The organism is Glaciimonas sp. GNP009 (assembly GCF_054343755.1).
The window spans coordinates 173,015-230,213 of record NZ_JBTGUV010000004.1 but is presented as its reverse complement, the minus strand read 5'-3'; the positions used below and the strand labels follow the sequence as shown (position 1 = coordinate 230,213).

Annotated in this window: 55 protein-coding genes, 1 tRNA gene and 1 pseudogene (2 of these 57 cut by a window edge); 35 read left to right on the top strand and 22 right to left on the bottom strand. The window is 50.5% G+C overall.

All coding sequences use genetic code 11. From position 1 onward, the window contains the following. The 7 genes from ACXX82_RS02125 to ACXX82_RS02095 all read left to right on the top strand — a co-directional run. Window positions 1-480, top strand: the 3' portion of a protein-coding gene (locus ACXX82_RS02125) for an OmpH/Skp family outer membrane protein (protein WP_416186840.1). The gene continues 42 nt to the left of window position 1, outside the view; 480 of the gene's 522 nt are visible here — the last part of the coding sequence; its start codon lies off the left edge, out of view; it ends in the stop codon at window positions 478-480. Window positions 481-503: 23 nt separating this feature from the next. After that, window positions 504-1,559: a UDP-3-O-(3-hydroxymyristoyl)glucosamine N-acyltransferase gene (gene lpxD, locus ACXX82_RS02120; protein ID WP_458562302.1), complete on the top strand. Its 1,056-nt coding sequence runs from the start codon at window positions 504-506 to the stop codon at window positions 1,557-1,559. Next, the gene (gene fabZ / locus ACXX82_RS02115) at window positions 1,552-2,058 is read left to right on the top strand and encodes a 3-hydroxyacyl-ACP dehydratase FabZ (RefSeq protein WP_322239581.1); all 507 of its coding nucleotides are present in this window, start codon (window positions 1,552-1,554) and stop codon (window positions 2,056-2,058) included. The genes lpxD and fabZ overlap by 8 nt, the downstream gene beginning before the upstream one ends. A 5-nt stretch (window positions 2,059-2,063) precedes the next feature. Then, entirely contained in the window at window positions 2,064-2,852 is a 789-nt protein-coding gene (lpxA, locus tag ACXX82_RS02110; protein ID WP_322239579.1) for an acyl-ACP--UDP-N-acetylglucosamine O-acyltransferase, read from the top strand. A 1-nt stretch (window position 2,853) separates the two neighbouring features. Further along, window positions 2,854-4,011, top strand: coding sequence for a lipid-A-disaccharide synthase (gene lpxB / locus ACXX82_RS02105; protein WP_458562301.1), 1,158 nt, complete (start codon window positions 2,854-2,856; stop codon window positions 4,009-4,011). Window positions 4,012-4,217: 206 nt separating this feature from the next. Then, entirely contained in the window at window positions 4,218-4,844 is a 627-nt protein-coding gene (rnhB, locus tag ACXX82_RS02100) for a ribonuclease HII (RefSeq protein WP_322239574.1), read from the top strand. Between the two features lie 72 nt (window positions 4,845-4,916). Further along, on the top strand, window positions 4,917-5,705 hold the full coding sequence (locus tag ACXX82_RS02095; RefSeq protein WP_458562300.1) for a TrmH family RNA methyltransferase: 789 nt from the start codon (window positions 4,917-4,919) through the stop codon (window positions 5,703-5,705). A 103-nt stretch (window positions 5,706-5,808) separates the two neighbouring features. Here ACXX82_RS02095 and ppsR read toward each other — a convergent pair whose 3' ends face one another. Further along, entirely contained in the window at window positions 5,809-6,654 is an 846-nt protein-coding gene (ppsR, locus tag ACXX82_RS02090) for a posphoenolpyruvate synthetase regulatory kinase/phosphorylase PpsR (RefSeq protein WP_322239570.1), read from the bottom strand. 303 nt (window positions 6,655-6,957) lie between these two features. Here ppsR and ppsA point away from each other — a divergent pair, with 303 nt between their 5' ends. The 3 genes from ppsA (at window position 6,958) to ACXX82_RS02075 (ending at window position 10,922) form a co-directional block, all read left to right on the top strand. Further along, window positions 6,958-9,366 (top strand): phosphoenolpyruvate synthase, encoded by a 2,409-nt coding sequence (ppsA, locus tag ACXX82_RS02085; RefSeq protein ID WP_416186890.1) that lies wholly within the window; start codon window positions 6,958-6,960, stop codon window positions 9,364-9,366. 144 nt (window positions 9,367-9,510) lie between these two features. Beyond that, window positions 9,511-9,978 carry an NfeD family protein gene (locus ACXX82_RS02080; protein WP_322239566.1) on the top strand — a complete coding sequence of 156 codons (468 nt, stop codon included), beginning with the start codon at window positions 9,511-9,513 and terminating at the stop codon, window positions 9,976-9,978. Window positions 9,979-9,995: 17 nt separating this feature from the next. Further along, window positions 9,996-10,922 carry an SPFH domain-containing protein gene (locus tag ACXX82_RS02075; protein WP_322239564.1) on the top strand — a complete coding sequence of 309 codons (927 nt, stop codon included), beginning with the start codon at window positions 9,996-9,998 and terminating at the stop codon, window positions 10,920-10,922. Between the two features lie 134 nt (window positions 10,923-11,056). On the opposite strand, the gene smpB is transcribed toward ACXX82_RS02075, so the two are convergent. Next, a complete protein-coding gene (gene smpB / locus ACXX82_RS02070) occupies window positions 11,057-11,506 on the bottom strand; it encodes an SsrA-binding protein SmpB (protein ID WP_322239562.1) in 450 nt (149 codons plus the stop codon). A gap of 65 nt (window positions 11,507-11,571) precedes the next feature. Between smpB and ACXX82_RS02065 the strand changes: the two genes are divergently transcribed. Both ACXX82_RS02065 and ACXX82_RS02060 read left to right on the top strand, forming a co-directional pair. Continuing rightward, on the top strand, window positions 11,572-12,012 hold the full coding sequence (locus ACXX82_RS02065; RefSeq protein WP_322239560.1) for a type II toxin-antitoxin system RatA family toxin: 441 nt from the start codon (window positions 11,572-11,574) through the stop codon (window positions 12,010-12,012). 9 nt (window positions 12,013-12,021) lie between these two features. After that, the gene (locus tag ACXX82_RS02060) at window positions 12,022-12,399 is read left to right on the top strand and encodes an RnfH family protein (protein ID WP_458562299.1); all 378 of its coding nucleotides are present in this window, start codon (window positions 12,022-12,024) and stop codon (window positions 12,397-12,399) included. 256 nt (window positions 12,400-12,655) lie between these two features. Here ACXX82_RS02060 and ACXX82_RS02055 read toward each other — a convergent pair whose 3' ends face one another. After that, the gene (locus ACXX82_RS02055) at window positions 12,656-13,183 is read right to left on the bottom strand and encodes a DUF4124 domain-containing protein (protein WP_458562298.1); all 528 of its coding nucleotides are present in this window, start codon (window positions 13,181-13,183) and stop codon (window positions 12,656-12,658) included. 191 nt (window positions 13,184-13,374) lie between these two features. On the opposite strand from ACXX82_RS02055, the gene guaB reads away from it, so the two are divergent. The 3 genes from guaB (at window position 13,375) to ACXX82_RS02040 (ending at window position 18,340) form a co-directional block, all read left to right on the top strand. Further along, window positions 13,375-14,835, top strand: a complete 1,461-nt coding sequence (guaB, locus tag ACXX82_RS02050; RefSeq protein WP_322239554.1) for an IMP dehydrogenase — start codon at window positions 13,375-13,377, stop codon at window positions 14,833-14,835. Between the two features lie 371 nt (window positions 14,836-15,206). Next, window positions 15,207-16,784: a glutamine-hydrolyzing GMP synthase gene (gene guaA / locus ACXX82_RS02045; RefSeq protein WP_458562297.1), complete on the top strand. Its 1,578-nt coding sequence runs from the start codon at window positions 15,207-15,209 to the stop codon at window positions 16,782-16,784. 299 nt (window positions 16,785-17,083) lie between these two features. Then, window positions 17,084-18,340, top strand: coding sequence for a tyrosine-type recombinase/integrase (locus tag ACXX82_RS02040; RefSeq protein ID WP_458562296.1), 1,257 nt, complete (start codon window positions 17,084-17,086; stop codon window positions 18,338-18,340). Here the strand turns inward: ACXX82_RS02040 and ACXX82_RS02035 are convergent. Beyond that, a pseudogene (locus tag ACXX82_RS02035) lies at window positions 18,341-18,700 on the bottom strand (helix-turn-helix transcriptional regulator); the annotation flags it as partial. It abuts the gene before it with no gap. 189 nt (window positions 18,701-18,889) lie between these two features. Here ACXX82_RS02035 and ACXX82_RS02030 point away from each other — a divergent pair. The 3 genes from ACXX82_RS02030 (at window position 18,890) to ACXX82_RS02020 (ending at window position 21,315) form a co-directional block, all read left to right on the top strand. After that, the gene (locus ACXX82_RS02030) at window positions 18,890-19,486 is read left to right on the top strand and encodes a DUF6088 family protein (protein WP_322239548.1); all 597 of its coding nucleotides are present in this window, start codon (window positions 18,890-18,892) and stop codon (window positions 19,484-19,486) included. Next, window positions 19,479-20,525: a nucleotidyl transferase AbiEii/AbiGii toxin family protein gene (locus tag ACXX82_RS02025; protein WP_458562295.1), complete on the top strand. Its 1,047-nt coding sequence runs from the start codon at window positions 19,479-19,481 to the stop codon at window positions 20,523-20,525. The genes ACXX82_RS02030 and ACXX82_RS02025 overlap by 8 nt, the downstream gene beginning before the upstream one ends. Window positions 20,526-21,033: 508 nt before the next feature. Next, a complete protein-coding gene (locus ACXX82_RS02020) occupies window positions 21,034-21,315 on the top strand; it encodes a hypothetical protein (protein ID WP_458562294.1) in 282 nt (93 codons plus the stop codon). A gap of 574 nt (window positions 21,316-21,889) precedes the next feature. On the opposite strand, the gene ACXX82_RS02015 is transcribed toward ACXX82_RS02020, so the two are convergent. The 3 genes from ACXX82_RS02015 to ACXX82_RS02005 form a co-directional block, all read right to left on the bottom strand. Then, entirely contained in the window at window positions 21,890-22,228 is a 339-nt protein-coding gene (locus ACXX82_RS02015; protein WP_458562293.1) for a type II toxin-antitoxin system HicB family antitoxin, read from the bottom strand. Beyond that, window positions 22,225-22,479: a type II toxin-antitoxin system HicA family toxin gene (locus ACXX82_RS02010; RefSeq protein ID WP_322239538.1), complete on the bottom strand. Its 255-nt coding sequence runs from the start codon at window positions 22,477-22,479 to the stop codon at window positions 22,225-22,227. Before ACXX82_RS02010 ends, ACXX82_RS02015 begins: the two co-directional genes overlap by 4 nt. Window positions 22,480-22,724: 245 nt before the next feature. Further along, on the bottom strand, window positions 22,725-23,354 hold the full coding sequence (locus ACXX82_RS02005) for a PEP-CTERM sorting domain-containing protein (protein ID WP_458562292.1): 630 nt from the start codon (window positions 23,352-23,354) through the stop codon (window positions 22,725-22,727). A 631-nt stretch (window positions 23,355-23,985) separates the two neighbouring features. Here ACXX82_RS02005 and ACXX82_RS02000 point away from each other — a divergent pair. Then, a complete protein-coding gene (locus ACXX82_RS02000; RefSeq protein ID WP_322239534.1) occupies window positions 23,986-24,258 on the top strand; it encodes a hypothetical protein in 273 nt (90 codons plus the stop codon). Between the two features lie 101 nt (window positions 24,259-24,359). Here ACXX82_RS02000 and ACXX82_RS01995 read toward each other — a convergent pair whose 3' ends face one another. Beyond that, window positions 24,360-24,806: a VOC family protein gene (locus ACXX82_RS01995; protein ID WP_322239532.1), complete on the bottom strand. Its 447-nt coding sequence runs from the start codon at window positions 24,804-24,806 to the stop codon at window positions 24,360-24,362. Window positions 24,807-25,172: 366 nt separating this feature from the next. On the opposite strand from ACXX82_RS01995, the gene ACXX82_RS01990 reads away from it, so the two are divergent. After that, entirely contained in the window at window positions 25,173-25,541 is a 369-nt protein-coding gene (locus ACXX82_RS01990; RefSeq protein ID WP_322239531.1) for a DUF2784 domain-containing protein, read from the top strand. A gap of 321 nt (window positions 25,542-25,862) precedes the next feature. Here the strand turns inward: ACXX82_RS01990 and ACXX82_RS01985 are convergent, their stop codons facing one another. Both ACXX82_RS01985 and ACXX82_RS01980 read right to left on the bottom strand, forming a co-directional pair. Next, a complete protein-coding gene (locus tag ACXX82_RS01985; protein ID WP_322239529.1) occupies window positions 25,863-26,192 on the bottom strand; it encodes a hypothetical protein in 330 nt (109 codons plus the stop codon). A 447-nt stretch (window positions 26,193-26,639) separates the two neighbouring features. Beyond that, on the bottom strand, window positions 26,640-27,710 hold the full coding sequence (locus ACXX82_RS01980; RefSeq protein ID WP_322239527.1) for a flavodoxin family protein: 1,071 nt from the start codon (window positions 27,708-27,710) through the stop codon (window positions 26,640-26,642). 685 nt (window positions 27,711-28,395) lie between these two features. Between ACXX82_RS01980 and ACXX82_RS01975 the strand changes: the two genes are divergently transcribed. Beyond that, entirely contained in the window at window positions 28,396-29,040 is a 645-nt protein-coding gene (locus ACXX82_RS01975) for a LysE family translocator (protein ID WP_458562291.1), read from the top strand. A 748-nt stretch (window positions 29,041-29,788) separates the two neighbouring features. Here ACXX82_RS01975 and ACXX82_RS01970 read toward each other — a convergent pair. Both ACXX82_RS01970 and ACXX82_RS01965 read right to left on the bottom strand, forming a co-directional pair. Beyond that, window positions 29,789-29,864 (bottom strand) — tRNA-Lys (locus ACXX82_RS01970). A 311-nt stretch (window positions 29,865-30,175) separates the two neighbouring features. Further along, window positions 30,176-30,823, bottom strand: a complete 648-nt coding sequence (locus ACXX82_RS01965; RefSeq protein WP_458562290.1) for a hypothetical protein — start codon at window positions 30,821-30,823, stop codon at window positions 30,176-30,178. Between the two features lie 144 nt (window positions 30,824-30,967). Between ACXX82_RS01965 and ACXX82_RS01960 the strand changes: the two genes are divergently transcribed. The 7 genes from ACXX82_RS01960 to ACXX82_RS01930 all read left to right on the top strand — a co-directional run bounded on the left by ACXX82_RS01960 (window position 30,968) and on the right by ACXX82_RS01930 (window position 39,972). Continuing rightward, window positions 30,968-32,071 carry a MurR/RpiR family transcriptional regulator gene (locus ACXX82_RS01960; protein WP_322239522.1) on the top strand — a complete coding sequence of 368 codons (1,104 nt, stop codon included), beginning with the start codon at window positions 30,968-30,970 and terminating at the stop codon, window positions 32,069-32,071. Beyond that, the gene (locus tag ACXX82_RS01955) at window positions 32,068-33,081 is read left to right on the top strand and encodes an isoaspartyl peptidase/L-asparaginase family protein (RefSeq protein ID WP_322239520.1); all 1,014 of its coding nucleotides are present in this window, start codon (window positions 32,068-32,070) and stop codon (window positions 33,079-33,081) included. The genes ACXX82_RS01960 and ACXX82_RS01955 overlap by 4 nt, the downstream gene beginning before the upstream one ends. 26 nt (window positions 33,082-33,107) lie before the next feature. After that, complete coding sequence (locus ACXX82_RS01950) at window positions 33,108-35,018, top strand: dipeptide ABC transporter ATP-binding protein (protein ID WP_322240726.1); 1,911 nt, start codon at window positions 33,108-33,110, stop codon at window positions 35,016-35,018. Window positions 35,019-35,211: 193 nt separating this feature from the next. Continuing rightward, complete coding sequence (gene gsiB / locus ACXX82_RS01945) at window positions 35,212-36,780, top strand: glutathione ABC transporter substrate-binding protein GsiB (RefSeq protein WP_322239518.1); 1,569 nt, start codon at window positions 35,212-35,214, stop codon at window positions 36,778-36,780. A 260-nt stretch (window positions 36,781-37,040) separates the two neighbouring features. Continuing rightward, window positions 37,041-37,961, top strand: coding sequence for a glutathione ABC transporter permease GsiC (gsiC, locus tag ACXX82_RS01940; protein WP_458562289.1), 921 nt, complete (start codon window positions 37,041-37,043; stop codon window positions 37,959-37,961). A gap of 53 nt (window positions 37,962-38,014) precedes the next feature. Beyond that, a complete protein-coding gene (gene gsiD, locus ACXX82_RS01935) occupies window positions 38,015-38,899 on the top strand; it encodes a glutathione ABC transporter permease GsiD (RefSeq protein WP_322240723.1) in 885 nt (294 codons plus the stop codon). Next, complete coding sequence (locus ACXX82_RS01930; protein ID WP_458562288.1) at window positions 38,899-39,972, top strand: DmpA family aminopeptidase; 1,074 nt, start codon at window positions 38,899-38,901, stop codon at window positions 39,970-39,972. Before gsiD ends, ACXX82_RS01930 begins: the two co-directional genes overlap by 1 nt. Before the next feature lie 66 nt (window positions 39,973-40,038). On the opposite strand, the gene ACXX82_RS01925 is transcribed toward ACXX82_RS01930, so the two are convergent. Beyond that, complete coding sequence (locus tag ACXX82_RS01925; protein ID WP_458562287.1) at window positions 40,039-40,278, bottom strand: hypothetical protein; 240 nt, start codon at window positions 40,276-40,278, stop codon at window positions 40,039-40,041. Between the two features lie 369 nt (window positions 40,279-40,647). Here ACXX82_RS01925 and ACXX82_RS01920 point away from each other — a divergent pair, with 369 nt between their 5' ends. Next, complete coding sequence (locus tag ACXX82_RS01920; protein WP_458562286.1) at window positions 40,648-41,469, top strand: M55 family metallopeptidase; 822 nt, start codon at window positions 40,648-40,650, stop codon at window positions 41,467-41,469. 42 nt (window positions 41,470-41,511) lie between these two features. Here the strand turns inward: ACXX82_RS01920 and ACXX82_RS01915 are convergent, their stop codons facing one another. The 8 genes from ACXX82_RS01915 to ACXX82_RS01880 form a co-directional block, all read right to left on the bottom strand. Then, window positions 41,512-42,339, bottom strand: a complete 828-nt coding sequence (locus ACXX82_RS01915) for a GntR family transcriptional regulator (protein WP_458562285.1) — start codon at window positions 42,337-42,339, stop codon at window positions 41,512-41,514. A 92-nt stretch (window positions 42,340-42,431) separates the two neighbouring features. Continuing rightward, window positions 42,432-42,635, bottom strand: a complete 204-nt coding sequence (locus ACXX82_RS01910; RefSeq protein ID WP_458562284.1) for a hypothetical protein — start codon at window positions 42,633-42,635, stop codon at window positions 42,432-42,434. Between the two features lie 301 nt (window positions 42,636-42,936). Further along, on the bottom strand, window positions 42,937-44,547 hold the full coding sequence (locus tag ACXX82_RS01905) for a gamma-glutamyltransferase family protein (protein WP_458562283.1): 1,611 nt from the start codon (window positions 44,545-44,547) through the stop codon (window positions 42,937-42,939). Window positions 44,548-44,595: 48 nt separating this feature from the next. Continuing rightward, entirely contained in the window at window positions 44,596-45,561 is a 966-nt protein-coding gene (locus tag ACXX82_RS01900; protein WP_322239503.1) for an ABC transporter ATP-binding protein, read from the bottom strand. Window positions 45,562-45,642: 81 nt separating this feature from the next. Then, window positions 45,643-46,602: an ABC transporter ATP-binding protein gene (locus ACXX82_RS01895; RefSeq protein WP_458562282.1), complete on the bottom strand. Its 960-nt coding sequence runs from the start codon at window positions 46,600-46,602 to the stop codon at window positions 45,643-45,645. Window positions 46,603-46,627: 25 nt separating this feature from the next. Beyond that, on the bottom strand, window positions 46,628-47,554 hold the full coding sequence (locus ACXX82_RS01890; protein ID WP_458562281.1) for an ABC transporter permease: 927 nt from the start codon (window positions 47,552-47,554) through the stop codon (window positions 46,628-46,630). A gap of 9 nt (window positions 47,555-47,563) precedes the next feature. Beyond that, entirely contained in the window at window positions 47,564-48,502 is a 939-nt protein-coding gene (locus tag ACXX82_RS01885) for an ABC transporter permease (RefSeq protein WP_322239497.1), read from the bottom strand. Window positions 48,503-48,530: 28 nt separating this feature from the next. After that, window positions 48,531-50,012, bottom strand: coding sequence for an ABC transporter substrate-binding protein (locus ACXX82_RS01880; RefSeq protein ID WP_416186889.1), 1,482 nt, complete (start codon window positions 50,010-50,012; stop codon window positions 48,531-48,533). Window positions 50,013-50,504: 492 nt separating this feature from the next. On the opposite strand from ACXX82_RS01880, the gene alkB reads away from it, so the two are divergent. From alkB to ACXX82_RS01855, 5 genes are all read left to right on the top strand, one after another. Next, on the top strand, window positions 50,505-51,164 hold the full coding sequence (gene alkB, locus ACXX82_RS01875; RefSeq protein ID WP_458563946.1) for a DNA oxidative demethylase AlkB: 660 nt from the start codon (window positions 50,505-50,507) through the stop codon (window positions 51,162-51,164). A 228-nt stretch (window positions 51,165-51,392) separates the two neighbouring features. Then, a complete protein-coding gene (locus ACXX82_RS01870) occupies window positions 51,393-52,073 on the top strand; it encodes an ABC transporter ATP-binding protein (RefSeq protein ID WP_458562280.1) in 681 nt (226 codons plus the stop codon). A gap of 19 nt (window positions 52,074-52,092) precedes the next feature. Further along, window positions 52,093-54,675, top strand: coding sequence for an FtsX-like permease family protein (locus ACXX82_RS01865; RefSeq protein WP_458562279.1), 2,583 nt, complete (start codon window positions 52,093-52,095; stop codon window positions 54,673-54,675). Continuing rightward, window positions 54,675-55,775: a lipocalin-like domain-containing protein gene (locus ACXX82_RS01860; protein WP_458562278.1), complete on the top strand. Its 1,101-nt coding sequence runs from the start codon at window positions 54,675-54,677 to the stop codon at window positions 55,773-55,775. The genes ACXX82_RS01865 and ACXX82_RS01860 overlap by 1 nt, the downstream gene beginning before the upstream one ends. A gap of 123 nt (window positions 55,776-55,898) precedes the next feature. Then, window positions 55,899-56,393, top strand: a complete 495-nt coding sequence (locus ACXX82_RS01855; RefSeq protein WP_416186838.1) for an acyl-CoA thioesterase — start codon at window positions 55,899-55,901, stop codon at window positions 56,391-56,393. A gap of 101 nt (window positions 56,394-56,494) precedes the next feature. Here the strand turns inward: ACXX82_RS01855 and ACXX82_RS01850 are convergent, their stop codons facing one another. Next, a complete protein-coding gene (locus tag ACXX82_RS01850; RefSeq protein WP_322239490.1) occupies window positions 56,495-56,719 on the bottom strand; it encodes a DUF3820 family protein in 225 nt (74 codons plus the stop codon). 222 nt (window positions 56,720-56,941) lie between these two features. On the opposite strand from ACXX82_RS01850, the gene ACXX82_RS01845 reads away from it, so the two are divergent. Continuing rightward, window positions 56,942-57,199, top strand: partial view of an acyltransferase family protein gene (locus ACXX82_RS01845; RefSeq protein ID WP_322239488.1) — the 5' end (the start) only. The gene runs 933 nt beyond the window's last position; the window shows 258 of its 1,191 coding nt (coding positions 1-258); it begins with the start codon at window positions 56,942-56,944; its stop codon lies off the right edge, out of view.

Sequence of the window (57,199 nt, the reverse complement as noted above, 5' to 3'; positions counted from 1 at the left end):
GCGGTTTTGGCACTTTGTCTGACCTCGAGCGCGGCTGTTTATGCGCAGGAGGGTTCAAAAATCGCTTTTGTTAGTAACGAACGGATTTTCCGTGAGGCTGCACCTGCCAAGGCTGCAGACGCTAAAATTCAGGCTGAGTTTTCCAAGCGCGATAAAGATTTGCAGGATCTGGCTGCTCGCCTGAAGGGTATGTCTGACAAGTTAGATAAGGATTCTGCAACAATTCCGGAATCTGAGCGATTAAAGCGTCAACGCGAACTAGCTGATCTGGATAAAGACTTTCAACGTAAACAACGTGAGTTTCGAGAGGATCTGAACCAGCGTCGGAATGAGGAGTTGGCCATTGTGCTGGAGCGGACCAATAAGGTAATTAAGCAAATTGCAGATGCTGAAAATTACGATATCGTCTTTCAGGATGCTGTATACGCGAATAAACGTATTGACATTACCGATAAAGTGCTGAAAGCACTCAATAAGTAATCTAGTTTTTAAATGAGGCCACAATGAGCATTCGGCTGAAAGAACTGGTCGAACGCTTGGGCGGCCAGTTAATTGGCGATGCGGATATTGCGATATCCGGCATTGCGCCGTTAAGTGATGCAACGGCAACACAAATTACATTTCTCTCCAATCCCAAGTTTCGATCTCAAGCAATCCAAAGTCAGGCAGCGGCCATCGTTTTGTCTGTGGCGGATGATGCCTTCCTCAGTGTAGGCTTTCAGGGAACACGTATTGTTGTTACAAATCCCTATGCTTACTTTGCGCGCGTTGCGCAAATTTTTGTGGAGCTAAATGCGCCATTGGTGAATGCCGGTATTCATCCTTCTGCCGTTATAGATCCATCTGCAAGCATAGCGGCGACCGCATATATTGGTGCGAACGTTGTTATTGATGCAGAGGCGGTGATTGCTGATCATGCGCATATCGGCCCGGGCTGTGTGATTGGTCGTGCTGTAAAAATAGGGTCGATGACCCGATTACATGCACATGTCACGATTTATGCAGAATGTGAAATTGGTCAGCGCGGTATCATCCACTCGGGTGCGGTAATCGGCGCCGATGGATTCGGTTTTGCGAACGATGCAGGAACTTGGGTTAAAATTCCACAAACCGGTCGTGTGATGATCGGGGACGATGTTGAAATTGGCGCAAACACGACGATTGACCGCGGAGCCTTATCCGATACCGTTATTGAAGAAGGGGTTAAGCTGGACAACCAGATCCAGATTGCCCATAACTGCCATATCGGTGCGCACACTGCTATTGCTGCATGTGCAGGCATTGCCGGTAGCGCTAAGATTGGGAAATATTGCTCTATCGGTGGCGCGGCTATGATACATGGTCATATCACCATCGTTGATCATGTGCACGTTTCAGCCGGTACACTCGCCTTACGTTCTATTTTGGAGCCAGGTCAATACACGGGTTTCTATCCAATTGCAAAGCATGGCGATTGGGAAAAATCGGCAGCGCTGGTGCGCAATTTGAGCGCCACACGACAGAAAATCCGGGCCTTGGAAAATTCCATTAAACAGCTTACAGAAAAAGATAATGAATAGTCTTAATAACGGTCTCAATATTTGCCAGATTAAAGAATACTTACCGCATCGCTATCCGTTATTACTGGTGGATCGGGTATTGCGCTGGGAAAGTGGTAAATCGATTACTGCTATCAAAAATGTCACGATCAACGAAGAGTTCTTTAACGGTCACTTTCCGAACAAACCGGTTATGCCCGGTGTATTAACCATTGAGGCATTAGCGCAAACAGCCGCGTTATTATCTTTTTTGAGTGAAGGCCGCAAACCGGACGAAAATACTGTGGTCTATTTTCTAGGTATAGATAAGGCGCGCTTCCGTCGCCCTATCGAACCCGGGGATCAGATCAAACTAGAGGTTGAAATTCTGCGCGTGGTACGTGGAATCTGGAAATACAAAGCGATTGCCACTGTAGATGGAGAGCTTGCTGTGGAGGCAGAATTTATGTGCACCATGCGCCATGCCGTAACGCCTGAACATGCCGTCGCTCCTGTTGCTCCGGCTAATATTTCTGCGTGATTTCGATGAGTCGAATTCACTCTACCGCAGTTGTTGATTCCCGCGCTGTACTTGATAGTACGGTCGAAGTCGGTGCTTATTCGATCATTGGGCCGAATGTCACTATCGATGCCGGAACCAAGGTTGGGCCACATGTTGTGATTGAGGGGCATACCAGCATTGGTCGTGATAATACATTTTTTCAATTTGGCTCGATTGGTGCAGCGCCACAGGACAAAAAATACGCTGGCGAACCGACGCGCCTTGAGATTGGAAGCGGCAATACAATCCGCGAATTTGTAACGCTCAATTTGGGGACATCGCAGGATGTCGGTGTCACGCGGTTAGGTGATGACAATTGGGTAATGGCTTATGTTCACGTTGCACATGACTGTCAAATTGGCAGTCATACAGTCATAGCAAATAATGCGACATTGGCAGGACACGTGCACGTGGGCGACTGGGTTTTGCTTGGGGGATTCACCACAATACATCAATTTTGCCGTATCGGCCCTCACGCAATGACTGCATTTACTGCGGCAGTCAGCCAGGACGTCCCCCCGTTTGTAACAGCTGCCGGTAATCGGGCAGTTCCTGCGGGGATTAATAGCGAAGGCTTGCGACGACGTGGTTTTAGCAGCGAACAGGTCATGACGATTAAGCGTGCTTATCGATTGATTTATCGTTCAGGATTACCTTTAGAGGAAGCCAAAGCTGCGCTAGAGGCAGAAGAGTTAAAGTCTCCTGACTCAGCCGAGTATGTTCGCATGCTGCGCGAATTCATCAGCTCTTCTCAACGCGGCATTATTCGCTAACGTGCCGGACATATCACCTGTTTCGATTGCAATGGTGGCCGGAGAGACCTCGGGCGATCTGTTAGCGAGTTGTTTGTTATCTGGGTTGCGACCACAATTGCCGGAGGCTTTGATGTACGGCATCGGTGGTCCCAAGATGGCAGATTATGGATTCGTTAGTCATTGGGCGATGGATAAGCTAGCGGTAAACGGCTTATTTGAAGTACTCGCCCACTATCGAGAGCTAAAAGGAATTCAGGTCGCTTTGCGAGATCGCTTACTCATCGAAAAGCCAAATATTTTTATTGGGGTGGATGCTCCCGATTTTAATTTTGGACTAGAAACGCAACTCAATCACGCGGGTATTCCCACAGTCCATTTTATCGGTCCATCAATTTGGGCCTGGCGTGGCGGGCGGATCAAGAAAATTGCACGCTCCGGTTCGCATATGCTGGTGATATTTCCATTCGAAGAAAAAATTTATCGCCAGGCTGGAATTCCTGCAACTTATGTGGGCCATCCGCTCGCGCAAGTCATTCCAATGGTGCCGGACGTCGCGGGGGCACGTGTCACGCTAGGATTGCCAGCCAATGCTACGGTCGTGGCAATTTTGCCGGGCAGCCGCATGTCGGAGCTTCGTTACAACACAGTCAGTTTTGTCGGTGCTGCCAAAATGCTGGCAGCGCGTGATAAAAATATATGTTTTATAGCGCCAATGGCTGGCCCGAAACAGCGCGCTTTGTTTATCGAGTTGATCAAAGAAGCTGGCTTGCAAGATGTTGAAATCCAATTGCTTGATGGTCAGTCACATGTTGCAATGGAAGCAGCGAATGCTGTTCTGGTGGCATCCGGTACGGCATCGCTCGAAGTCGCGCTGTACAAAAAACCGATGGTGATTGCTTACAAGATGATGCGTGCCACTTGGGAAATATTGCGCCACATGAGCTATCAGCCATGGATCGGACTACCAAATATTTTGGCCCGGGAATTTCTGGTGCCAGAGTTATTGCAGCATGCGGCAACGCCGCAAAAGCTTGCTGACGCGTTGTGGAGCCAATTGCAAGACGTAGCGCTTCAAGAGATGTTGCGTGAGCGTTTTACTGAGATGCACATCGCGCTGTTACGCGATACCGCGAACGAGAGTGCACAAGCAGTATTGAAAATCATTGATCAGTATTAATTATGTCTTCTTATTATTATACCCGATGTATTGAGCTGCTTAAATGACCAGGCGTTGCGAGTTATGCTGCGCTCTGCCAGAGTTGAAGACCGTGACTGGTAAAGTTAAAGTGCTGGCGTGTCTTTGATTTCTAAGCCGCCTTGTCTGCCGATATCGTATCGACATTGCACTATTATGAATTTTTTTATAGATAGTTGGACACTAATTTGAAAATTTCTGACATTGATCTGCCGCTATTTGATTATGACTACCCAGACGAGATTGTTTGTGGCGTTGACGAGGCAGGGCGTGGACCGCTCGCGGGGCCGGTTTTTGCTGCAGCCGTCATACTTGATCCATCCCGTCCTATTATCGGCCTGCGTGATTCCAAAAAGTTGACAGCAGAGCGACGCGAACTATTGGCGGTGCAAATTAAAGAGTGTGCGTTAGCTTGGTCGATTGCGGAATGCTGCGAGGAAGAGATCGATACCCTAAATATTCTGCAGGCAAGTATGCTGGCGATGAAGCGTGCTGTCGAAGGGTTGTCGATGCCACCGACGCTCGCGCTGATCGACGGCAATCGTTGTCCGGTTATGAGCATTCGTGCCGAGGCGATTGTGAAGGGGGATGACAAGGTTCAAGCGATTTCGGCTGCATCGATACTCGCTAAAACTGCGCGTGATGCGGCGTTGCACATTTTGCACGCGCAATATCCGCTCTATGCCTTCGATCAGCACAAAGGCTACCCGACCGCATTACATCTGGAGCGGCTGCGTGTACACGGTGTATCGCCAGTCCATCGTAAATCGTATGCTCCGGTTCGCGCAATGTTGTTGCTTGAACGTGCAGTTTAAGTTCGCGTACCTTAATCGTCTTAAAATGTCCGATGTGCCACAAGTTAGCTGCAATCCTCACCTTTCGCCAATATGAAACTGATTACCTCCCCCTATAATTCTCTGTATAAAGAATTGAAACTGCTGGCTACCCGCTCACAAACGCGGCGCAAGTTGGGTAAGTCTTTGCTGGATGGCGTCCACTTAACCGAGTCATATCTACAACATTACGGCTTCCCATCGTTATGCGTTGCTAGCGAAAGCGCATTGTTGCACCCGGAAGCGGCAGCTTTGATTGCTCGTTGTGAGTCAGGAGGCGTTCAGTGTGTTGCCTTTTCTGACGCGCAGTTTACTATTCTGAGCCAGGTGGAGCATGGAGTAGGGCTATTATTTGTCGTCGATACACCGCAATTTTTTGTGCCGGACGCCATCACCCAATCTGCGGTGTTGCTCGATAATCTGCAAGACCCTGGTAATCTCGGTTCTATTTTGCGTAGCGCCGCCGCCGCTGGCATCAAACAGGTTTATTGTTCGTCTGGCACTGTCTATGCTTGGTCGCCAAAGGTACTACGTGCTGGTATGGGGGCCCATTTTTTGCTTGAGATTTTTGAGAATGTCGATTTGTTAGCGATCGTCACGCATGCACAAATACCGGTTTTGGCAACCAGTTCCTATGCCCAAAAGAGTCTGTTTCAGGCAGACCTGAAAACGCCTGTGGCATGGCTGTTCGGTCATGAAGGGCAGGGCGTTGCTGAGGATTTATTGGCAGAAGCCAGCGAGCGGGTTGTTATTCCCCATTTGGGACAAATGGAGTCACTCAATGTCGCCGCCGCTGCCGCTATTTGTTTTTTTGAGCAAGTGCGCCAATCACAGCCTTATTAACGGTTGCCAGCCATGTCATCAAGCTACGTTGATTCGAATAAAGCATTACCTCGTTATAGCGGGATAATACCGGTAAGCAGATTGGTTGGCTGATCGACTCATACTATCCATCATTTTCTGTTTTCATCTCCTGCAGGATGGTCGCGGCGATCTCCTCAATTGACTTGGTGGTTGATGACATCCACCTTATTCCCTCACGTTGCATCATGGCTTGCGCCTCATTGATTTCATAGCGGCAGTTAGCAAGCGCGGCATACTTACTACCTGGAAGTCGTTCATTACGTATTTCGGACAGTCGCTCCGGCAAAATAGTCAGACCGAAGATTTTTTGTTTAAATGGCATTAGGCCACTTGGCAATTTTTCGCGGACGAAATCCTCGGGAATCAACGGATAATTTGCCGCCTTAATGCCATATTGCATCGCCAGATACAAGCTAGTTGGTGTTTTGCCTGAGCGTGACACACCAACCAGAATAACGTCAGCATCGGCCAGATTTTTGTTCGACTGCCCATCGTCATGCGCCAGCGAAAAATTAATTGCTTCGATTCGATTCTTATATTCCTCGGAATTTGCAGTGTTATGGCTGCGACCGACGGTATGAGTTGATTTAATTCCTAACTCTTTTTCCAGTGGCTCGACAAAAGTTTGAATCAAATCCATATGCATAGCCTTGGCTTGCTGTATGACTTTTGACAAATCTGTTTTTACCAATGTAGAAAAAACAATTGGTAATTTGCCATCTGTAGCGAATGCTTCGTTGACTCTGCGCGTCGCCTCGTAAGCCTTATCGAGCGTATCGATAAACGGCAGCCGCACCTGCTTAAAGCGCAGTTCAAACTGTGTCAGGACCGAATGCCCGAACGTTTCGGCGGTAATGCCGGTGCCGTCGGAAACAAAAAAGACAGTGCGGTTTGCGGCTGGCAGTGGAAGCGTTGGAGCGTCTGACATAGTGTATATGAGAAAAAAACCGGTTAAAAAGAGGGAAATCTAACTAAATCCTAATACTGTTCGCAGTGATAGAGTACATGATACAAGACCTTGGCATAAAGAGCCTTGATGATCAAATTGCTCACAATGGGCACATTCTGTTACTAGTCTAGTTCTCACTTTAGTTGCGAATTGACATAAAATGGCGACCAACAGATAAATTAGCGCGACCTGCCAGAGCATAACAAAAGAGAATGGTTACGCGCATGCACTTAAAGATTTCTTATCATCAAACTAGAGGTTGTTATGTCAAATGCAATACAGATGGGCGCTGCCCAGGGAGCGGCTTACGTTGTTCCCTTTGAAAATCTGCGAATGACGGATGTTGATACCGTCGGCGGAAAAAATTCATCGCTGGGTGAAATGATTAGCCAGCTTGCAACCGCTGGAGTGCGGGTTCCGGGTGGCTTTGCTACTACGGCGCAGGCTTTCCGAGACTTTCTGTCTTACAGTGCCAACGGCGGATTATCATTGGCGCAACGCATTGCCGATCGTCTTGAAACATTAGATGTGGAAGATGTACGGGCGTTAGGGCAAGCCGGTGCTGAAATTCGTGAATGGATCGTTGCTACGCCATTTCAACCGCAGCTTGAAAAAGATATTCAAGAATCTTACCAGCGCCTGGTTGCTGATTCGTCCAGCGAGATGTCTTTTGCCGTGCGTTCTTCAGCGACAGCTGAAGATTTGCCAGATGCATCGTTTGCGGGCCAGCAGGAAACTTTCCTCAACGTGGTCGGTATTGAAAATATTCTCGAAGCGATGAAGCATGTATTCGCGTCGTTGTATAACGATCGTGCGATCTCATATCGTGTCCATAAAGGTTTCACTCATGCTGAAGTTGCCCTTTCAGCGGGCGTGCAGCGCATGGTGCGTTCGGACTTGGGAGCAGCTGGTGTGATGTTCACGCTCGATACCGAATCTGGCTTTAAAGACGTCGTGTTCATCACGTCGAGCTATGGTTTGGGCGAAACAGTGGTTCAGGGCGCGGTTAATCCCGACGAGTTTTACGTCCATAAGCCAATGCTGGAAAAAGGCAAATTGCCGATTATTCGTCGCAATATCGGCTCGAAGCTGATAAAGATGGAATTCACTGGCGAAGCAAAAGCTGGCCGTTCGGTCCGCACCGTTGACGTACCAATTGAAATGCGCAATCGTTACTCGCTCGATGATGCTGAAATCGTTGAGTTGGCAAAGTACGCCACCATTATCGAAAAGCACTACGAGCGTCCGATGGATATCGAATGGGGCAAAGATGGTCGCGATGGCAAAATTTATATTTTGCAGGCACGTCCAGAAACCGTGAAGTCGCAAGAAAAACCAACTGATGCACAGCAACGTTTTAAGCTCAAAGGTAGCAGTAACGTGTTGGCAACCGGTCGTGCTATCGGACAAAAAATCGGCGCTGGCCCAGTTCGCGTGATTCACGATGCTGCGGATATGGAGCGTGTGCAACCGGGTGATGTATTGGTTGCCGACATGACCGACCCTAACTGGGAGCCGGTCATGAAGCGCGCTGCTGCGATTGTTACCAACCGTGGTGGTCGTACCTGTCATGCGGCGATTATTGCGCGTGAGCTGGGTGTTCCGGCTGTCGTTGGCTGCGGCGATGCAACCGATGTTCTGGTCGATGGTACTTTTGTCACGGTGTCTTGTGCTGAAGGTGATGAAGGCAAGATCTATGACGGCCTGCTGGAAACAGAAGTGACTGAAGTGGCACGCGGTGAATTGCCGAAGCTGCCATTGAAAATCATGATGAACGTCGGTAACCCACAGTTGGCTTTTGACTTTCAGTCGATTCCAAATAGCGGTGTTGGCCTGGCGCGTCTTGAGTTCATCATCAATAACAATATTGGTGTGCATCCACGGGCGATTCTGGAGTACCCGAATATCGACGCAGATTTGAAGAAAGCCGTTGAATCGGTAGCGCGTGGTCATGCGTCACCTAAAGCGTTTTATGTTGATAAGTTGGCTGAAGGGATTGCGACTATCGCCGCAGCATTCTGGCCTAAGACCGTGATCGTGCGTTTGTCAGACTTCAAATCGAACGAGTACAAAAAACTCATCGGCGGTTCACGCTACGAGCCAGATGAAGAAAACCCGATGTTGGGATTCCGTGGAGCTGCACGTTATTTGTCTAAAGATTTTGCTGAAGCATTTGAAATGGAATGCCAGGCGATGAAGCGTGTGCGCGAAGACATGGGCTTGACTAACGTTGAAATCATGGTGCCGTTCGTGCGTACAGTTGGCCAAGCCGAAAAGGTCATTGGCTTACTGGGTAAAAATGGCCTCGTACGTGGAGAGAACGGTTTGCGCGTCATCATGATGTGTGAAGTGCCTTCCAACGCTATTTTGGCTGAAGAATTTCTTGAGCATTTCGACGGTTTCTCCATCGGTTCCAACGATCTGACTCAATTAACCCTAGGTCTTGATCGTGATTCTGGCATGGAGTTATTAGCAGCTGACTTTGACGAACGTGATCCTGCCATCAAAGTGTTGTTGAGCAAGGTCATCGCGACCTGTCTGGCAAAAGGGAAGTACGTCGGTATTTGTGGTCAAGGTCCATCTGATCATCCAGACTTTGCCGAGTGGTTGATGAAGCAAGGTATCGAGTCAATTTCGCTTAATCCCGATACTGTCATTGATACATGGAAGAATCTCGCTGCAGCGCAATAACATTGCCATCTGTAGGTTGATTTGACCTCGAAGCAGGTTTTAAAGCTGCTTCAATTAAGTTTTTTTCCATAAAGATGCGAGCAAAATGCTCGCATTTTTTTTTGTGCGTTAAACTAATAACAAATAATTGCAAGGGAGTAATTTATGATGCCTTGGATAGGATGGCTTTTATTAGGCGGCGCTCTCGTGTTGGCTGAACTGTTTACCGGAACCTTTTATTTGTTGATGATCGCCATCGGTATGGTTGCTGGTGCGCTAGTGGCTTGGCTTGGTGCCGATTTGGAGTGGCAATTCGTGATTGCTGCCATTGTGTCGGTTGCGGGGACAATTGTGGTGCGGCGTAGTCAATTTGGTAAGCGTGAAAAGATCGACTCTGCCAAGGATCGCAATGTCAATTTAGACATCGGGCAGACCATCAATGTCGCGCATTGGATGAAAGAAAACGTTGGCGGCGATGCAGCCGATGTTGGATTGTATACAGCACGGGTTAAGTACCGTGGTGCGTTGTGGGATGTTGAATTGGCCCAAGGAGAAGTGGCGCATTCCGGGCAATTCTTTATTCAGGAAATACGTGGCAGTCGCTTAATTGTGGCCGGTCATTCAAATAAATAATAGAGGAAGGATTTACTATGTTCCAGGGCGTAACGTTAATTATATTTTTTATCGCTATCGTGTTTGTCATGAAAACGGTCAAAGTCGTGCCGCAACAGCATGCTTGGGTTGTGGAGCGTTTAGGGAAGTACCACGCAACGCTTGGACCAGGACTGAGCATCGTTTTGCCCTTTATCGACCGCGTTGCATACAAGCATATTCTAAAAGAAATCCCACTCGATGTTCCGCCGCAAGTGTGTATCACGCGTGATAACACGCAGTTGCAAGTTGACGGTGTTCTTTACTTTCAGATTACCGATCCGATGCGCGCATCTTATGGCTCATCAAACTATCTTGCTGCGATTACACAATTAGCGCAAACGACTTTACGCTCGGTAATTGGTAAGATGGAACTCGATAAAACGTTTGAAGAGCGTGATCACATTAACACCACGATCGTGAACGCCATTGATGAGTCGGCCGCTAACTGGGGCGTAAAAGTTTTACGTTACGAGATCAAGGATTTGACACCACCAAAAGAAATTTTGCACGCGATGCAGGCCCAAATTACTGCCGAGCGTGAGAAGCGTGCATTGATTGCTGCCTCTGAAGGACGCAAGCAAGAGCAAATTAATATTGCCACTGGTGAGCGTGAAGCATCGATCGCCAAGTCAGAAGGTGAAAAGCAGGCATCAATCAATCGCGCTGAAGGTCAGGCTGCTGCAATTCTTTCAATCGCTCAGGCCAGTGCCGAAGCTATTCGTAAAACAGCAGCAGCATTGCAAGAGCCCGGTGGTACGGACGCTGCCAATCTAAAGGTGGCCGAGCAATACGTCGCAGCATTTAGCCAACTTGCAAAAACCAACAACTCTATTATCATCCCATCAAATTTGGGCGATATCAGTGGCTTGATAAGCACAGCGATGCAAGTGGTTAAATCCCAGGGTGGCGTGAGAAAGCCTTAACGCAAAACCTTTAATACAAAAATTTTAAGTCTCTACGCAGAAGAAAATAAAATAGCGCCAGCAAAACGTTTTGATGGCGCTGTTGACATTTAAAGCCCCGATGCTAAACAGACTTTCTTTATGGAAGAAAACTCTTAACGTCGGTGTTGCTTCATCGCACTTTGCACTTCGCGCTCGCCGTCACGTTGTCTTTCCGTATCGCGTTTGTCATGTTGCTTTTTACCTTTGCCGATTCCAATTTCACATTTAATGAGGCCGCCTTTGTAATGTAAATTCAGCGGTATCATTGTAAAACCTGAACGCTCTACCTTGATGATCAGTCTTTTGATCTCTTCGGCATGCAAAAGCAATTTTCGGGTACGTACTGCCTCTGGATGGACGTGCGTAGAGGCGCTCAGCAAGGCGCTGATATGCGCGCCAAACAAATGAATTTCACCGTCACGGATAATCACGTAGGCTTCTTTTAGCTGAGCGCGTCCTGCCCGGATAGCTTTTACTTCCCAGCCATGAAGAACCATGCCGGCTTCGAAACGCTCTTCAATGAAGTAATCATGAAAAGCTTTTTTGTTGTCAATAATACTCATGTAGTCAAAGATGGTGCAGGTCGGTTAAAATTTCAAGTTGTGATTCTATCAAATGGTTGAAGCTAATGGCAGTTGTACACAAAACGGTATTATTGGGATACAGCGCTGAACAAATGTTCGCCCTTGTCGAGCGCGTGGAAGATTATCCGCTATTCTTGCCATGGTGCGGCGGTGTTAAGGTGCTCGAGCGGGACGATAACAAATTAATCGCGACCCTCAACATACACTATCACGGCATCAAGCAGTCGTTTACTACTGAAAATATCAATAATGCCCCGGTCTCAATGCAAATGCGGCTAGTGGAAGGGCCTTTCAAGCATCTGGAAGGCACATGGACGTTTAAATCGTTACGAGCAGATGCATGCAAGATTGAGTACGATATGCACTATGAATTTTCAAATAAAATTTTGGACAAATTAATCGGTCCAGTGTTCAGTATGATCGCCAATAGTTTTGTAGACTCGTTTTGCAAACGTGCTGAAACTGTTTACGGCGACAATCCGTGAGATGCGGATATGACGACTAATACGTATCAGGTCACGGCCCCTGTCACTAAAATCATTGATGCGTCTGCAAACTCGGAGAAGGCAGATTCCAGCGTAGCGTTGATCCGCATTCAGGTTTGCTATGGCACGCCAACCAGTCAGCCAATCCGCACTTTGAGTGTGCCGCAAGGCACCTTGCTACAAGATGCGATTATCTTGAGCGGGTTGCTAGATGAATGTCCTGAAATTGACCTAGACCTTTGTCGCGTCGGTATTTTCGGCAAGCTCAAAACGCTCGATACCGTTGTACGGGAACTGGATAGAATTGAAATTTATCGCGCTCTGATTGCAGATCCTAAGGAATCGAGACGGAAACGGGCAGACAAAAAATCCCATGAGAAATCGTAAAACGGGTTAACGGGAGAAAATCGCTTTCAAGTACCGTCGCTAGCCAGCGACCACGTTTCAGAGTTTTATTCCATAAGCCAAGGCTTCGCAAGGCAGTCGGTGCCGGTTCCGGCGCCCGAAATCGCTCGGCACCCCAATGGATTGTTTTTTGTTTTTCAGCATAAATACATTACAGTTATGCTTACAGCGCCGACAATTTTCAACTATACGATCACGTTGCAACCAAGTCTCCTAGACTCACGGCATAAGTGTAGATCTATTTGCACTCGTCCAAAACTTGCCTGTTGTCACGCGACGCCTGGTTACGTTGATTATCGTCAAAAAAAGCACGCTGTCCATTTTTGTCCACTTGAGCGATGCGTTGGCCAGAGTCGAGGTTCCGCTGAAAAGCCCGGGCGCTGTCGCAACTTTTGGCTTTATTTGCTGCGATTTTGGCATTATCAGCGGCTTTCTTGTCTTTTTCAGCCTGATCGCTCTGACGTTTGTTAAAAGCAGCGTTTTGCTCCGCCAGCGTAGGCGGAACTTTTTCCATGCTTTGAGTGCCATTTTGCGTGTCGCTCCTTTCGGCTTTGTTTGGGCTGATATCGGCGGAGGGAATGGAAAAATTTCCCGGCATCTTCAGTATGCGTTTGGCCGGTACGGAAGTAGGTGGCGGCATATCCGAATATTGTTTCGAACCTTTATCATCGAGCCACACATATTGTGCTAAAGCTGCGCTACCAATGCCCAACAGGCAAAACGTGGCGGTAGTGATAAAAAAGTGTTTTATACGAAGTTGGATCATTTTTATCCTAAAACCTTACAAGAGTCGGCGATCAAGTCAGAGTCTGATTTCGCCATGCTTTGATTGCCATGTCAATCAGCGAGTGAAACAGAGGAGCACAGAGAAGCGAATAGTTACGCTAAAAAGCGTTACATAGGCGACGAGTTGTCAAGATTTCTGTATAATTCGGTTTTGCGCCTATAGGAAAAGCTATGCGTCTTGTTCAAAATGCACTCACATTCGATGACGTGCTGTTGGTTCCGGCTTATTCGGACGTACTCCCTAAAGATACTACACTCAAGACACGTTTGACGCGTAACATTGTGTTGAACATACCGCTATTGTCAGCAGCAATGGACACGGTTACCGAGGCTCGCCTCGCAATCGCCATGGCCCAAGAAGGTGGCATTGGTATCATCCATAAAAATTTGACGGCACTGGAGCAAGCGCGAGAAGTCGCCAAGGTCAAACGTTTTGAGTCCGGTGTGGTACGTGATCCAATCACCATTCCACCAACCATGCTTATTCGTGACGTTATTGCGCTATCTGAACAGCATGGTATCAGCGGTTTTCCAGTAGTCGAAGGCAAAAGTCTGGTTGGTGTCATTACCAACCGCGATTTGCGCTTTGAAGAAGAACTGGACGCGCAAGTCCGCGCCAAGATGACACCTCGGGATCGATTGGTGTACGTCAAGGACGGTGCTGATCTAAGCGAAGCCAAGCGACTGATGAACAAGCATCGCCTTGAGCGCGTGATGGTCGTCAACGACGCGTTTGAGTTGCGGGGCTTGATTACCGTTAAAGACATCCAAAAATCAACAACTCATCCGCTGGCATCGAAAGATGATCAGGGCAAGTTGCGCGTGGGTGCGGCGGTCGGTGTTGGTGTTGATAATGAAGAGCGCATAGCCCTGTTGGTCAAAGCAGGCGTTGACGTTATCGTTGTCGATACTGCGCACGGTCACTCAAAAGGTGTTTTGGATCGCGTGAGATGGGTCAAACAAAATTTTCCCGGTGTAGATGTCATTGGCGGCAATATCGCCACTGCCGCCGCGGCATTGGCGTTGGTTGAGCATGGTGCAGATGGCGTTAAAGTCGGTATTGGCCCAGGTTCAATTTGCACCACCCGTATCGTAGCTGGCGTCGGCGTACCGCAAATTTCGGCGATTGCAAATGTCGCTGCAGCTCTCAAGGGAACCGGCGTGCCTGTGATTGCGGACGGTGGCGTGCGTTTCTCTGGCGATATTGCCAAAGCACTCGCAGCCGGTGCCTCGACGGTGATGATGGGCAGCATGTTTGCCGGGACCGAAGAAGCGCCTGGCGAAGTTATTCTGTTTCAGGGGCGCAGCTACAAATCATATCGTGGCATGGGTAGTTTGGGCGCGATGTCGGATGGATCTGCTGATCGCTATTTTCAGGATTCGGCAAGCAAGGCCGATAAGTTTGTCCCTGAAGGGATTGAAGGACGCGTACCTTACAAAGGCAGCGTCTTGACCATCCTGTATCAGATGATAGGCGGTGTCCGTTCATCCATGGGTTATTGTGGCTGCGCGACAATTGAAGATTTGCAAAGCAAGGCTGAATTCGTGCAAATCACATCGGCTGGCATGCGTGAGTCGCATGTGCATGATGTGCAGATCACCAAGGAAGCGCCGAACTATCGGACTGAGTGACCGATATTCTGGTGAACGGTTTTACCACCGATCCCCAGCTTGGCCTGTGAACGTCGCGCCACGTGTGGTTTTACCATACGTGGCGCTTGTGGTTTCGGCTTAAGTGCACGTAACTTGTTGTCATAAAGGTCGACGTAGTTGCGGTTTTAACTTGATTTTGTTTGTAGTCGGATGAAAGCTAGCGCTCTCTGCATTGCATGCGCATATTATCGTACCAGATTGGAATTTACCTTTTATCAGGACTTACGCAAAACCATCCCAACAAAGCGTGTTGACCAAGACGGCACGCTAGGCGTCCAGAAAGGCGCACTGCCACTGGGGCGATTTTGCGTAAGTCTTATTTATTTTTTTATGCTATTTAGGCGCACATCATGCACTCAAAAATACTCATTCTCGATTTCGGTTCTCAGGTTACCCAGTTGATTGCACGTCGTGTGCGTGATGCGGGTGTATTTTCCGAAGTATATCCGTACGATGTATCAGACGAATTCATTCGCAATTACGGTGCAGCTGGCGTGATTCTTTCCGGTGGACAGAACAGCGTGACCGAAGGCGATACGCCACGCGTGCCGCAAGTAGTATTTGAATTGAGCGTGCCGGTATTTGGTATTTGTTATGGCATGCAAGCCATGGCCGAACAACTCGGCGGCAAGGTCGAAATGGGCAAAGTGCGTGAATTCGGTTACGCCGAAGTACGGGCACGTGGTCACACCGCGCTGCTCAATGAAATCACTGATTTCGTCACGCCAGACGGACACGGGATGCTGAAAGTATGGATGAGTCATGGCGACAAAGTGGAGCAGATGCCGCCAGGTTTTAAGTTGATGGCATCGACCACGAATTGCCCGATCGCTGGTATTGCCGATGAAGAGCGTCGCTTTTATGGCGTTCAGTTCCATCCTGAAGTCACGCACACTGAGCAAGGCGAGGCCATCCTCAAACGTTTCGTTGTGGATATTTGTGGGTGCAAGCCTGATTGGAATATGCCCGATTACATCGCCGAAGCGGTAGAGTCAATCCGCAAGCAAGTCGGTACGGATGAGGTCATTCTCGGTTTGTCCGGCGGCGTCGACAGTAGTGTCGCCGCAGCCCTGATCCACCGCGCTATCGGCGATCAATTGACCTGCGTATTTGTCGATCACGGTTTGCTGCGTCTTGATGAAGGCAATATGGTGATGGAAATGTTCGCCGAAAATCTCGGCGTCAAAGTCATCCGTGTTGATGCAACAGACCAGTTCATGGGGCATCTGGCGGGTGTAACTGATCCTGAAGCCAAACGTAAAATCATTGGTCGTGAATTCGTCGAAGTTTTTCAGGTCGAATCAGCCAAGCTAAAAAACGCCAAATGGCTAGCGCAAGGAACGATTTATCCAGACGTCATCGAAAGCGCTGGTAAGGGCAAAAAGGGCGCCACCATCAAGAGTCATCACAACGTTGGCGGTTTACCCGAAACGTTGAATCTGAAATTACTCGAACCATTGCGTGAACTCTTCAAAGACGAAGTCCGCAAACTCGGCGTCGCATTAGGTCTGCCGCATGGCATGGTCTATCGTCATCCGTTCCCGGGCCCAGGTTTAGGCGTGCGCATTTTGGGTGAAGTCAAAAAAGAATTTGCTGATCTGTTACGCCGTGCTGACGCGATTTTCATTGAAGAATTGCGCAATACCAAAGACGAGAGCGGTGAGTCCTGGTACGACAAAACCAGTCAGGCGTTTGCCGTATTTTTGCCGGTCAAATCCGTTGGCGTCATGGGCGACGGGCGCACCTACGAGTATGTCGTTGCCTTACGCGCCGTGCAAACCCAAGACTTTATGACAGCACATTGGGCACATTTGCCGTACGAGCTTTTGGGGCGTGTATCGAATCGGATTATTAACGAAGTACGCGGCATAAATCGTGTCGTCTACGACATTTCAGGCAAGCCTCCGGCAACGATTGAGTGGGAGTGATTTGAGGTTGTTCGGGGACTATCGGTGCCTATCGAAAAAGTGACGTAAGTTATTGATTTATAATAATTTACGTCACGGTAGCTATCGGTAGCTATCGACCCCAAGCAAAATAACTTGCCGGTAAAGCTGACGGTAAGATTTTGACCTCGGATTCAGACCCAGATTTTTACCGTTATGACTATTTCGGTCTTGACGGTAAAAATCACCCCGGAAAGCTAGGTTTCATGCGGGTTTTCGGGCATCTTTAGGTCTTCTGACCCTTGACGGTAAAAACCGTCTCGAACAGGAGAAAACCCAAGATGCTTACCGACACCGCACTCCGAAACCTCAAGCCTGGCGCGGCTCCGTACAAGCTCGCCGACCGTGACGGTATGTACGTCACGGTATCAACGGCGGGAACGATCACTTTCCGCTACGACTACCGTCTCAATGGTCGTCGAGAGGCGCTGACTATCGGCCGCTATGGTCCGGCGGGTATCTCGCTGGCGATGGCCCGGGAGAAGCTGCTGGATGCCAAGCGGGCAATCGGCAACGGCAAGTCCCCAGCAATGGAGAAGCAGCGCGAAAAACGCCGTCTGACCGAGGCCAAGACTTTCGGCGAGTTTACCGTCAAATGGCTGGCGGGTGCCAAGATGGCGGAGACCACGCGCTCAATGCGCAAGAGCATCATCGACCGCGACATCACGCCGGTTTTCAAAAATCGACTGCTCGGCGAGATCAGCGCCGACGATCTGCGAACGCTCTGCCAGAAGGTCAAGGCTCGGGGAGCGCTGGCTACCGCCGTCCATGTCCGCGACATCGTCAAACAGATCTACGTCTTTGCGATCCTGCACGGTGAGAAGGTCGCCAATCCTGCGGACGATGTGGGGGCGGCATCCATTGCTACATTTGTTCCGAAGGACCGGGCGCTCACGCCAACCGAAATCCGGTTGATGCACCGCCAAATGGAGTCAGTGGCGACATACCCTACCATCCGGCTGGCGCTACGGATGATCCTCCTCACCCTAGTGCGTAAGAGCGAGTTGATCCAGGCGACTTGGGATGAGGTCGATTTCGAGGGGGCTCTATGGACCATTCCGAAGTCCCGCATGAAGGGCCGCAATCCGCACAACGTCTATCTATCCCGGCAAGCAATCGACATCATGGTGGCGCTGCACACTTGCGCTGGCGGCTCCAAGTACGTGCTGCCGTCGCGATACGACGCGGATCGGTGCATGTCCCAGGCAACGTTGAATCGGGTCACGCAGATCGTGGCTGAGCGGGCGAAAACAACCGGCCTCCCACTGGAACCGTTCACAGTGCACGACCTGAGGCGAACCGGATCGACATTGCTCAACGAAGTTGGCTTTAACCGTGATTGGATCGAGAAGTCCTTGGCGCACGAGGACGGACGTTCGTCGCGAGCCATTTACAACAAAGCGGAATACGGTGAGCAGCGTCGGCACATGTTGCAGGAGTGGGCGAATATGGTTGATGCTTGGGTGGGAGGTGGTGCTTATACGGCCACGCTGCTCCCTGCGTCGCTGTCGGTGCCTACGCTTCGGGCGCTTGTTTGACGGGCGTCGCTTGCGTTGGCGTACATCCGGTGAAGGGGTGCGTTTCAGCGCATCGGCATCCGAGGCTTGACGGCGCGCCGCCAGCCAAGCCTCTACCTCCGCAAGATCCCACACCACGCAACGCGGCGTCAGATTGAAGCGCCTCGGAAATTCTCCACGGCGCTCCATATCGTAGATCGTCGTATCAGCGAGCGGGACCAACTGGTGCAGTTCGGGTCGGCGGATGGTGCGCCGTAAGGGGAGAGGGTGGGCAACGACAAGTTGGTGGCGTTCTTCGTATCCGTCGACGCCGCAAGGCGGTTCGGCCGACGTGCTGCGAGCGTTGATGCGGTCAAGTTGGCCTGAATCTTGGTTATCCATCTTTTGTTCCCTCACGGGGCGATGATCATTCATCGTTCGGAATTGGTCACGTAGAGCAATGATGACTATAGGCAGTCTTGTAGACAACTCGCTAGGGCGTACATGGGCGGGCGCTGCCAAGTCATCCGTCAGCCAACTTGACAAGTGTCAGAAGTTTTTGCATAATTCTACCAAATAGGGTGTTTCATTATGCAAACCATTGCCAAACAAGTACTGGAATACGCAGCCGGGTTGCCGGAAGGCACCCCTTTGGTCGCTAAGGAGCTTCTGCATTTGGGTGGCAGGGCTGCTGTCGATCAAGTGCTCTCTCGCCTGGTGAAGCGCGGTGCCTTGTTGCGGGCTGGGCGAGGTATTTACGTTTTGCCCGTGGAGAGCCGTTTCGGGACGCATGCGCCGTCCACCAACAAACTGGTCGAAGGACTGGCTAGTCAGCGTGGGGAAACAATCGTGCCCCATGGGGCAGCTGCAGCCAATGCGCTTGGCCTCACCACTCAAGTGCCAATGAAGGCCATCTATCTGACATCCGGGCGCAATCGGCGTCTGAAGGTCGGCGCGCAAACGGTCGAATTCCGGCACGCGCCAATCTGGCAACTGATCTTTCCTGGCCGTCCAGCTGGAGAAGTAGTGCGGGCGCTCGCTTGGCTGGGGCCTGAGAAGGCTGGCGAAGCACTACGTAAGCTTCGGTCCAAACTGCAACCGTCCGAACTCGAAGAAGTCGCATCGGCGCGTGCGCGCTTGCCGACCTGGATGGCGCAAGAAGTTAGCGCTTTGCTGGCGCATGGCTGAGTTTTTCGAACTCTCCACTGTTGAGCGTCTGGAGGCGCTCAACGCGGCTGCCAGTAGTTCCGGCCGTCTGCCTCATCTGCTTGAAAAAGATATCTGGGTCGTTTGGTCGCTACGACACCTGTTCGATGGTCCCCATGCTGGTCATCTGGTCTTCAAGGGTGGAACATCTCTGTCCAAGGCCTATGGTGTCATCCGCCGGTTTTCGGAGGATGTCGATCTGACCTACGATATCCGCGCAATCGCAGGTGATCTAGTCGGAGACGCCGACGCACCGCTGCCAGCCAGCAAGAGCCAAGAAAAGAAATGGAGCAAAGAGATCCGGGCGCGCTTGGCAGAATGGGTTGCTAGCGAAATTGTGCCAAGGCTCAAGCAGGACCTTGAGCGGCAGTCTCTACCCGCATCGGTACGGGCCGAAGATGACAAGGTTTTTATCGACTACGTTCCGTTGATAGCAGGTACGGGCTACGTTGCCTCGGCTGTCATGCTGGAATTCGGTGCCCGCTCTACCGGCGAGCCCAGCGAACCACGCCTTATCCAGTGCGATGCGGCTGCATACCTGCCGATGCTCGTATTCCCGATGGCCACGCCGCAGGTGATGCGCGCCGAGCGCACCTTTTGGGAGAAGGCCACGGCGATCCATGTCTTCTGTGCCCAGGGTGCTTTTCGTGGGGGTGAACGTTTTGCTCGTCATTGGCATGACGTGGCTCGGCTGGATGCGGCCGGTTTCGTGGATGCGGCTATCGCAGACACTGCGCTCGGTAAAGCAGTTGCCGATCATAAGAACATGTTCTTCGCCGAGAAATCCCCGCAGGGCGAACTGATCGACTACCACGCGGCAGTTTCTGGCGGCCTGCAACTTGTACCAGATGACGGTGCGCTGGTTACGCTTGCTTCCGACTATCAGCACATGGTCGATGACGGCTTGTTCCTGGATGACGCTGAGCCTTTTGAGGTTCTGCTGGAACGATGCCGAATCATTCAGCAAAAGGCAAATGTGCCTTCGTCTCCTGAAGATGTTCCTCCTGGCGAACCTGCGTAAACCGTTACCTATGTGATTAATCTGATACTATTTTAAGAAAACTACAACAAATCGGGGAGGGGAATGACGCAGTTCGCAAAATGGTGTATATCCACCAAGGAGAGTGTCAACGGCCACGAGATGACGGTTCTCGATGCTGAACCGAAGAGAGTAAATGCTGCCGTTAAGGCGCTAGCAAAGCTATCCCCTCGCAATACGCGTTAGGCGCACGTGTCGCCCACCTAATGAAGACGTTGGGAAAGACTGCGATGGCCGAATTCATCGAAGAGAAGCTGCCCACGACAAAGCCCATTCGTTCCGGCGATCTAGGTGAAATCTTGGGAACTTCCTACCTTGGAGAGTTCACGGCTTTCAAACATGGGTCCAGCGCTTGCGGTGGAAAGACCATCGCAATATGTCAATGCGGGGAGAGGATGTGCTCGCGTTTGGCATGGATTGTAGGGCCGCAGGCCAAGAAAATAGTGATCGATTTCTTTGAACGTCTGTTCGATAGACATAAGGTCAGGCCATGACAACTCCCGGCGATGATGAAGAACCGCGATTGGACGATCTCTCAGATCTGATCAGTGGAGTCTTGTTCCCGGTGCTCGGCGACAAGCTTTTCAAAAGCGGTTCATGGGTTGACAGCGCGCAGCTTAACCATCGCTTGTATGGTGACAAGTGGTCGGTCTACGCAACAGGCTACAGGGATGCTGCGGACATGCTTGTGGATCGAGCGGCAGGACAGGCCGGCACCTGGATTTTCTGGTCTATCCCATCGTCTTTTTATACCGTCAACATATCGAATTGATGATCAAGAATCTGATTCGTTCGTTGTGGTTGCTGTTGGAGAAGAATCCCCCGAATAAACAGGTAGGATTGGTGGGTCATCGTTTGGGACGCCATATCGACCACAGCCAAACCCTTTAACCATGCGGGTCGGCGAACCTCATTGATGATCCAATGGGAGTGATTTTAGCGCCGGTAAACGGTGGTAGCAACCCGCACCAAAACCTTATAAGCCCGCGTTAAGCAGGCTTTGTCGTTGGTGGAGCGCGTATACTTTGGTGCTTCGGTGAAGTGACTGGTAAACGTTTTTGATGGTATAGCCCTTGGTACGTTTTTGGCCGATGCCATGCGCGTTGGCGTTGGCTGTATCGAATTCATGGTTCATTCGATTTATTGTATAAACAAAAATTCTTTAGGTCAGGTATTTTTTGTTTATACAAAAAATAGGTGCATCGGTCGTGAGCAGATGTCGACCTACGGGCAGTGTTTTAGTAACGGGTCCCTAAATCAAGGTGTGATCGTCCGTACTTAAATCCAATAAGAGTTGGTGCGCAGATCGTAGCTTATGCCGATTAGATGGGCACTTGGCATTCACGCTATAGAGCGTGCGCAGCCCGTGCCAATGCTTCACTGGCCCATTGATTCAGACTCTTGCCGGATGCTTGTGCGGCAATGCTAGCAGCAGCATGCACTTCTGGCGGCACGCGCAGCATGAGTTTACCGGACGCTGGTTTTTCGGGGGGGCGACCAGTGGCTTTGCAATCGGCACAATAATGCGCAATCGCCTGATGAAAATTAGCATTGAGCTCTGTGACCGTTTCGCCGTGAAAGCTGATGCTGTCGGTGATGCCCAGCACGCGGCCCACAAAAATATTGTCGCGTGGATCAAACTCTATACGGGCGGTGTAACCGTTATAAATCATTGCATTGTTCATGGTGTGATTCCTTGTGAAGTAAGCAACTCACGGAGTTCTTCAACTTGATAATGCTTGGCTTCTTTACCGGGGTGTGGACGGTGGGGATATAGGCGTTTGCCATTTAATTCAAACACAACGCGAGACCCTTCGCTTTCGCGCACTTCGCCTCCGACCGCAATGATTAACGCTTCCATGTCAGAAAAAATAATAAACGGCAAGGTTGGTTTGGTAAATACCGCTTGTAACGTTCTTCGGTGTTTTGCTTTCATGCGCTAATTGATAGCACATTGTGATTGCAGACCTGTTATCTTTAAAACGCTGCGAGATGCCGTAACAATGGCTCCCCGGGGACGAGTAAGAAATTGGCGTTTACTGGTTGGGAGTTTCAGAAACTTCAGGCAGCGTTTCTAATAATATTTTTTAACAATAAACGGCAATGCAACATTGCCAGGCAACGTCGACACTTCATTCTGCTTCCAATCTGGTAAGCCTTCACGCAGAAGGATTACGCAATCTAAGCGACTGATTGTCTACGCTTATGCGCCAAGCCAAAACCTAACAAGCCCAAGCTCAAAAGTGCTAAGGAAGCCGCCTCAGGAACGTCTCCATCCACCACGATAAAGTTCGCCCCGCCAATGTATGCACCCTGTAATGTAAAAGAGCTGATATCTGCTGTTGTATCGAGAAAGCCTAAAAATTCGCCAGAATTAGTCGAGCCATTAGTTGTAAATGTCAGTAGGGCAGATTCCAAGAGAGTATTCATCGCATCGTACGTTGAAATGGCCGTTGGGCCATAACCAGGAGCGTAGTTCAGGAAGCCGCCAAAACCGGCTACCGGTGCCAGGAATGAAAATGTCATCGTATCACTGGCTGAATTCGAACCGACCATTGAAAGATTTGCGTTCCAGTTTCCATTGTTTCCAAATCCATAACTGGCATTGTAGCCAAATACCGAATACGCGGTCGTACTGGACCATGTAATGTTGGGCGTGACCGCAATCGGGCCTGCGCTCGACGTCTGAGTGACAGGGATAGTAACCGCGGTACCGCTTAACGAGGTTATCGCGGCCGCAATCGCGTTATTTGACACGGCGGCAAGACTAAATAATGCGGCGGCGAGGAAAGTCAGGTGGGAAAGTTTCATTTTTAGTTTTATGGTCAAGTAAAAATTAATACTATCGGAGTTAGATAAGCAATAAAGATGCCTAAAAATTATTGATATAACAATCAGATACTTACGCGCAACCCCTGTCAAAAAAGGTTGTAGCTGTAAAGAATATCGACTTACTATTAGCCGTTTTCTTTTTCTGATTTTGTGTGAGCGCATGATCCAGACCAAAACTACCGAATCCTGCGCCCAAGAAATCTGCTGGATGGACGCTGATCATTGCGAACAGGATTGCCAACTAAATTGGAACGTACCATCGACCAGGGCATCGCTGCTGATGCATCAACTTATTGGAAGATTACTGTCGATTCGTAGCCGTGGGGCTTCCATCCCAAGTGATCCGTCGAGAGAGAATTCCTGATCATCATCATTGTGTGCATAGCTAAAATAACTAAATCCGTGACCGCTCTCGCGTTTCGAGGAATGTTCACTTCAAAGCTCTCAATTATTCCGTAGACCGATAATTTCAATATTAAACACGTTGTATATAAATAAATAATGTTAAAATGATAACTGTTTCTGTTGAGAGATGTCTTAACTTGCTGTCTCACTCGACAAGTGGGTACAGAGTCGTAGGATCGATTACATTTTTTTATTGGAGTAGCGAATGCAAGCGTCTCGTGATGAAAGTTTGATCAAACTCTATGTTTCTCAAGTGCAGCAATTGGCCACTCAGGCGGATTCAGGACAAAACGTTGACCGCGAAATGGAGGCCGTCGTCAACGAGGCGTGCGATTATTTTTCTATCGTCTCAAGTAGCAATGCGGTGACGAATCGGAAGGCTTTTAAGCACAGACTGAAACTCTACGCCGCACTCACTTATAAGAGCCGCCCTCAGTTTAGAAGCGCACTTGAGTTTGCGGCCTCATTGGTGTATTAACCGTAACCTCGTCATCACAAGAGCATCAATACGGTGCTCTTCAATGGGCTAATCACGCCATAACGCACAAGTTCGTAGTCATTGAGGATTCTCTCTCATGACTACGGGTGTTGCCAGCTCTTGTACACCGCCTCAAGGCTGTAACCATCGGGATCGAAAACGTTAGCAGCGTAGTAGCGCGGGTCGTAGTAGAGGCGAGCGCCAGGTTTGCCGTTATCGGTAGCACCTGCTGCGATGGCTGCAGCATAGAACGTATCCACTACCGGTTCGCTATCGGCGACAAAGCCGACATGGATTGCGCGGGCATCTGCAGTACCGTGCCGCAGCCAGAAGAATACACGGCCGTCGCGGCCAAAGCCTTTCAGGTCAGGATGGCCCGCAGGTCCCTTGGCCCCGTCGTAGTCAATCACGTGGCTAATGCCAAGTGGTATCAGTGTTTTTCGTAGAACGCGATTGATTGCTGCATGTCGCTGACCGAAACAAAAATGTGATCCAGCATGTTTTACCTCACTTGTTGTTGGGGCGTACCGCGCAGCTATCTGACGCATCTTGCTAACTTTGACGATGCAGGTTTAAATTGCCTGAGTTATCCATCTGACCTATACGGTGCGCTCGCCCAATGTTGCCTGAGCCTAGCCTATTTCTGCTCAGCCAACGAAGCGAAGTCCTCAACCGGATCAAAAAATAGTGCATCGTCAACCTGAGTGGCTGCATAGATTGCAACTAAACTAAAGGATGGCGCTAAGATGTCAAATGCATTCCCATTCAACGTTTTATGAAGGTGACACAAACGTCTTTCGCATAAATTCGCCGACGCGGGTAAATTACACGCCAGATCGTGGTGTCATAGATAAATGTGTGTTTACAGTGTTATTTATAAAAGGTTTGGCCGCCCACCGCGTGCCATTGAGATCATGCTCTATCGACTAGCCGCCGACGCAGTACTGCTATTTCATCTCACTTTTATCGCGTTCGTCCTTCTCGGAGCCGCGTTAGTGGTGCGCTGGCGTTGGCTCATCGTCGCGCATTTGCCAGCCGTTGCATGGGGATTTTTTGTAGAGCTTACGGGGCGCATTTGTCCTCTTACCTATATCGAGAATTTCCTGCGCGTCAAAGCTGGTCAATCGGGCTATGCGGGTGACTTCGTCGAACATTATTTCCTGGCGATTATCTATCCCGCCGGTTTATCCAGAGACATCCAGTTATTACTGGCTTGTGTCGTCATAATTGTCAATCTCGGCATCTATGGCTGGCTTTTCATCACCCGCAATAAGCCGCGATGATGCTTGCGCAGTCGCTGTGCTAAGAAAATTGCTGATCCGGCGCGTGCTCTTGGCGCGACAGATCAGTATATTGCGAAATTACCCAAATCAACAATACGCTGGACTGATCTAGTTATTGCGCCAGAAATCACCGATAAATAGATGGCGCAAGCCGACCAAACCCAAGGTGAGCAGTTGCTTCACCTTGGTATCATCAAGCCGAGATCAGCCCAGTCCGCTGATCTGAGGCCAATGTTGCTTGCGGTTTGTGAATTTCTTTTTTTTCGAAATGCTTAAAAAAATCAGAGCACGTGCGGTGAGACTGGCCACTTTAAAACAGCATTATTGACGCCTCTTACGCGCACACACATCCAACCCATCAATCCGCAGAGAAGCAATGTGCGCCAGCATCTGAGACGACGTTATCGCCAAGCACAGCAACCCATCCGTGTCGTCCACATTCAGCATTGGCGTCGTATCACTATCTCTGTCCATGATGCTGAAATGGGCCAAATCGACACAGGTCTGAATACCTTCGCAGACATCCTTTGTCATGGCATAAAACTGCGCAGGCTCATCTGATTGATGGCGGGCCGGTAACCATGAAAACGCTTGATGCAATGACTCTGGTTTTGGAGACGATGACGGATCATTCATGCTCGGATCGCTCATGATTGGATCCTCCCAATAATGTTAGCGGCAATCGTTTGAATGAAACGGGCGCTGGCTTGGTGGGCAAGGCGTGGCGTGATTTGTAAGTGGGGGGTAGTAAATGTGACGATACTAGACATTATTGATTCCTTGTACGGTTAGACCGCGCCCCGCGATCAAACGGGGTGGGCGGTAAATGATAAGGTTGATCGACCGGCGTACAAGGATACCGGCATACCCGAAGGTATCCCCACCACCACCGCCCATTAAGGACGAGCGAAGGAAAGTCGCACAAAAAAACGGCATTGCGCCGTTGTGCGCCTTGTACATTGTCGAGCGATCAAACCCGTTCTCCTTTTTCTCGGAGACCAGCAGACGATAGCGGAGTTATCCATCAAGCGCAAACTTTTAGAGCAAGATTCCGCTGAATCGTTTGTAAGCTGCAAACGCCGTCCAATAAAGCCAACCCTATTTAGGCCGAGGGCGCTTCAAATCCGCATCCGGCGGCGTAAAATTCCCCTCCCTTATTTTGACCACCGCATTCGCCACAGCGCTGGCAACGTTACGCACCTCTTGTTGCACCGCCAGGTCACGGTCCAAAACCTCATGGCTTTCTGCATACGATTCGTAATAGCCGATAAACCGGTCCAGCCGCGACGATGCACCCGCATCAATCAGGCCCATCCAATCCAGCCAATCCGACAATCCGCGCCGCACGCCTTCAATCCCCGCCACGTCACCATGCACCACCAGACCATAACCACGGCCCGCCAGATGCTTCGGATACGGCCATCCTTTCAACTCCAGATCCTTGGCTTTCTTCGCATCTTTGCCCGACGTTGTGGTCGGATCGGGATTGCCGCCATCAGCACACACCAGCCGGTCTATCATTAGTTTCAACACCGATGGCGTCTGATACCAATACACCGGCGTCACGATAATGATCGCATGCGCAGACACCCATTTTTCGTAGATATCAGCCATCCAGTCATTGGTCTGCCGCTGACCGTGATTGGGATAACAACTACACGGCCAATGACACAACGGCATCGCTGTAGAAGCACAGGCTTTGCAAGGATAAATATGCTTGTCATAGTCCGAAATGAGCAGACTCAGATCCAGCAAATCCACCTCAATACCGCGTGCTTCCAACGTCTCGGTAGCGTACTTAACTAGCCGAAAACTTTTGGATATCTCGCCAGGACAACTGCCGTCATTGCGCGCAGAACCACAAATCAACAAAACCCGCGATTTCGTCGCAGGATTCTTTTGTCGATCCTCCGCTTCAATCAAAGCATCCCGGGTCGCCTTCCACTCCACCGACAGATCATAATCAGGGTCCTCAAATTCGGGACCCGCCTTTGCAGTGATGGGTGATTTGTTGCCATTGATATAGTTTTCCCACGCCACTTGCTCGACTTTATCGATTTCCGACTTCACCACATCAAACGTGGGATCAATAAAAGAGCGACGAAATTCAAGGTGAAACTCATCTCTTTTTAACACTGCAGGCGCTTGGCCTTTGCGTGGTTCCGTCACAATAATCTCCAGATCGGGTGTGGGAGCGGGCGGTTTTAGTGCAGTGAAAAGCCTCGCTAAGCGATGCTGTATCAAGAAATAGGACGATCAGAGCAATCATTCGTCTATCGTTCTCTGAATCATTGATTGCAGACTTACACGCGCTCGTCTTGGGTTGCAGAATCCGCACGCATTTGATTTATCGTAGTGTCAGCAAAGGTGAAAAGCAATCTGAATCAATGGATTTTTTAATATTATTTGCGACAAGGAAATGAATTGTTGCAGTTTTTTATACGCATTGTTGTTTTTTTCGATCTAGAATAAATCATAATTCTAAAAGGCCCATCGCCATTTTTAGGGTATTTGTACCCCACGCCAGATTGAAACAGCGCCCCGCATAGTCCGCGTTATGGTTGGGCAATTGGCACTACCGTATTTTTACCATATTGCACCGCACCATTTTTGTGTTAAAGTTTAGCTGTCTCCTCCAACACCGCAAAGGTTTGGATTCAGCCCGCAACCGAAAGGTCATGCGGGCTTTTTTTGTGGGCTTCCGTCCTGAAATAGGTTGACACTTTTGCACCCGACGATACATGACCGTTCTCCAGAATGTCCGAACATGCGCTTCGGGTCTAAACCGCCAGTTACCAAATGCGTACAATCGGCTAACAACGGTAATACAGTTAGCTAAAGAGAGGTGAATAAAATGTCGTTTCAAAATTACTGGCTCTTTCTTCCTGCCTGCTTTGCTCTAAATATGGCATTCGGCCCAAATAACGTACTGTCCTTATCCAATGGTGCTCGTGATGGCGTCCGCTATTCAATACTTGCGGCATTTGGAAGATTGCTCGCCTTTGCTGGGATGATATCAATCTCCGGCTTTGGTTTAGGAGCGCTTCTGATTGCATCAGAAACACTTTTCACTTTATTGAAATTTGGTGGTGCAGCTTACCTCGTATGGCTCGGCGTAAAAATGCTCCGCTCTGTACCCGTTCACCTATCAGATTCAGTTAAAGAAACTCAGTTCGACGCCGAGCTTCCAAGGGACAAGCTACGGCGACTTGCGAAACAAGAATTTCTCGTCGCAGCGGGAAATCCAAAGGCAATTCTAATTTTTACCGCATTTTTCCCGCAATTTGTTGATCGTTTGGCATACGCGACTAGCTTTTTTATACTCGGTACGACGTTCTTATTGTTTGAATTGTTAGCCATTGCCATTTATGCGGGTATCGGCGCACGGCTCGGAACGTTGACGAATAACGCTCGAAGATTTCGATGGTTCAATCGTATAAGTGGTGCAATGTTGATCGTATTTGGCCTGATTCTGGCCTTTATACGGCGCCCTACTTAAAGGTATTTATCAAGCGATTAGTCACGTAGATTCTCAACTTCACACAAACGAAGGTAGTTTTTTTACGTAAATATTGAGTTACTCGTTTCCGGCAAGTCGAAAGACCGCTTCGGGTCGAAAGCAGGCAGTTGATTAAAATATCAAATGACATTCGGCGTCGACGGAAAGGGCGCTAACTCCAGTTTCTAACCAAGCGCTTCAACGATGGACGGATCACTTCTGCCTATACGATTCACCTCAGTCGATACCATATACCCCTTAAAGTAGTCCGGCCCAAGCGCCATCTGTTGGGCGATTTGTTCCGCCTGTTCTGGCGACAAACCGTTATGAGCTATGTGATCGGTTAGGAGTACACAGACCTTGAAATTTCCTTCCTTGGAACATTTTGTTCGATTTTGTGTGTGTTAGGTAAACACGGTGATCACTTTTTTAATAATTTGTCCCCGCCCATTCCATAAAAATCACTCACGTTACGCAGTAAGTTGATCCCAAGGGGAGAAAATCATGCAAGATTCAGAATAGGATATCAACAGACGGTTAGATAAATTTACATTCGTCCGAGCCTTCCATCTTTCGGGGAATATACTGTCGGCGCTGTATTGGGATTTAAGTCTGCAAGCAGTACAAAGCGGTATGCGCACCTTGCGAATGACTCGCTTAAGGCTGCGATTGAGAAGATTAGACAAAATTTCCCCCACCACAAAAAATGAAAAGGTTCCCGCTATATCTCGGAGAGCCTTATGTAGCTTGGTGGGGCGTGTGTGATTCGAACACACGACCTACGGATTAAGAGTCCGCTGCTCTACCAACTGAGCTAACGCCCCAACAGGGGTGGAATTATATCCTCTGTTCAATATTTGTACTAGTGCTTCTGTTTTTTTCTGGCTTAGTCTCTTTAAAATAATCAAAGAGCTAGCGCTTAGAGGGCGTTTAATCGGTCAGACTCCGTTACTTTTTAGTGCGCTTTGGGCCGATATTCTTTATACATTTCTGCAAGCGAAGCGCTTGGCTAAAATTGCAGACAAAACTTTACTTTTGTAAGAGTTTGCAACGCCCAAAGAGCGGATTCATACGCAAAATTATCGCGACGATTTTGTTTTAGAAATGTGAAACGAGTGTGCGTGAATCACACACCTCAACATCCCAAACGAAACTCCCGCGTCCTCACCTCTTCTCGTCTCAACCGAAGTCGCTGTTGCTCTTGTCCTGTATGACGTTCTCTCGACGCAGCGTCAATCGCGTTAATTTCCGCAGCAAGATACGTGCATTCATAAGGAGGATTATTCGTCGTTGAGTCAGAGACGATGGCGGTTGCACCTGGCTGCTGCATTTCTGTTCTTATTTTTGCGCGTGTGTCCGCGATGGTGTGTGGATCTGGGCTGATAAATCCGCCGCTTGTTTCGTGGATGTTAACGGTGGTCGTTCTTTGCGTATCGCCGCATTTTTGATCCGAGTAGCTTGCCCGATTGTTGGTTCTGCATTTGTATATTTGGTTCTGCTGATCGGATTGGATTGTTTGGTTTGGCTCTCGATTTGGAGGATTATTTGGAGCGAGGCTAGCTTTGCTCGGAGTGTCGGTGGTTTGCGGCGATGGCTGTGGTTTGTCTTTTTGCGGTAAATTTATTGATGTCGACATCACCCAAAATAGGGCGCTAACGACGCCGAGCGCTAAAGCAAAGCTGATGATTTTTCCTGTTACGTGGCTGCGCATATTTTGCCTTTGGTCTGTCTTTTCTCTACTTTTACTCTTCAGGTTATGCCTCAGCGGTGCATTTTTTTGCATTTCTTGTTTATACGCAATATTGTGTATTTAAGCATGAAATCACCTATTTTTTGCATAGTTCTGTGCAATTTTTAACGCTTTAAAAATGAAAATAAATTTTCTTTACATAAAAATGTTTTGAGAATATATTTACATAAATTAATAATGAGAGCGAGATATCGGGTGCAACATCACACTGCAAATGCATGGCAACGTCATAGCGCCGTTGCCCAGCGTATAGGCAAAGTTTATCCCGAGCTGTCAAAGGCGCACCGGAAGGCTGCTGATTACGTCTTGGCGAATGTCTTTCGGGCGGCGACGATGACCATTGATGAACTGGCTGACGTTGTTGGCTTTTCTCTGGCGACGGCAAATCGTTTTGCGCATGCTCTTGGGTTTGATGGCTATCCCGCGTTTCGGGCGGCGTTGGTATTGGATTTTGCATCGTCGTTAGCACCGGTTGAAAAGCTGCGCGATCAGGTTGGGCGGGCGGCGACTAGTGCAGAAATCATGGCGAATGCGCTGGCTGCGGATATTCAGAATCTGGAGGCGACCAAGCGGGCGCTGGTGCCGGAACTGTGTGATCGGGCGGTCAGCATGATACTCAAGGCGGAGCGCATTTTTGTGCTTGGGTTTGGGGCAAGTGCGCATCTGGCCGGTATCACGGCGCATGGATTGGAGCCGTATTGTCGCAATGTGTTGTCGGTGGCTGGGCCAGGCGGCCCGTCGCAGACAGCGCGTCAGTTTTTTAAAGTGGATCAACGCGATCTGGTGATTGCGATGGCTTTCCCGCGTTATGTCTCGGATACGATCACGCTGGCAACGCTGGCGAAGGAGCGCGGCGCGCAGTTGCTGGCGTTTACCGATGTGCCAACTTCGCCGTTGGTGCCGTTGGCCGATGTGACGTTGTATGCGCAGACCGAGCGTCAATTGTCGCCAACTTCGGATGCTGCGGCGCTGGCGCTGATTCAGGCAACCTGCGACGCGGTTGCGCATCGGGCGGATCGCTCCGTCCATGCTGCATCGAAAATGACTGAATTTGTGCTGCCTTGGTTGCATTATCCGGACTGGCAGGAAAAGTCTGACGCTGAACAAAGTAAGCCAGTTGTGAAGGCCAGCAAAACCAATAAGAAATCGTCGCTGCTAAAAGTAGCCGCTGATGAGTCTGCGGATACTAAGTCTGCCGGTGCTAAGTCGGCTGCTACTAAATTACCTGTTACTAAGACAGGAAAAATCAAATCACTTCCCAAAAAGGCTGAGCTAACGTGACAACCGCAATTTCAACTTCAGCCATCTCCGCGACGATCGCCATCCACGGTGGTGCGGGTACGATTTTGCGCAGCGCGATGAATACCGAGCAAGAGCGGGCGTATCACCAAGTTTTGAATGACATCCTTCGCGCTGGTCAAAAAATATTGGCGGATGGCGGCAGCGCAATAGATGCCGTTGCTACTGCGGTCAGTATGTTGGAAGATTGCCCGCTGTTCAATGCCGGCAAAGGGGCGGTCTACACGTCCGCAGGAACGCACGAATTGGATGCAGCGATTATGGATGGCGCGACGTTGGCTGCCGGTGCGGTTGCCAATGTTTCCCATCTGCGCAATCCGATATTGGCGGCACGTGCCGTGATGGAGCATAGCGAACACATCTTGTTGGTGGGGGCGGGTGCAGAAAGTTTTGTGGCGGATTATGGTGTTGCGGTTGTCGATGCTGCTTATTTTCATACCGAAGCGCGTCATGCGCAGTGGCTACGTGCGCGTAATCAGGGCGGCATGATGTTGTTGGATCATGATGCGACTAGCGAAGCTGCTGGCAACGCTGCTGCCGAGATTGCGCCCATCGATCCGGATAATAAATTTGGAACAGTCGGGGCGGTAGCGCTTGATTCGCACGGTAACTTGGCGGCGGCGACATCGACTGGCGGGATTACTAATAAACGTATCGGTCGGGTGGGAGATACGCCGCTCATTGGAGCGGGTTGTTACGCCAACAATCGGACGGCGGCTATTTCGGCTACCGGAACGGGCGAAGCCTTTATGCGTACTGTCGCCGCGTATGATATTTCAGCGCGGATGGCGTATGCGGGCCTATCGTTAAAAGATGCGGCCGAACAGGTGGTGATGGAATTGTTGCCGCGTTATAACGGTCGTGGCGGGTTAATTGCTATCGATGCAAAAGGTAATGTGACGTTTCCTTTTAATACTGAAGGTATGTATCGCGGCGTCGCAAGAGTCGGCGAATCGCCGCTGACGGCAATTTATAAGTCAGATAGCCAATGACGCGGATCATGACCACCATGACGACCATGACCCAATCAGCGCACCAAGTGCCAGCGTCTGAAGAGTTGCGCAATCCAGTTGCGCGCCGTGTGTTGACCGTGGATCAGCTTGGGGTCAGTTTTGTGACCTCGGAGCGGTCGGTCGAAGCAGTGCGAGGGCTATCATTCCATGTTGATGCGGGGGAAACATTGGCGATTGTGGGTGAATCGGGCTCCGGTAAGTCAGTGTCTTCACAAGCGATTATGCGCTTGATTGATTATGGTGGCGGCAAGATATCCAACACCAGTCGGATGATGTTTCACCGTCGTAATGGCAGCGCCATTGATCTGGCAAGCGCCGATCAAAATACGATGCGGCACATCCGTGGTGCAGAAATCGCGATGATTTTTCAGGAGCCGATGACGTCACTTAATCCCGTGTTTACGGTGGGTGAGCAAATCGCTGAGTCGATTCGACTGCATCAGGGCAAGGACTTTTCTGCTGCACGCGCTGAAGCATTACGTATGCTGGAGATCGTGCGGATTCCAGAAGCACGGCGGATGCTGGATCGGCATCCACATCAATTATCTGGCGGAATGCGCCAACGCGTAATGATCGCGATGGCGCTATCTTGCAAGCCGTCACTGTTGATTGCGGATGAGCCAACTACGGCGCTGGACGTGACGATTCAGGCCCAGATATTGCAACTAATCCGCGCTTTGCAGGATGAAATGCAAATGGCCGTGATGTTCATCACCCACGATATGGGCGTCGTTGCAGAAATCGCAGACCGGGTAGTTGTCATGCGTCAGGGTGAAAAGGTCGAAGAAGGGGTCGTACACGGGATTTTTGCAGCACCGCAGCATGCCTATACGCGTGCGTTGCTGGCGGCAGTGCCGCGTCTTGGTGCAATGCAAGGGACCGACTTGCCGGAGCGAATTGCCATCGCTGGAACTGTACCGTCGATGAGCGTGGACCTGGCCGATGCAGCGCAGTTGGTCCGGTCGATTCCCGGTGCAGATCCGACGCAACAGCCGTTGCTAAAAGTACGCAATTTGACGACGCGCTTCGATATAAAAAGCGGTATTTTCAGTCGCGTTAGGCAGCGCGTGCATGCGGTCGAACAAATTAGTTTTGATCTCTATCCGGGTGAGACATTGGCGTTGGTTGGCGAGTCGGGCTGTGGCAAATCGACCACTGGACGTTCGTTGTTGAGACTGGTGGATATCACCAGCGGAAGCGTGGAGTTTGGTGGTCGTGATCTGGCGACTTTGCCGCGCTCGGAATTGCGTTCGCTGCGGCGTGAGATTCAATTTATTTTCCAAGACCCGTTCGCCTCCCTTGATCCACGCTTAACGGTGGGATACTCCATCATGGAACCGCTGTTGGTGCATGGCATGGCAAAAGGCGCACAAGACAGGGTGGCGTATTTGCTGGAGCGGGTAGGTTTGCTGCCGGAACATGCACAGCGCTATCCGCATGAATTCTCTGGCGGTCAGCGTCAGCGCATTTGTATCGCGCGTGCGTTAGCACTGAATCCCAAGATAGTGATTGCGGACGAATCAGTCTCGGCACTGGATGTGTCGATACAGGCGCAGATTGTGAATTTGCTGCTGGATTTGCAGCAAGAATTAGGTATTTCGTTCATCTTTATTTCGCATGATATGGCTGTGGTGGAGCGCGTCAGTCATCGGGTGGCGGTCATGTATCTCGGACAAATTGTGGAGATTGGTCCGCGCCGTGCAATCTTTGAAAATCCGCAGCATCCTTATACCCGCAAGTTAATGGCTGCCGTGCCGGTCGCTGATCCAACTCAGCGTCATCGGAAACGCGCGTTGCAGCAGGATGAAATTCCTAGTCCCATTCGTGCAGTCGGCGATCTGCCGTTGGTTGAGCCGTTGAGGCAAGTTGGCCCGGGACACTTTGTGGCTATGCATAAGGTAGGTGGCGCTTTTTAAATTGGATGCAACTTATGCAAAATCGCCTCGAGTGCGTTACTTTCTTAGCTGCACTAGCGAATGAATAAGGCGTCAATTCTGCGCTTAATTCTGGGGCGTGATTCGTCCACTATTTTTCTTGTTTTTTTTGCTTTAATAGTCATTTGTATCTGCCTAACCAATCTTGAATTAAATCTGAACCAGGGGAAATAACATGCTTTCAGCGCGACATTTTTATGGAAAACCGATCGGCAAAGTGCTAGTCAGCACCGCAGTCGCACTGGCAGCACAACTTGCAGCGGGGCAGGCTTTTGCCGCCAAAGATGTCACGCTGGCAGTCGCGTCGACGTTCACTACGATGGACCCATATGATAGTAATGATACGTTGTCACAAGCAGTGATTAAGTCGTTTTATCAAGGTTTGTTTGGCTTTGATAAAGATTTGAAATTGGTGAATGTGCTGGCAGAAGGTTATGACGTTAGCAAAGACGGTTTGGTGTACACCATCCGCCTGCGCAAAAATGTGAAGTTTCAGGACGGTACTGATTTCAAGGCAGATGCGGTCAAAATGTCGCTCGAACGGGTGATCAATCCGGATAATAAACTTAAACGGTTTAATCTGTTCAATCGGATTGTTAAGGTCGATGTTGTCAATGACTACGAAGCCAAGATCACGTTGAAAGAACCTTTCTCGCCATTTATCAATACGCTGGCACATTCTTCTGCCGCGATGATTTCACCGACTGCTTTGAAGCAATACGGTAACAAGGAAATTGCTTTCCATCCGGTCGGTACTGGCCCTTTCAAATTTGTGGAATGGAAGCAAACCGATTATTTGAAAGTGACCAAGTTTGACGGCTATTGGAAAAAAGGTTATCCGAAGATTGATAGCATTACCTGGAAGCCGGTCATCGATAACAATACCCGCAGCGCGATTATGCAAACCGGCGAGGCACAGTTTGCGTTTCCACTGCCTTATGAACAAGCTGATTTGCTGAAGAGCAAGACCAATTTGGATTTGATTTCTTCGCCATCGATTGTGCAACGTTACATTTCGATGAACACGCAACAAAAGCCGTTTGATAACCCAAAAGTACGCGAAGCGATCAATTACGCGATCAATAAACAAGCCCTGGTAAAAGTTGCCTTTAATGGCTATGCCGTGCCGCAAGATGGCGTGTTGCCACAAGGCGTCGATTACGCCTTGAAAACCGGTCCTTGGCCTTACGACATTAAAAAAGCCAAGCAATTACTTTCTGAAGCGGGATATCCGAACGGTTTCGAAACGGAGTTGTGGTCAGCCTATAACCACACAACAGCGCAGAAAATCATTCAGTTTGTTCAGCAGCAGTTGGCGCAGGTTGGTATCAAAGTGAAGGTCATGGCACTGGAAGCCGGACAACGTGTGGAGAAGGTGGAAAGTTCACCGAATCCCGCCACGGCGCCGGTACGGATGTATTACACAGGTTGGTCGTCGTCTACTGGCGAGGCGGATTGGGGCTTGCGTCCATTATTAGCGTCGGAATCGTTCCCACCTAAGTTGTTCAATACCGCCTATTACAAGAGCGTCAAGGTGGATGCTGATATCGCCAATGCGCTCACTACCACTGACCGTGCGCAAAAAACTGCTCTTTACAAAGATGCGCAGACTGAAATCTGGAAGGATGCACCTTGGGCTTTCCTCGTGACTGAAAAATTGCTGTACGCACGAAGCAAAAATCTGAGCGGTATGTTTGTGATGCCTGATGGATCGTTCAATTTCGACGAAATAGAATTGAAATAGTCGTCACTTGCTGATGGGAATGAATGAAATAAAAACACATCATTCACTCCCATCAAATAAAGTTGTACCAGCAGGAAAAGGCGATGGGGTGGTCGCAGACTTGGAGTAATGCCGTAAAAGTTGCTAATGCCGCTAATGCCATATTGCGGCTGCAAGACCGCTCGCCAGATAGTGCAAAAAAATAACGCAACATCATGCAACATCACTCATCCCGGCTGGCTCTGTAGAAATTGCAGATTCACCATTTACCAGAACGTGCCATGTTTCCTTATGTATTAAAACGCCTGATGGGCCTGATACCGACCTTGCTGATTGTTGCGGTCATGGTGTTTATGTTCGTCCATTTGTTACCGGGCGATCCTGCGCGTCTGGTTGCGGGACCCGAAGCGGATCTCCAGACGGTGCAGATGATTCGTCACGATCTTGGTCTGGATAAGCCGATTCATCAGCAATTTTTGAATTATTTCGGCAATGCCTTGCGGGGTGACTTCGGACATTCGCTACGTACCAAGCGTGCGGTGAGTCAGGAGATTGCGGAGCGGTTTTGGCCTACGTTCTTGCTGACGGTGACCAGCATGGTGTGGGCGGTATTCTTTGGTTTGTTCATTGGCATCGTCTCTGCGGTATGGCGCAATAAATGGCCTGATCGACTAGGCATGACATTGGCAGTGTCTGGGATTTCATTCCCGGCGTTTGCACTTGGCATGCTGTTGATGGAACTGTTTTCGGTCAAGCTTGGCTGGTTGCCGACGATTGGTGCAGATAGTTGGCGTCACTATATCTTGCCGTCGCTAACCCTTGGCGCGGCAGTCGCTGCGGTGATGGCGCGTTTTACCCGTGCATCTTTTGTAGAGATTCTGCAAGAAGATTTTGTGAGAACCGCACGAGCCAAGGGACTTTCTGAAACTGTTGTCGTTCTTAAACATTGTTTGCGCAATTCGCTGATTCCGGTCGTGACGATGATGGGCCTGCAATTCGGCTTTTTGCTGGGCGGTTCTATCGTGGTGGAAATGGTCTTTAACTGGCCGGGCATGGGGCGGCTGCTGATTGACGCGGTTGATATGCGTGACTATCCGGTTATTCAGGCGGAGATTCTATTGTTCTCGCTCGAATTCATCTTTATTAATCTGATCGTTGACGTGTTGTATGCCGTCATCAATCCGAGCATCCGTTACAAGTGAGGCCGGCCGTGTCGAACCCAACCAGCGATCTTCCATCCGTCCGCAGTGCCGCTATTGTGGCTGCTGTCTTAGCCCCGCTTCCCACTTCTATTCGGACACCATGGAGTGAGTTCTGGCGCAAGTTCAAGAAGCAACATCTGGCCGTCGCAGCCGGTTGCTTCGTATTGTTTTTGATCGTGTTGGCAATAGCAGCACCGTATTTGGTGCCCTATGACGCAGAAAACTATTTTGATTATGATGCACTAAATGCCGGTCCATCGCTGGCGCACTGGTTCGGTGTCGACTCTCTGGGCCGCGATATTTTTAGCCGTATATTGATGGGTACGCGGATTTCTCTTGCCGCAGGATTTTCATCGGTGGCGGTGGGCGCAATCGTGGGTACATTTTTCGGTCTGATCGCGGGCTATTATGAAGGCTGGGCCGATCGCATCATTATGCGTATCTGCGACGTATTGTTCGCTTTCCCCGGCATTTTGCTGGCCATCGGTATCGTTGCGATCTTGGGTAGCGGTATGTCGAACGTCATCTTTGCGGTGGCTATTTTCAGCATTCCCACCTTTGCCCGCCTGGTACGCGGCAATACGCTGGTATTGAAGCATCTGACTTTTATTGAGGCGGTGCGCAGTATTGGCGCGAATGATCGCACGATTATCTTGCGGCATATTTTTCCCGGTACGGTGTCGGCTGTGGTGGTATATTTCACGATGCGTATCGGTACCTCGATTATTACCGCAGCGAGTCTGTCTTTCCTGGGCATGGGCGCACAGCCGCCGATGCCGGAGTGGGGCGCGATGCTCAATGAGGCACGTGCCGACATGATGACAGCGCCACATATTGCGATCTTTCCGAGTCTGGCAATTTTCTTTACGGTGCTAGCATTTAATCTGCTAGGAGATGGTCTGCGGGATGCTTTGGACCCTAAGATCGATCGTCGCTGATGCTATCCATTCCTATCATCGGCTCGCTCGCTGCCGGCCCCAACAATGCGATCAGCGATGTGGCTGGCGTCACTGTTGGTCACGTCACTTTGATGCAAGGTGCGATACAGACCGGCGTGACAGTCATCCGCCCCCACGACGGTGACCCGTTCCGCGACAAAGTGCCTGCCGCAGCCGTGGTATTCAATGGTTTTGGCAAAAGTATCGGCTTGGTACAGTTGCAGGAACTAGGCGTGCTGGAGACGCCGATTGCGTTGACCAATACGCTGTCGGTAGGCACGGTCGCCACCGCACAGATCATCTCAGCGATCAAAACGAATCCCGAAATCGGGCGCGCTGATCCCACTCTCAATCCGTTGGTATTTGAATGTAATGATGGCTACCTCAACGATATTCAGGCGATGGCGGTCACTACCGAGCATTACCAGCATGCATTGAACGCCGCAGAACCGATATTTTTACAAGGTTCCGTGGGTGCAGGCCGTGGCATGTCCTGCTTTGACTTGAAAGGCGGCATCGGCTCTGCATCGCGCTACGCCAACATTGGCGGCGCTAATGGTCAACAATATTGTGTCGGCGCATTAGTATTGGCGAACTTCGGCAAACTCCCTGAGTTGACACTGGCCGGCATCAACATCGGCGAACAACTGCATCAACTCAATTTGGCCCATCCTTGGTTGCCTCTAAACGACGCGCCGGAAATGGGTTCAATTATCATGATTATCGCAACCGATGCACCGCTGGATGCACGTCAGTTAAGACGTCTAGCCACGCGCTGCGGTATCGGTCTTGGTCGCGCCGGCTCCAACTACGGACACGGCAGCGGCGACCTAGCGCTAGCGTTCTCGACCGCGCAGACGGTTTCATACCGTCCCGATTACGCGACACAACAATGGACAACGCTGCACGATAGCGTGCTTGATCCGTTGTTTCAGGCCGTGGCTGAGAGCACTGAACAAGCGATAGTTAATGCCTTGTTTGCAGCTGAAACAGTGGAAGGGCGGGACGGTCATCTGCGCAGATCGTTGCGGGATGTGGCGGCGTCTGGTGACGATGCTACTAAACGTAATTAATTCAATTAAGACGTATTAACCTATAAAGCTTGTAGATGAGATTGGTACAAAACTAAATCACATCAACTATTTAGGCAGTTGCAGTTGCAGGCGCAGCCACAGTTGACGTTGCTCTTGACCTTGCAGGCGCAGCCACTTTTGAAGTTGCGGTTGTTCTTGAAGCTGAAGTTGCCGTTGCCGTTGAAGTTGAAGTTGAAGTTGAAGTTGAAGTTGAAGTTGAAGTTGAAGTTGAAGTTGAAGTTGACCTACCCCGTCATGGACGCTGCCAAGTATTTCAGCTGTCAGTCGGGAATTGTTGGAATACATGTTTGAGCGCAGCGAGTTGGTCTTTCAACCCGGCTGGCGGCTGAAATGCTTGGGAATCCGAAGGGCAGCGTCAGTTGCGGTCGCCTTCTTTTTGGTTACTTTTTCTTGGCGGGGGGCGCCGAGCTAAGCAAGAAAAAGTAACTAGCTGTCGGGCTACCCCCGACTAGCACCCACGGAGCGGCAACCGCAATAATTAACGACGACTGTATTTGATACAACAACCCGAAAGAGCCGTGTCCTTATCGTTGCACTTTCTCGGCGAGGAAGCCCGCCGGGCTAATCCCTGACAAGCACCCGCGGAGCCGCAACCGTTTCAGCTACAGACGACTCAAACCATCGCAATAGAAGACCTAATTAAGAATGACCACAATGAAAATACTTATCTCGGTAGACATAGAGGGCATTGCCAGCGTATTCCATCCCGAACAAACCCGCGCCGGTAATCCCGAGTACGAACGTGCACGACGCCTAATGACACTAGAAGCCAACGCAGTAATCGAGGGCGCATTCGCCGGAGGAGCAACAGAAGTCCTCGTCAATGACTCACACGGCGGTTTTCGTAACCTCCTACCGGATCTATTGCACCCCTCCGCCAGCGCAATTCTCGGCAAACCCCGCCTGCTAGGAATGATGAGCGGCGTCGAGACCGGCGTTGACGCGGTGATGATGGTCGGCTATCACGGCCGCTCACAAAGTAGCGGTATCCTCGCGCACACCATCAACAGCTTCGCCTTCGCCCGAGTCTGGCTCAATGATCTGGAGTTAGGAGAGGCTGGAATCTACGGCGCACTGGCCGGAGAGTTCGGCGTCCCGGTGATTTTTGGCAGCGGTGACGATGTCTTCGTTGATGAGGCCAAACTGCTATTTCCACAAGCCAATCTGATCAGCGTAAAAATGGCGCAAGGAAATACCAGCGGCATCTCGATATCGCCACAACGTGCTGTTACGTTGCTAGCCGAAGGCGCCGAAGCCGCAATGCACACGATTAAAGACGCCGCACCGTTCGTTCTACAGCCACAGATCACGTGCAAGCTACAAACGCAGAGTCCTGCGCTGGCAGATTGTTTCTGTCAACTGCCGATATTGCAGAGGATTGATGGTGTTAATGTGAGCTTCTCTGCACCCTCTGTGCAATACGCTGTCAGGATATTAAATAGCTTGTCGGCGATGTCTTTTATGTTGCGTAATTAAGCGCGAAATGACGGTGTCAGAATAATGGTGTTAAATACCTGATCAAGCATTGCGCAATACCTTTACCGCCGCATAACGCACTCGCTCGGTTGACGCCGCGGCACGTGCGCTGTGAAGGCTATGCAACGTAATTTGATTCACTTCGGCATGGCTACCTTCAATGTGTTCCGTTATCAGTCGAATAGCTTCCCCACCCGCGTACGCGCTGATTTGCGCCAAAATCGCCGCATGTTCATCGTAGGTTGATTGTACGCAATCACCGTAGACAAAATCTAAACGCCGTACGATACGGATGCGATCAGTCAGGCGGTCAAAAGCACTTGCCATTTCCAGATTTCCACTCGCACGCACCAAGGTTTGATGGAATACCTCGTCCATAGCAGCGACCTGGCCGCCATCAGTCAAGCGTTCGCTCACCGGCACACACCAGATCGCTTTGAGGTTATCGATCAAGGCACCATTGACCGCGCCACCATCGGCTAATCCTTCGGCTAATCCAGCGCAAAGGCGGCCGACCGCGTGTACTTCGATCAGTTTACGAAATTCGTATAAATCTTCGAAACGTTTTAAATTGATCGGCACAACTTCCCAACCGCCACGCACATAGCCTTGCACAAGACCGTCACCCTGCAAACGTTGCAAAGCCTCACGCACGGGTGTACGGGATACCTTGAAATGAGCTGCGATATCAGTTTCCGTGATTTGATCACCCGGCAACAGCCGCATCTCAAAAACATCTTCGCGTAACTTTGCATAGACATATTCAGGCAGTGAAACTGATTTAACAGGCTCACCACCAGTAATGGCTGGAACCGATTCAGACGAGTCAGGTAACTCGGATAAAACGCGGGTGATTGAGATTTTCTTCATGATGATTTATTTGTCGTTATCGAAAATCAGTCTAAAGTGCGTATTCATATAAAGCTTGTAGATGAGGTTAGTACAAAACTAAATCACATCAACTATAAAGGCCGTTGCAGGCGCAGGCGCAGCCACAGTTGCAGTTGCAGTTGCAGTTGCAGTTGCAGTTGCAGTTGCAGTTGCGTTTGACCTTGCAGGCGCAGCCACCTTTGACGTTGCGGTTGTTCTTGAAGTTGACCTTGACGTACTCCGTCATGGACGCTGCCAAGTATTTCAGCTGTCAGTCGGGAATTGTTGGAAGACATGTTTGAGCGTAGCGAGTTGGTCTTTCAACCCGACTGGCGGCTGAAATACTTGGGAACCCGCAGGGCGGCGTCGTTGCGGTCGCCTTCTTTTTGGTTACTTTTTCTTGGCGGGGGGCGCCGAGCCAAGCAAGAAAAAGTAACTAGCTGTCGGGCTACCCCCGACAAGCATCCACGGAGCATCAACCGTCTCAACAACCAACTAACCTAAACAACCACCTAACCTAACCTAACCTAACCTAACCAAATCGACACTACTTAAAAGAAAATTTAAATCAACATTCAAACGTCAAAAAAACCAACGTCACCAAGCCGCCACACACCCATCCGAACGCGGCTCCGTACCACCACAAAGCACACCAAACTCATCGCGCCAAATAATCTGCCCACGACCAAATCCAAGCTGATTACCAGACCAGGCAACATCATGACCTAACCCACTCAAACCACGAAACAACGGTTCAACAGTAGTATGCTCAATACTAACTTTGTTACCAGTCTCCCATTCCCAACGCGGTGCATCAAGTGAAGACTGCGGATTCAAGCCAAAATCCACCGTATTCATCACCATCTGCACATGTCCTTGCGGCTGCATAAAGCCTCCCATCACACCAAATGGCCCAACCGCATGCCCATCCTTGGTCAGAAAGCCAGGAATAATAGTGTGATAAGGCCGCTTGCCAGGCCCCAGGCAATTAGGATGAGAAGCGTCCAAAGTAAAGTTGTTACCACGATTATGCAGCGCGATCCCAGTACCCGGCACGACCAATCCAGAACCGAAGCCCATGTAATTACTCTGAATGAACGACACCATATTGCCCTCGTTATCCGCGGTACTGAGATAGACGGTTCCGCCACGCGGCGGTTCACCAGCCACAGGCAAGTTAGCGCGTTGCCCGATCAGTTTGCGACGCTCGTCGGCATAACCATCGGACAGCAAATCTTTAACCGACACCCGCATGTGACCAGAATCAGCAATATGTGTCAGACCGTCAGCGTAAGCCAACTTGATCGCTTCGATCTGACGATGATAGGTCAGCAACGCATCACGCTCGCTGAAATCAAATCTCTTCAATATATTCAGTGCCAGCAACGCCACCAAGCCATGACCATTTGGCGGAATTTCCCATACGTCATAGCCACGATAATTGGCACTGATCGGATCGACCCATTCCGGTTTGTAAGCGGCCAGATCGGCGACATCCAGATAGCCGCCAGCACCACGTACACAGGCGGCGATTTTTTCTGCCAAGGCACCGCGATAGAAACTTTCGGCGTTATCTTCAGCGATAGTGCGTAGCGTTTGGGCGTGGCCTGCGGAACGCCAGATTTCACCAGCACGGGGCGCACGGCCTTGCGGGGCGAAGGTGTCGAACCATGGCTTGAAGTGTGCTTCTTTCAGGTTGATGGTGAAGCCTTTATGCGCCGCTTCCCAAGCTACGGCGATCATCGGCGAAACGGGGAATCCTTCTTGCGCCAGAGTGATCGCACCAGCCATCGACTGGGTCAACGGCAACTTGCCAAAACGTTCTGCCATGGTGGCCCACGCGCCCGGTGTCCCCGGCACAGTCACCGGCAATGCGCCGTATTTTGGCATGCTGGTATGTCCCGCGGCTTTAAGGGCTTCGAGCGAAATGGCCTGCGGCGCCGCGCCGCTGGCGTTGAGTCCGTGCAACTTGTCTTTGTGCCAGATCAGGGCGAAGGCGTCGCCTCCGATACCGTTAGCGGTTGGCTCGACCACGCTCAGCGCGGCGGCCGCAGCGATGGCTGCATCAATGGCATTTCCACCAGCTTGCAAAACCTGTAAACCAGCTTGCGCAGCCAAGGGTTGCGATGTTGCCACCATGCCGCGATTGGCGAAGACTGCACTTCGGCGGGAAGCGTAGGGATAGTGATTAGTGTTGAAGGATGGCATACATTCTTTCTAGGCGATTAGCTATAAAGGATATTAACAATAAGGTGGCTAAGAATAAAGGTGACAAGTCACATATTCGCCGGGAGCGGTTTGAACTGGCGGCGGGGCCTGCGTTTTGCAGATGTCCATGCAAGATGCGCATCTGGGATGAAAATGGCAACCGGTCGGTGGCGCGGTCGGGCTGGGAATGCTGCCCTGTAATACGATGCGCTGGCGAATCTGATCGGGATGTTCACGTGGAATCGCGGATAGTAGCGCTTGCGTATAGGGATGCTTCGGTGCTTTATAAACGGACTCGCAATTTCCATACTCAACCATGCGCCCCAGATACATGACGCCGATGGTATCGCTGACGTGGCGAATCACGGCTAGATCGTGGGAGATAAATAAATAGGTGAGTCCCAATTCTTTTTGCAAATCTAACAGCAAGTTGAGAATTTGGGCTTGAATGGAGACATCCAATGCCGATACCGCCTCGTCAGCGACCACCAGTTTGGGACGCGTGATGATGGCGCGGGCAATCCCTACGCGCTGCCGCTGTCCGCCCGAGAACTCATGCGGGTGACGGCCAGCATAGGATTGGCTGAGTCCTACCACGTCCAGTATTTTTGCGACTTTACGTTTACGGGTTGCTCGGTCAAACAGTTGATGCACGATCAATGGCTCTTCCAGCACTTCGCCGATTGTCATGCGTGGATTGAGCGAGGCAAACGGGTCTTGAAACACCATTTGCATATTGCGGCGCATGGCACGCAATTTAGACGCTGATAATCCACCAAGATTCTGACCCATAAAATGAACCGCGCCGCCAGTTGGTTCAATCAGGCGCAATACACTGCGTCCGGTTGTCGATTTGCCGCAACCGGATTCCCCAACCAATCCAAGCGTCTTGCCTTCGGCGATCTCAAACGAAACGTCATCGACCGCCTTCACCGGCGGCAAACCGCGGGTTCCTGATGGAAAATGTTTTTTGAGTCCAGAGACTTGCAGTAGCGGTAACGTTGGTGAAGTCATGTGAGTGTCGGCATAGTCGTTAAATTCGGCATTAAATTCGCCTTTAAAGTCAGCTTCAAATTCGGCAAGGATTTGATGGGATCAGCCCGGATACCAGCATCGCGCCAAGTGATTGGATTTGACTGGTTGTAGCGCTGGCATTAACGCACGGCAGCGGTCGTCTGCTTTGGGGCAACGTGCCGCGAAGCGACAACCCGTTGCGACTGATCCCGGCAGTGGCACCGATCCCGGGATTGCCATGAGCGGCTGGCCGGGAATGCTATCCAGCGCCGGGCGTGCGCGCATTAAAGCTTGCGTGTAAGGGTGGGCAGGCGCGTCGAACAGATCGCGCACTGTGCTTTGTTCTACCACTTGTCCGGCATACATAACCACGACCCGTTCGCACATTTCCGCCACTACGCCGAGATCATGCGTAATCATTAAAATGGACGTTCCCTGTTCCCGCTTAAGGTCGCGCATCAGATCTAGGATTTGCGCTTGAATGGTCACGTCCAGCGCCGTAGTCGGTTCGTCGCAAATCAATAGTCCTGGCTTGCATAAAAGGGCCATGGCAATCATCACACGCTGGCGCATCCCGCCCGAGAGACTATGGGGATAATCGTCAACCAACAGTGTCGCGCGGGACAAGCCGACGCGTTGTAGCATGGCGATCACCTGCGCATCTATCTGTTGACGGTCTAACTTGGTATGCATGCGTAGCATTTCACCAAGCTGAGCGCCGATACGATGGAGCGGATTGAGTGAGGTCATCGGCTCTTGAAAGATCATCGCGATCTCTTTGCCGCGAATGCTTCGCATCGTGGCATCATTGGCCGCCAACAAATCGCGTCCACCGTAGCGCACGTCACCACTTAATATCGGCTTACTCGCCATGGGAAATAGCCGCAATACGGAAAGGGCAGTGACACTTTTTCCGCAGCCGGATTCGCCAAGTAAACCGACGGTTTCGTTGTCGCCGACGGTGAACGATACGCCATCTACCGGAGCGACGGATTTGCCATGGCTTTTAAATTCGACCTTGAGATTGTTGACTTCCAGCATGGATCAGCTTTCTTTAGCGACTTATTTAGCGACTTAATTTGGGATCAAAGACTTCACGAATGCCATCGCCGAGAAGATTGAATCCGAGCACGACGGTAAAAATCGCTATGCCGGGCCACAATGCCAATGTCGGATTGGTATTCAGGTAACCCTGCGCGATATGCAGCATTGAGCCCCAACTTGGATCTTCCGGTCTTGCGCCTATACCCAGATACGATAATCCAGCCTCGGCAATGATCGCCGAACCCATCGCAAATGTCGCTTGAATGACCAGCGGTGCCATCGCATTAGGCAAAACGTAGCGTCGCATAATACGCAGATCGGTGGCACCGACCGAACGCGCCGCCATGACGTAATCCAGATTGCGGATGGACATGGCTTGTCCACGGGCTAGTCGAATAAAGGCCGGGACGAAGCCAATCCCAATAGCGACCATCGCGTTATAAAAACCACCGCCTAACGCGGCGGCAAGGGCTAGCGCGAGAATCAATGACGGGAATGCCTGCAAAGCATCGACCACCCGCATCACGATCCATTCATCCAAAAATCCCCGAAAATAACCGCTGGCAATGCCGATTGGTACGCCGACAAAGAATGCCAGTCCTACAGCGATTAGCGCCGCTTGCAGGGAGATACGGGCTCCGAACACCATGCGTGAAAAGATATCGCGCCCTAAGTCATCGGTTCCCATCCAGTGTGCGCTGCTAGGGGACGACAAAATGTTGCCGTAGTCCTGATCAAAAATGGGGTCATGCGTCGCCATCAACGGTGCAAATATGGCGATCAAAATCAGCAGCATGATAATTACCGCGCCAATCACAGCCAGACGGTTAGCTGCGAAGCGGCGCAAGGCGGCAAAGCGCACTACTTGCGGGAGTGCATTGACCGGACTTGCTGGTTGGGTCTGTCCGGTTTGCCCGGTTTGGGCAAGAGGTTGATGCAATTGATTCATGCGTATCCTCTATTTAGCGATACGCGGATCGATCATGCTGTAAAGCAGATCTACCGCAAGATTGACGATGATGACCATCAAGGCCGCCGCCATGACACCGGCTTGTACTGTCACATAATCGCGCTGGAAGATGGCATCGACGATCATTTTTCCCATTCCGGGAATTCCAAAGATGCTCTCAGTAATGACTAAACCGCCGAGCAAGCCAGAGACCATCAAGCCGCTCGCGGTCACCACAGGGATCATCGCGTTACGCAAAGCATGACCGATGACGACTTGCCAGTCTTTTAAACCTTTTGAGAATGCAGTGCGGATGTAATCTTCGTTTAATACTTCCAGCAGACTGCTGCGCACCATCCGCATAAGGATCGCCGATTCGCGCAATCCCGTTGCCACTACCGGCATCAGCATGGCGAGAAGATTGCCGCGCCAGTCCTCCATAAAAGGGACGTAACCAGATGCGGGAAGCCATCCTAACTTGACCGCAAACAATACGATGAACATCATGCCGAGCCAAAAATGCGGTACGGACATGCCAAACAATGCGATAAATGTGCTGACATAATTGGCAACACCGCGAGGACGGGCAGCCGCCATGATCCCGGCCGGTACGGCAATCAGAACGGCCACCAGAAAACTTCCCAGTGCCAACTCGATGGTCACGGGAAGTCGTTGCATCAGACTATCGACTACCGGAGTATGGTCAACAAAGGAGCGTCCTAAATCACCGTGTAAAACTGCCCAAAGCCAATGTCCATATTGCACATAGATAGGATTGTCCAGCCCCAGTTGCGCCCGCAATGCAAGTGCTGCTTCGGGCGTGGCTTCTTGTCCTAGGATGGCGGTTACGGGGTCACCAGGCAAAATGGCAAGCAACGAAAAAATCACGATACTTACCAGCAACAACGTCGGCAAAACCAGCAAAATCCGTTTCAAAATCTTAGGCATGGGTTTGGGTAACTTGTATCGGTGAGGTCTATTTGGAAAGCGTCACAGTTCTGATCACGCCATCGGGCACGAATTTGAATCCTTTGACGGCCTTCGCAATACCGAACAGGACGTTGTCATGATTCAGATAAACATACGGCACATCGCTGACCAGAATCTGCATCGCCTGATCATAGAAAACTTTCCGTTTTGCGTCATCACTTTCGATCCGCGCTTGCTGCAACAGCGTATCGACTTCTTTGGTGCCGTATTTGGAATAATTCAGCGAACCGTTGGTGACCGCAAAATCATAGATATTCTGATCGGGATCGGGGCGGCCGCTCCAGCCAACCATCAGCGCTTCATAAGTACCCGCTTTGCCAGATTCAATTTGGGTCGCCAAGTCGGCTTTTTCTAGCGTGACGCTGATGCCGGCAGGGCGCAGCATGCCTTGTATCATCTGACCGACTTGTAACTCTTCCGGCGTGGTCGGCAAGGTCAAGCGAAACGAGAATCCAGCTTCTTTGCCAGCGGCCTTTAACAACGCCTTGGCTTTTGCCAGATCGACTTTTGGGGGAAGATCCAAAGGTCCGTTAGCGAATTGGGATTTGCTGAAGGGTGAATGGCCGGGAGATACAGCGCCGTTATAGACCACCTTGGCAATAGCAACGCGGTCGATCAGGATATCAATCGCTTCGCGTACTTCTTTTTTATCGAATGGCGATTTGGAAGTATTAAAATAGAAACCACGGAAGCCGAGTGAAGGTTTGTTGATGACCGTATATTTGGCACCGGGATTGCTGTTGCTGAGTTCTTTGTACGGAAAACGATTGGTGATATCCACCTGACCGCTGCGCAAATTATTAAATGCGACGTTGACGTCGGACATGATCTTGTAGACCACCTGATCCGCTTTAGGCAAGCCGGGTTGCCAGTAATTGGGATTTTTATCCAGCGTTAGTGTGGCGCCTTTCAGACGGCCCTTGTAAATAAAGGGACCCGTACCGACCGGATTATTGACGTAGTCGTCGCCAAATTTTTTCACGGCTTCGGGTGATGACATCATGCCCGCACGATCAGTGAGGATCGATAAAAACGGTGCAAACGGCTCGCTCAGTTCAAGCTTCACCGTCGCGTCATCCACGACTGTGATCTGCTTAATGTATTTGAGATCATTTTTGCGAAGGGAGTTATTTTCCTGTCCGCGGCGCAGATTAAATTCCACCGCTTTGGCATTAAACGGTGTGCCATCCTGGAATTTGACGCCCTTGTGCAGAAAGAGCGTATAGGTTTTTTTGTCATCCGAAATGGTCCAGCGCTGGGCCAGCATGGGAATGATCTTGCCAGTCTCGTCCAGATCGAGCAATTTGTCGAAGATGCTTTGATACACCATGCGCTCGGCGATCATCGATGAGCGGGTCGGATCAAGTTTGCCGGGATCGTTATCCAGAGAAATATTGATGGTCATCGCATTGGCAGAACCGCCGATGCCAGCCAACAAACCAGAGACGCCATAGACCCCATAAACCATTAGTGATGCCAAACGCTTCGCCATTGTCGACCCTTAATTGTGATAATCGATGTTGATGCAAACGGTAAGTTGCCTGCGTGAATGGGTGTGTCCGTTGGTATATTAGTTGATGTCGTCGTTGATGTATACATGGTCGTGGACATGCAATAATCTAAAAGACTTGATTGGTGATAGGTGAATGTTAACTGCGGATTCAGCTTGGTGCGCGGTTGCATTTAATGCGTGCACAAGGCACCATCTTGGGACTGATTTAGCACCGTAGTGGCGCTAAATTGAGGGCTTTTATAATATTATTAATTGTGTGCTTGGGAAATACCCGTCACAAAAAAGAAAATATTTTTAAATGAGTTCTGATGTCATGCACGAGAGCTAAGTATGAAGCGGAGGTAAAATTCTTTTATCATTATTGGTAAGATTGAAAATGCTCCTTTTGGTCGATTCGCATCTTTCTATCGTGCCTTGGTGCTATTTGTAACGAAAACAAGTGGATTGATCATGACGCTGAATTTATTCGACCATGCAGAGCAAAGCCGTGTCTGGAAAGAAACAATTTGCCCCGGTGCTGTGGTGCTTCGACACTTTGCTTTGACCTATGAAACCGTGATTTTTGCGGCGCTCACTGATGTTGTGGGACAAGCACCGTTTCGTCACATGGTGACGCCGGGTGGCTTTCAGATGTCGGCAGCGATGACGAGTTGCGGGGGATTTGGCTGGCTGGCAGATCGAACTGGTTACCGCTACAACACTACAGATCCACAGACAGGATTGCCATGGCCACCGCTTCCAGACGCGTTACTCAGATTGGGGATAGAGGCGGCGACTGCTGCCGGATATCCGGGTTTTGTACCGGACGCCTGCCTTATTAACCGCTATGCGGTGGGTGCAAAGATGTCGTTGCATCAGGACAAGGACGAGCCCGATCTGGGCGCGCCTATCGTTTCGGTTTCATTGGGTCTTCCGGCAAATTTTCAATTTGGCGGGCTGCGACGTGAGGACAAACCACTGCGCGTGCAGTTGACGCACGGGGATGTGGTGGTGTGGGGCGGTCCGGCCAGACTGTATTTTCACGGCGTGTTGCCGATCAAAGACGGGGTGCATCCATTGACGGGTGCGTTTCGTATCAATCTGACGTTTCGAAAAGTAAGCAAATAACCGAACAGGTCCCTGAAATGGTGAATTGGTGCGTACTATTTGGGTGATAGTGATTAGTCTTAATCGCTTAAATTCGGCGGCCGGTGACTTTGCGCCGAATCCGCTACACTCATAGTGATTGTATAAGTTTATCTAATGCGCGCGTACATTTTCCTATTTCTATTTTCCACACAATTCAATCTTTGTTAGATGTCATGCCAATAGAATTAACACTGTCTATGCGTAACTATGAATAAAGCCACGGTTCCCGCGCTGGAATGTCGCGGTTTGCAAAAATCTTATGGTCATGGACGCACCGTTCTGGCGCATCTCGACTTTGTGCTTCAGCCCGGAGAATACGTCGCTGTGATGGGTGATTCCGGCGTCGGTAAATCGACCCTGTTAAATTTGATCGCCGGGCTTGATGTCTCGGATTCAGGAACGGTATTGATTGATGGTGTCGCTATGTCTAGTCTGAATGACGATGCGGCTACACGCTTACGGCGAAAAAAACTCGGCTTCATTTTTCAGGCTTTTCATGTCCTTCCGCATTTGACCCTGCAACAAAACGTGGCGTTGCCGCTGTTGTTGAATGGGGTGGGGTTTGAACGTGCCACTGAGATGCTGGCAGCGGTTGGTCTGGCGGGACGAGGTAACGACTTTCCACGCCAATTGTCTGGCGGAGAAATGCAGCGCGTTGCGATCGCCCGTGCGCTAGTGCATCGCCCTAAACTTATTCTGGCCGATGAACCAACCGGTAATCTCGATCCAGAAACTGCGCATGATGTGTTGACTTTACTACGCAACGAAATCAAAGCTAACGGTGCATCGGCGATCATGGTGACGCATTCGATGGCAGCGGCCGCCACCGCGGATCGTATTCTTGAGTTGACTGCAAATGGTTTGCATCCTTTGCGAGTCGCGGCATGACCTCTTCGAAAATCGGGCAATGAGTCAAGTGATTGAGAAACCGCCCGCCATTGACCGATTCCGGTCTGGCTTCAGTCCGACCCGTCTATTATCGCGCTGGCTCTTGCGTGCTGAATGGCGCGCGCATCCGGTGCGCTCGCTGGTGGCGATCATTGCTATCGCGCTCGGGGTCTCGTTGGGTTATGCCGTCGACTTAATCAATGGCGCGGCATTTAACGAGTTTTCGGCCGCGGCGAGGAGTCTCTCTGGTGCATCCGATCTCCAGATTCGTGGCGTGCAGCCACTCTTCAACGAGGGCTTGTATCCGGTCATTGCACGTGAAAAAGGGGTGGCGCTGGCAAGTCCTATATTGGAACTCGATGTCACTGTACCGGGACAGCGCAGTGCATTGAAAGTCTTGGGAATTGATGTCTTTCGAGCCGCTCTTATTGCACCTGACTTAATCGGCGTGCCGGACCCGACGCATCCATTTGATACGCTTTCTGACGATGCGATATTTCTCTCTACAGCTGCACAGGAATGGCTCAATGTGCGGCCGGGCGATCAACTTGCGTTGCGCAATGGCACCGGAACAGTTAATTTGCGCGTCGCTGGCGGTTTGGTGCGAGCAAGGGAAGGGCAGCGCATTGCGGTGATGGATATCGGCGCGGCACAATGGCGGTTTGACCGTTTAGGACAATTGTCGGGCGTCGATCTGAGATTGTCACCCGGTGTCAATCGGGAGGTATTTCGACGTGCGCTTCAGACGCAGATGCAAGGCCGGTTGCAGGTTCAGGAAAATCAGGATCAGGAAGATCGCACGAATAATATGTCGCGTGCTTATCGGGTTAACCTGAATGTGCTGGCATTGGTGGCGCTGTTCACCGGCGCATTTTTGGTATTTTCGACACAGGCGTTATCGGTGATTCGACGCCGTGCGCAGTTTGCATTATTGCGTGTGATGGGTTTGGAACGTGGTCAGTTGCTGCGTCAGGTTTTGCTGGAAGGCGGTTTGCTAGGAGGATTGGGATCGCTTTTAGGATTGCTGTTGGGATACGTGATGGCGGCAGCGGCATTACATTTTTTCGGTGGTGATTTGGGTGGCGGTTTTTTCCGTGGCGTAGAACCACGCGTGCAGGTCGATGCACCCGCAGCGGGTATTTTTTTGCTGCTTGGCACTGGTATTGCACTACTTGGCAGTCTGGTGCCAGCGCTCGAAGCATCCCGAGCGAGGCCTGCCGCGGCACTAAAATCGGGTAGCGAAGAAACTGCGTTAGGGCGTCTTGCGACGGCGTGGCCTGCGTTGCTGTGCCTGATGGTTGGTGGGCTGTTGACGCAGATGCCGCCGTTGTTTGATCTGCCGATCTTCGGTTACATCGCTGTGGCATTGTTGTTGATCGGCGGCATTGCGCTGACGCCGCGATTATCGGCGCTGGTGTTTCCTGTCGTCCAAAAAGTGAGTGGCCATAGTAGTGTCATCTGGACTTTAGCGGTGGCGCGTCTTGCCAATGTGCCGGGTCAGGCTTCGATCGCGTTGGGCGGTGTGCTCTCAAGCTTTAGTTTAATTGTAGCGATGGCGATCATGGTGTCGAGTTTTCGGGTGTCGGTTGACGACTGGCTGACAGGATTGCTGTCGGCTGACTTATACGTGCGCTCGGCCACTAATGGCGATACCGGATCAATGCGACGTGGTGAACAGATCTTGATAGCGGCGATTCCTGGTGTTGAGCGCGCGAGGTTTTCGCACACTTCCACCTTGACACTCGATTCGGCGCGTCCGCCTGTGACATTAGTCGCGCGTGAAATTGATGTATCAGATCCAGCGCAAAGTCTGCCATTAATCGGTAAAAATATTCTTCCATCAGCAATTTCATCTGATGCGTTACCGATCTGGGTATCTGAGGCGATGCGAGATAGTTATGGATACAAGTTGGGTCAGCGGGTTCAACTACCGATTGGCGCGCACGCACAACATTTTGTGGTTGCAGGTATTTTGCGCGACTATGCGCGGCAAACCGGGACTGTTGAGTTGCAACTGAACGATTATCGTCGACTGAGCGGGGATAATGATGCGACGGATGCAGCGATTACTCTGCAGCACGGCGCTCAACTCTCTACGGTGGTAGCGGCAATGCGCAAGTTGTCATTTGGCAAGTTGCTGGAGTTTTCTACGCCGGGTGACATTCGCGACATTAGTCTTAAAATTTTTGATCGCAGCTTTGCCGTGACGTATTTGTTGGAGATCGTTGCGATTGTAATTGGTCTGTTTGGCGTGGCAGCGACCTTCTCGGCGCAGACCTTGGCTCGCACGCAGGAATTTGGCATGTTGCGTCATGTCGGTGTGACGCGGCGGCAGATTTTGGGCGTCTTGGCGGTGGAAGGTGGTCTACTAACCGCTGCGGGGATTGCGGTCGGTTTCTTGCTGGGATGGACAATCAGTCTGATCCTTGTTTTTATCGTTAACCCGCAGTCGTTTCATTGGACCATGCAACTACATATGCCGTGGCTTAGTCTCGGTTCGGTCGCGCTGTTGCTACTGATTTCTGCCACGATCACGGCGGTCGTATCAGGACTGCGGGCGGTGGCTATTGATGCGGTACGCGCTGTAAAGGAAGATTGGTAATGCACACGGTCTGTAAACGTTGGTTAGCTGTTTTGTTCATGATGTTTTCCGTATCGGTAGCGACATCAATGCGTATGGCAGATGCCGCGCCGCCGCAGTTTTCTCAGGTAACACCAGATCATGCAGTCACGCTGCCCCGCGATACTGGTGCGCATCCGGATTTTCGCACGGAATGGTGGTACGCCACTGGTTGGCTGACCAAACCGGACGGTAAGCCATTGGGATTTCAGATCACTTTTTTTCGGTCCGCCACGGATAACGATCATGCTAACCCCAGTGCTTTTGCGCCAACCCAATTAATCATCGCGCACGCCGCGTTATCCGATCCTAGTCTGGGTAAGTTGTTACATGATCAAAAGAGCGCCCGCGCCGGTTTTGGTCTTGCGTATGCAAAAGAAGGTAATACTGATGTGGCGCTGGATAATTGGCGACTAGTGCGCGGCGTTGATGGTCGGTATCAAGTCACCGTTGAGGCGCGGGATTTCACCCTGAAGTTTGCTTTGACGCCAACACAAGCTCCTTTATTACAAGGAGAGAACGGTTATTCTCGCAAGGGGCCTTTGCCGGCACAGGCCAGTTATTACTATAGCGAACCACAATTACGTGTGAGTGGCACGATTGGACGCGCTGGTCGTGAGGAAGTGGTGACGGGAACGGCCTGGCTTGATCATGAGTGGTCGACCAGCGTGTTGGCGGCCGATGCCTCTGGCTGGGATTGGCTGGGTGCTAATCTGGACGATGGCGTGGCGTTGATGGCATTTCAAATTCGTAGTCGCAACGGTGCCAAAGTGTGGGCGCATGCGGTGTTGCGTGAGGCGAATGGAGAAACGACGCAGTTTAACCAGGATCAGGTGCAGTTTTTACCGCAGCGCAATTGGCGCTCGCCACGCACGGATGCCAGTTATCCGGTGCAATCCGTGTTGCGTACAGGAACGGTTGAATGGGCGCTGAATCCCTTGCAAGACGATCAGGAACTGGATTCACGACAGTCGACCGGATCGGTCTATTGGGAGGGCGCTGTGACGGTCAGCAGGGCAGGCAAGCCGGTTGGGCGCGGCTATTTTGAATTGACCGGTTATGTGAAACCGTTGAAATTTTGAGCGCGGTGCAGTGGCTTTGCGATGTTTGGCATGCTATCTGCGGCATAATAGGAAAAAAAGTAACTTCGTATGCGTGTTAAACAATATCAATAGAATTCGCAATATTATTAAAGGTACGGTTTTATGAATGCTTCTCCCTCCCCGGAACTCACAATGATCGCTTCTCCTTCGCACGAACTCACGATGACCGTGTTGATGACGCCTGACATGGCAAATTTTTCGGGTAATGTGCACGGTGGCACTGTACTAAAGTATCTCGACAGCGTGGCTTACGCTTGCGCTAGCCGTTATTCTGCTACTTATGTGGTGACGCTATCGGTCGATCAGGTCGTTTTCCGCGAACCGATTCATGTGGGTGAATTGGTCACTTTTTTGGCGTCGGTCAACTACACGGGCACCACATCCATGGAAATCGGAATCAAAGTTGTCACCGAAAATATCCAGAAACGCTTGATTCGCCATGCAAATAGTTGCTATTTTACAATGGTTGCAGTCGATGAGCATCGTAAGCCTATCCCCGTAGCACCGCTGGTTCCTGTCACCGATGAGCAAATACAACGTTTTCAAAATGCAATAGTTCGCAGAGAATTCCGCAAAAAAATCGAAACCAAACGTTAAACCAGGATTGGCGTGATTCTTTACGCGTCATGGGTTAATCTGCCGCAGCGGCATGGCGCGTTGATGATTGCCTGTTGTTAACGATAGCGGCCGAGAGAGCGTTATTTTTGTCTGGCTGTGGTCCGCAACGGGTCAAGCAGATGCCTTAGTGCATTGTGATCAAGCTCATACATCAGCGCTAATAGCCCTCCCAGTTCCCCGGATGGAAAACCTTCCCGCGCAAACCAGCCCAAATAATGGCCTGGCAAATCGGCAATCAAGCGACCTTTATATTTGCCGAAGGGCATTTCGCGGCTCACTAAAAGGGGTAAATGGTCGGGGTTCATCTTAAATGTCGGGGCTTAGTGCGTAGTCAAACCGGCTAGGTATAACATAATGTGCAACTTATTTTGCGGTGAATATTAATGGTTATGTTGCTCCCGTCCTACCATTCTTGTTCATGAGTAAGAATTGTCATTCAGAAAATATCGGGTGTAAAAATTAATTTACTAGACAGGCACAACGTAAACAGTATCATGAGCGCCCAGTCGTTATAAAAACAAGTAAAAATGCGCGATCTTCCGCCTTTGCCCGGGCCATCGAATTCCGATCTAAAAAACAGTAATAGCCACGGCTTCCAAAGCGGCTTTATTGATTTCTTAAAGATCATCGCCGCACAGTTGATCGTGCTGCACCATTTGGCATTTTATGGCCCTATGTCGGACTACGTCAGACCTTTCGCGCCCACTTTTATCGGTTGGCTGGAATCTTACGCGCGGATCGCGGTACAGGTTTTTCTTGTGACCAGTGGGTTTTTAGCTGCGAAA

Bases quoted from the DNA above. Each gene is read 5' to 3' on its own strand.
- ACXX82_RS01990 (WP_322239531.1), top strand. From the start codon at position 25,173: ATGCTCTATCGACTAGCCGCCGACGCAGTACTGCTATTTCATCTCACT.
- ACXX82_RS02020 (WP_458562294.1), top strand. From the start codon at position 21,034: ATGACAACTCCCGGCGATGATGAAGAACCGCGATTGGACGATCTCTCA.
- ACXX82_RS02000 (WP_322239534.1), top strand. From the start codon at position 23,986: ATGCAAGCGTCTCGTGATGAAAGTTTGATCAAACTCTATGTTTCTCAA.
- ACXX82_RS01975 (WP_458562291.1), top strand. From the start codon at position 28,396: ATGTCGTTTCAAAATTACTGGCTCTTTCTTCCTGCCTGCTTTGCTCTA.
- fabZ (WP_322239581.1), top strand. From the start codon at position 1,552: ATGAATAGTCTTAATAACGGTCTCAATATTTGCCAGATTAAAGAATAC.
- ACXX82_RS01950 (WP_322240726.1), top strand. From the start codon at position 33,108: ATGACCCAATCAGCGCACCAAGTGCCAGCGTCTGAAGAGTTGCGCAAT.
- ACXX82_RS02030 (WP_322239548.1), top strand. From the start codon at position 18,890: ATGCAAACCATTGCCAAACAAGTACTGGAATACGCAGCCGGGTTGCCG.
- ACXX82_RS01960 (WP_322239522.1), top strand. From the start codon at position 30,968: ATGAGAGCGAGATATCGGGTGCAACATCACACTGCAAATGCATGGCAA.
- ACXX82_RS01865 (WP_458562279.1), top strand. From the start codon at position 52,093: ATGAGTCAAGTGATTGAGAAACCGCCCGCCATTGACCGATTCCGGTCT.
- ACXX82_RS01855 (WP_416186838.1), top strand. From the start codon at position 55,899: ATGAATGCTTCTCCCTCCCCGGAACTCACAATGATCGCTTCTCCTTCG.
- ACXX82_RS02060 (WP_458562299.1), top strand. From the start codon at position 12,022: ATGACGACTAATACGTATCAGGTCACGGCCCCTGTCACTAAAATCATT.
- ACXX82_RS01985 (WP_322239529.1), bottom strand. From the start codon at position 26,192: ATGAGCGATCCGAGCATGAATGATCCGTCATCGTCTCCAAAACCAGAG.
- guaB (WP_322239554.1), top strand. From the start codon at position 13,375: ATGCGTCTTGTTCAAAATGCACTCACATTCGATGACGTGCTGTTGGTT.
- lpxA (WP_322239579.1), top strand. From the start codon at position 2,064: ATGAGTCGAATTCACTCTACCGCAGTTGTTGATTCCCGCGCTGTACTT.
- ACXX82_RS02055 (WP_458562298.1), bottom strand. From the start codon at position 13,183: ATGATCCAACTTCGTATAAAACACTTTTTTATCACTACCGCCACGTTT.
- ACXX82_RS02095 (WP_458562300.1), top strand. From the start codon at position 4,917: ATGAAACTGATTACCTCCCCCTATAATTCTCTGTATAAAGAATTGAAA.
- ACXX82_RS01910 (WP_458562284.1), bottom strand. From the start codon at position 42,635: ATGTCTTCCAACAATTCCCGACTGACAGCTGAAATACTTGGCAGCGTC.
- ppsA (WP_416186890.1), top strand. From the start codon at position 6,958: ATGGGCGCTGCCCAGGGAGCGGCTTACGTTGTTCCCTTTGAAAATCTG.
- ppsR (WP_322239570.1), bottom strand. From the start codon at position 6,654: ATGTCAGACGCTCCAACGCTTCCACTGCCAGCCGCAAACCGCACTGTC.
- ACXX82_RS01920 (WP_458562286.1), top strand. From the start codon at position 40,648: ATGAAAATACTTATCTCGGTAGACATAGAGGGCATTGCCAGCGTATTC.
- ACXX82_RS01885 (WP_322239497.1), bottom strand. From the start codon at position 48,502: ATGCCTAAGATTTTGAAACGGATTTTGCTGGTTTTGCCGACGTTGTTG.
- ACXX82_RS01895 (WP_458562282.1), bottom strand. From the start codon at position 46,602: ATGCTGGAAGTCAACAATCTCAAGGTCGAATTTAAAAGCCATGGCAAA.
- gsiC (WP_458562289.1), top strand. From the start codon at position 37,041: ATGTTTCCTTATGTATTAAAACGCCTGATGGGCCTGATACCGACCTTG.
- ACXX82_RS01880 (WP_416186889.1), bottom strand. From the start codon at position 50,012: ATGGTTTATGGGGTCTATGGCGTCTCTGGTTTGTTGGCTGGCATCGGC.
- smpB (WP_322239562.1), bottom strand. From the start codon at position 11,506: ATGAGTATTATTGACAACAAAAAAGCTTTTCATGATTACTTCATTGAA.
- ACXX82_RS01905 (WP_458562283.1), bottom strand. From the start codon at position 44,547: ATGCCATCCTTCAACACTAATCACTATCCCTACGCTTCCCGCCGAAGT.
- ACXX82_RS02010 (WP_322239538.1), bottom strand. From the start codon at position 22,479: ATGAAAGCAAAACACCGAAGAACGTTACAAGCGGTATTTACCAAACCA.
- lpxD (WP_458562302.1), top strand. From the start codon at position 504: ATGAGCATTCGGCTGAAAGAACTGGTCGAACGCTTGGGCGGCCAGTTA.
- gsiB (WP_322239518.1), top strand. From the start codon at position 35,212: ATGCTTTCAGCGCGACATTTTTATGGAAAACCGATCGGCAAAGTGCTA.
- ACXX82_RS01925 (WP_458562287.1), bottom strand. From the start codon at position 40,278: ATGTATTCCAACAATTCCCGACTGACAGCTGAAATACTTGGCAGCGTC.
- ACXX82_RS01850 (WP_322239490.1), bottom strand. From the start codon at position 56,719: ATGAACCCCGACCATTTACCCCTTTTAGTGAGCCGCGAAATGCCCTTC.
- ACXX82_RS01890 (WP_458562281.1), bottom strand. From the start codon at position 47,554: ATGAATCAATTGCATCAACCTCTTGCCCAAACCGGGCAAACCGGACAG.
- guaA (WP_458562297.1), top strand. From the start codon at position 15,207: ATGCACTCAAAAATACTCATTCTCGATTTCGGTTCTCAGGTTACCCAG.
- ACXX82_RS01930 (WP_458562288.1), top strand. From the start codon at position 38,899: ATGCTATCCATTCCTATCATCGGCTCGCTCGCTGCCGGCCCCAACAAT.
- ACXX82_RS01900 (WP_322239503.1), bottom strand. From the start codon at position 45,561: ATGACTTCACCAACGTTACCGCTACTGCAAGTCTCTGGACTCAAAAAA.
- ACXX82_RS01860 (WP_458562278.1), top strand. From the start codon at position 54,675: ATGCACACGGTCTGTAAACGTTGGTTAGCTGTTTTGTTCATGATGTTT.
- ACXX82_RS01915 (WP_458562285.1), bottom strand. From the start codon at position 42,339: ATGAAGAAAATCTCAATCACCCGCGTTTTATCCGAGTTACCTGACTCG.
- ACXX82_RS02065 (WP_322239560.1), top strand. From the start codon at position 11,572: ATGGCAGTTGTACACAAAACGGTATTATTGGGATACAGCGCTGAACAA.
- ACXX82_RS02080 (WP_322239566.1), top strand. From the start codon at position 9,511: ATGATGCCTTGGATAGGATGGCTTTTATTAGGCGGCGCTCTCGTGTTG.
- ACXX82_RS01995 (WP_322239532.1), bottom strand. From the start codon at position 24,806: ATGCGTCAGATAGCTGCGCGGTACGCCCCAACAACAAGTGAGGTAAAA.
- ACXX82_RS01870 (WP_458562280.1), top strand. From the start codon at position 51,393: ATGAATAAAGCCACGGTTCCCGCGCTGGAATGTCGCGGTTTGCAAAAA.
- ACXX82_RS02040 (WP_458562296.1), top strand. From the start codon at position 17,084: ATGCTTACCGACACCGCACTCCGAAACCTCAAGCCTGGCGCGGCTCCG.
- ACXX82_RS01965 (WP_458562290.1), bottom strand. From the start codon at position 30,823: ATGCAAAAAAATGCACCGCTGAGGCATAACCTGAAGAGTAAAAGTAGA.
- ACXX82_RS02025 (WP_458562295.1), top strand. From the start codon at position 19,479: ATGGCTGAGTTTTTCGAACTCTCCACTGTTGAGCGTCTGGAGGCGCTC.
- ACXX82_RS02015 (WP_458562293.1), bottom strand. From the start codon at position 22,228: ATGAACAATGCAATGATTTATAACGGTTACACCGCCCGTATAGAGTTT.
- ACXX82_RS02075 (WP_322239564.1), top strand. From the start codon at position 9,996: ATGTTCCAGGGCGTAACGTTAATTATATTTTTTATCGCTATCGTGTTT.
- ACXX82_RS02005 (WP_458562292.1), bottom strand. From the start codon at position 23,354: ATGAAACTTTCCCACCTGACTTTCCTCGCCGCCGCATTATTTAGTCTT.